This is a genomic window from Cytobacillus sp. NCCP-133, assembly GCF_026011715.1.
Classification (GTDB): Bacteria; Bacillota; Bacilli; order Bacillales; family Cytobacillaceae; genus Cytobacillus.
In genome coordinates, this window is the sequence record NZ_BRVM01000008.1 from 1 (window position 1) to 57,671 (window position 57,671).

Genomic DNA, 57,671 nt, shown 5'->3' on the forward strand with positions numbered 1-57,671 from the left:
TATGTTTGATCTCTAGGAGATTATCGCATATAAAAAAGCGACAAACCATGTGGGCGTAGTTTGACGCTTACAGTAGATTTGTAAATGTTTTGGGAAGCATGTGGACTGCTTCCCTTTCATTTTTGGACAGGAAATCCGTCAGTTTTAGGACAATTAGCGACGTCAAGTTCTGGACAATATAGAACGTCATTAACACTAATAGGGGTCCCGCCAACATTTCGGAAATTTTGTACGCTAAGCAAAATTCGACACAAAAAAAGCCAAATACCTGTACGTTAAGGAATTTGGCTTACGCTATTGGTTAGTTTTTATTTAAGGGTCTTAGTGAATTAGCTGGTAATCTATTTGAATCAAATTTATATTCTCCAAGAAAATTAATATGTTCCCATCCTAACGGTGAAATGTGTGGAATTAATTCTTCTTTTAGGACATTATTTTTCTTAAATTCCTTTGTCACTTCACTTAAATACACAGTATTCCATACGCTTATTGCATTAATTAATATATTTAATGCACTAGCTCTTTGTAGTTGATCTTGTATCCCACGTTCTCTGAATTCACCACGTTTACCAAAAAATAAAGCTCTAGCCAATCCATTCATGGCTTCTCCTTTATTTAGTCCACGATGTATCCTTCTTCTTAATGTTTCATTCGTAATATAGTCAAGAATAAAGATTGTTTTTTCAATTCTCCCAATCTCTCGAAGAGCTGTGGCTATTTTATTTTGTCTTGCATATGAACCTAATTTCCCCATGATTAATGACCCAGAAACTCTTCCTTCTCGAATTGAATGTGCCAGCCTTAAGACATCATCAAAATTCTCTTTAATAACGTTTGTGTTAATCTTGCCCCGAAGTATGCCTTTTATGTTTGAAAAATCATTAGGAGAAGAAATGGTATATAATTTTGTATCACTTATATCTCTTAGCCTTGGTGCAAAACGAAACCCCAACAAATAGCTTAATCCGAAAACTTGATCCGTGTAACCAGCCGTATCAGTGTAATGCTCTTCAATTGAAAGGTCAGATTCATGATGTAACAATCCATCTATCACATGTACAGCATCTCTTGCATTCGTATTGATAACTTTTGCATAAAAAGATGAAAACTGATCACTTGTAAAACGATAAATGGTTGTACCTTTCCCAGTTCCATAGTGCGGGTTTGAATCTGCATGTAACGATGATACTCCAACAGGGACACGCATACCATCTGAAGAAGATGTTGTCCCATCTCCCCAATATGTAGCTAAAGATAGACGGTGCTGATAATTTACCAGTGTGGCTTGAGCGCGAGTCATAGCATCTTCATGTAATCTCCATTGCATAACATTGGCCATCTGGCGATATGAAATATCAGGAGTTGCTTCTGCCATTTTAGTTAATCCAATATTCGTCCCCATCGCCATTAAGGTAGCCATTACAATAGATTTCTCCTCACCTTTAGGTGGCTGATTAGAAGAAGCGTGAATAAATGACTCTTCAAATCCAGTCCATTCAGCAACTTCCATTAATAAATCCGTAAGTTTAACTCTTGGAAGCATATTATAAAGAGATAAACTGAAATTTCTAGCTTCTTCAGGAGTATCTGCTTGTAGTCTCTCAACATGTATCTTTTGTTTCTCAATATTAATACCTTCAACTTTATCAATATTGTTGGAAATCCATTGAAGTTTCGTATTTAAAGTTTCACATCTTTCCTGTATATACTGTTCAAAACTTACATTAACAGCTATATTAGTCCCTTGACTCTTTGCTTTTCCCCAATCATCCTTTGACACTAAATATTCTTCAAAATCCTTATGTAATCGACTACCCTCAACCCAAACATCACCAGAACGGATATAGTTTTTGAGTTCTGTTAAGGCAGCCATTTCGTAATATTGACGGTTAATGTTACCCTCATCATCAAAAACATGTTTTTGCCAACGTTTAGGAACAAAACTCAAAGGTGATCCTTCAGGAAGTTTTCTTTTTCCAGAATCATTTAACTCACGTATGGTATCTAATGCCTTCAATAAAGACTCTGCTGATTTAGTAGATTTAAACTCTAAAGAATCTAACAGGATTGGAGTATATTTCCTTAAATAGTTATATCGAGTTTTTATTAAATCGAGATAATCATAATCCATTGGTCTTGATAATAATTTAGCTTCTTCAATTGATTCTACAATTTTCTCCCAAGGCATTACTTTCTCTAGTGCCACATAAGGATCAATTTCTTCCTCTTTGGCTTTAATTAAAGCCGCTCCTATATCTGCGTAATGCACAACTTTTTCATTTACTGACTTTCCATTTTGTTTTTGCATCTCTTCTTGAGTTTTTCTGCCTTTTGCTTGTAACACCATCATTTGTCTATCATGAATTTCAATGGCATGGTCAGTTAAATCTTGGGAAAGAGTGATTAAGTGAGCCACTAATAATGCATATCTTTTATCTTCTCTAAATCTTCTAAAAGAATGGGGTTCATATCTTGCCCCAATTCGTGCTAGTTGTAAAAGTCTATTAGGATGTATTAATGCCGTATCGGCCGTAATATTCATTTCTTTAATGTACTTTAATCTTTTTGTGACCTTTAAAAAAGATTCTGGTGAAGACTGTCCGGGAATCTCCCGGAGCCAAGCTAATTGAGTTTTATTATTGTTTACCGTTAAATCAATCAACTTTTCTAGTTCATGCTTATGTCTTTCAGATAGATTACTTGTTAGTATGGAGTATATTTTTTTCTCTGCACGTGTTCTTGCCAACCAGACCATTCTCTCAATGGTTGGTATTGCAGGAAGGATTACTTTTTCCTTTCTTAATAAATCTATTGCAGTACGTACAAGATACATAGCATTTCCATTTTCTAATGCGGATTTTAAAAGAGCATTAGAAACCGTGCGATAATCACTGTTGTTAAAGTTTCTATATCCATATAATTGGCGTATTTCTTCTAAATGCTCACGCCTTGTTGTATCACGTTGAGCATATGAAGAGTAAACATCAGGATCTACATTAATTTGATTTGCTATATATTTAATAAGGTTATCGGGTATCTCTAAAATATTAATTAAAGTGCAACCGGGGTTTCTAAGAATGCATAATTGAAGTGCGAACCCCAATCGATTATGATCTCTTCTATGATGATTAATAACATCAATATCATAATCCGATAGACTGTAATAAGAAGTAAACTCAAATTCTGATAAATTATTAAGGTTTAAAATTTCCTTTCTTTGTTCCGGTGTCAGCAGTTCTTTTACACTCAAGTTAGATCATTCCTTATAGATAATTTTGGTATAAGTCTAATTTACTTTGTCTAAGTATCTATACAGTGAGGTTTTACTGATTCCCGTTGCTTCTGTAATTTGATTAATAGTATAATCCTTACTTTTATACATTTTTATCGCCATTTCTACTTTATCTTTTTTCTTTGTAGGTCTACCACCTTTTCTTCCTCTGGATCTTGCTGCTTGAAGTCCGGACTTTGTTCTTTCGCTAATAATATCTCGTTCTAATTCGGCAATGCTTGCCATAGTACGAAAGAAAAACTTTCCCATTGCTGTTGAAGTATCAATATTGTCGTTAATTGAGATGAAATCTACTTCTAATTCATTGAATAATTCACTAAGCTCAATTAGATGTTTTGTAGAGCGCGAAATACGATCAAGTTTATATACAACAATTTTGTCCCCACTGCGTAATACTTTAAGAAGCTCTTCTAATTGAGTTCTATCTTTTCTAGTTCCAGATAATTTTTCTTTATAGATTTTTTCTACTCCAAACCGTGTTAGTGAATCAATTTGCATATTCAAATTTTGTTCTTCTGTACTCACACGCGCATAACCGAAAATCATCATTCATCACCTGCAAAAGTTAGTTATGAACTTATTTTAGCACCAAAAACGGTATTGAAAATAAAAAATGTTACTTTGATATTGGAAATGAGTTTTGGACCTCTAATCTAGAAAAAAAGGGTTCATTTAATATCTTCAATCTAAAGTTCCATAAACGTCCGTTTTTGATACCATAACCGGTAAATACTACTCAGGTAATAATGCATTAGTATTATATCTTTATAGTCTAATTGGATTATTTACAAATTTTTACTTAAAATTTGTTGATTTCAGAATATTATTATAATAATATTGGTTTGTAAGTATTTCCTATTATGGGAGGTGAATACATAATGAGATTCGAAGAGCGTAATGTATACGTTTGTGCCCCTGGTACAAAGCGAAATGTTTATGTTTGTGCACCTGGTACGAAACGTAAATAATTAGATTTAGATAAAAGGTTTGGAAGAGATTCCAGGCCTTTTATTCAATTACGGAGGGTTTAGTATGGAATACAAGAAAATATTAATTGGAATATCAGGTTCAATCGGAGCTGTAGAAATACATAGTTACTTAACTGAGATTCATCAAAGATTTAATTGTTCTATGAATATAATTATGACAGAAAGTGCTAAAAAAATTGTTAATCCTGATTCTCTAAAGTACTTTGTAGATGGATATGTATTTGATAATATGTTTGATTCATATTCTGAATTTAAGATTCCTCATGTCCACTTACCAAATTGGGCTGATGTCTTAATTATTCTTCCTGCTACAGCAAATATTATCGGAAAAATTGCTAATGGGATAGCAGATGATTTATTAGCAACTACGGCAATGGCTGCTACTTGTCCGGTTATTATAGTTCCTAATACAAATGAACATATGTACAACCGTCGTGCAGTGCAGAGAAATATTCAGGAATTAAAGGAAGATGGGTATATATTTATAGAGCCAGAAGGCGAGGGAGTGCAATTATCAACAAAAAAGAAAATCAAAGGGGCTATGCCTTCACCTAAAGAGTTTGTATCACAATTAGAAGGGATGATTTTGCATGCCTGAAGCTGTTGTCAAAAAAAATGTAAATGTTCAACTTGATACGAGATTCAATCTAATTTTAGTGGGTATTCTATTTTCTCGTATTGGGACAAATATCTATATTTTGGCATTACCATGGGTTGCTTACAATTTGACAGGATCAGCCGTTATCATGGGAACAGCATTTGCAGTCGAAATGCTTCCTTTTGTCCTCTTGCTTCCTTTTGGTGGTGTACTTATAGACCGATTTGATAGAAGAAAACTGATGATTTTTGCCGACATTACAAGGACCATATTGGTGTTAAGCATTCCGATTATGTTTTGGATGGACGCTTTACTCATTCCTTCAGTTTTCATTATTGCTTTCCTTGTTTCTACATTGTCTTTTTTTGTAGACGTTCCTTTACAAGCTATTATCCCTCAGATAGTTTTAAAGGAGAATTTAACAAAAGCAAATGCTCGGATTCAATTTATAGAGAATCTTTCCAGAACTGCCGGACCACTTCTTGGTGGAGCCTTGATAGGCTTGTTGGGAGTGTATAATTCTTTACTAATTAATAGCTTTTTTTACCTTGTGATGGCCCTATGTATCTTCATGATAGGTCAAATTCCCCGTATTAAAGAAAACGAAGATGTAGGGAAAATTTGGGATGACATTAAAAAAGGGTTTTTGTATTTATGGAAACGCTGGGATCTACGTGTTATTGCATGCATTAGTGTTTTATCTAACTTTGGAATAGCACTAGTGATGTCGACTCTAGTTTATTACCTAAGAGATATTCTTAAAGTAAGTGCAACTTACTCAGGTATAGTCTTTGCTGCTATAGGAATTTTTGGTATGCTTGGTAGCTTAGTGGTAGAACCTTTGGTCAAAAAGTTCAAAAGAGGATATGTAATAAGTTTTCTGCCTATATTAGGCGGTGGCATCGGGGCCTTTATTGTGGCATTATTCCCTAATTGGATAACTACAGCTATCGGTTTTGGGCTTTGGGGAGGATGCATTACCACTTTGAGCATACTGCTAAATACTTACAAACAGGAAAGTATAGAAAATGACCTTTATGGCAGAGTTGAAGGTTCACTTACATCCATTTCATATTTATCTATACCACTTGCAGGTTTAATAGGAGGACTTGCAATTCAAGGTGTGGGAAGCGTGTTTACTTATCTAATCGCTGGTTGTTCAGTTATTCTTGCAGGCGTTTTATCTTTCTTTTCGCCGTTACGCAAGATATAGAAGGAGATTAAATTATGATTCAAGACCTATATACGAACGGCAATAGTAAATTTATTTTAAATAGTTATCAACCTATCTCTCAGGACTCTCCTAGGCATATATCTTATTGGATTGAGGGAAATGTAAGCATAGAAGAGTTGAAATCGGATATAATTCGTTCTTTTCCTGAGAAAAAGATTATTTTTTACACAAAATTAAACCGAATGGAACGCTCTCTATTAAAACCCTTCAGGGATTTCCTTTTGGAACACAAATCGTCATGGATGGATTGGGATTGGGTAAAGGAATATAAATATGAACTTCAAACCTTATTTCCCAGTAGTAATGATGAAGATCGCCCTGATATTTTTAGCGTTTCTTGGGGCTGGTCTGAAGTAAGACTCAATAGAGAAATCCATTGGGGATTTCGTTTGGTTCATTTTGTCTCAAGGATTATTAGTAAGCTAGCAGAAATCCAGCCTGTTTCTATATTAATAGAGGACTTGCAAAATTCAGACCGCATTTCTATATATTGTATTCATCATCTAGCTTATAACTTAAAAGTTCAAAATTTAACGTTTATCCTAAACGTAAAGGGTTATTACTCACTGAACTATAAACTGGATAATGGAAAAGGATTTACTAAGCTACTAAACAATTTAAAGGCAAAGATTGACCCAGTAATTATTAACGGAAGTGACTTGGTTATACAAGAAACTAAAACTTATTGTGCTTCAGATGATAGTTTAGAAGATAATGTTAACACATTTATACACACATTAAAGTCAAGTGAGGTTGAATATAATGAGGTATTGGAAAAGCTTCACAGCTCACTACATTTATTTAATCTTGAAAACGTATTGCTTTTAGGAGATATAATTCTGAATAACCTAAACAGGTTTACTTTAGAGCAACAAAAAAGACTTAGTTATGAGGTATGGAGACATATCGGAATCGCTCAGGTATTTATGGATGACTACAATAATGCGATACAATCTTTCATAAAAATGAAAGAGTACACAGAATCAGTTGGTGAGAAAGTTAAAGCTTGTCACTTAATTGCTACGATATATGGAAAGAGACTTAACAACATTGATGGGGCCAAGGAATATATACAAAAAGGAATGAATATAGCCCAAAATAGCGATGATTTTCGTACCTTATACGAAAAAGGCTGGCTCTATAACTATGTTGCATACGTTTCATATTCTTTAGAAAAAGACTTCGATAAAGCTTTGAACTATGTTAATCAGGCAGTAGAATTTCTTAAACCGTTTAAGAATTACACTCCGGATAGTAAAATTATGGACGAAATCGGGAATCCAATATCTGCCGAACGCTTACTAGGTAACCTAACAGCAAATATTTCTTACCTTTATTTTTATAAAGGAGACTATCAGCAAGCACTAGAAGCATGGAAATCCCTTGAAAAAGATATTGTAGATGCCCCTGAAGTATTCAAGAAAGAGTATTTTTACTTTGAAGGCAATTTGTTTTTGCATTTAGGAATGTTTAGTCAAGCAGAAGAATCTCTAAAGAAATCATATATTATTTGCGAAAAGTATAATGATATTTTCCATCAGGAGATAGTATCTCGTAAACTAGGATATACTCACTTTTTAATGGGAAAATATGAGGTATCCATGACTTATTACAAAAATTCATTTCAACTAAAGGAACTGTCAGGTAAAGCAATTACGAATAAAGATTATCAATCTCTTGTACTATGTCTTTTGTTATCTGGAGATATTACATCAGCTAACAAAAAAGTTGAAGAACTTAAAGGGTTTATCAGTCAAGAATTTGTTGATTTTTATGAAAACTCAAAGAGCTTGTTTAATAATGCTAATAAATTTTTAGAAGAAGGACCTGTTATACTACTAGAGCCTTTCCCGATGATGAATCTTTAATGGAGTTGATTACATGCTATTACCATGCATAAAATGCTATTGTTACGCGGATCAAACCTTCACAGTCAGTATAGGAAATAGGGAAATAAAAGAGAGTATCTGTTCTTCATGTAAAGAGTCAATAGAGGATGAATTTGAAAACTTGATAATGAAATGGACTATGGATTTCTTTGGAGAAGAAATACTTTTTAAAAAGAAATCCGCATATTCAACAATTTATGTATCTGAAAGCGATGAGCAAAGAAATCTAAGGTTTCTTACTTCCTTTCAATCTGGAATACTAAAAAATGAAGAAGGAACTTCTACACCTTATTTAAACAGTTTTTTACTTGGACCTATTTTTTTAAATAGAGAGATTAAAAAAATTCTATGTATAGGGTTAGGTACAGGGTACCTGGTTAAAACGCTAAGAAGAATTTTCCCTGAAATTGAGATTGACGTAGTTGAAATAGACGAAGAGGTCTACAATGTAGCTAAAAATTATTTCAATTTTAGCCAAGATGGTAAGACAGAGGTACATATTGTGGATGCTTTTAACTTTGTTGAAAATGCGAATAGTTCAGACTATGATTTAATAGCGTTAGATGCTTATGACGGAAATGAAATACCATCGCATCTTGATACAATCGAATTCTACGAAGAACTTAGTCGTATCTTAATGGCGGACGGAATTCTAATTACGAACTTGCATGGACGCTTAACAGGGGAACATTCTATAGGTTTTAGAAACTCGTTTGATAAAATGGAAGTTGTTTTTAAACACAGTATCTTAATTCCTTCTCCTAATGAATGGGAAATGAACATACTGACTCTGTCTTCTAATAGTCAGATTGACAAGATTAGTGCGGATTCTAAAGTGTTACCAGCAGAGTTAATATCATTAATTGATCCTTGGTTAAACACTAGACAATATAATGAAAAAGACATTGAAGAAAAGGCATAATCCAAAAAAGCCCTGATTATTCTGCTTACCGTAGAGAAATCAGGGTTTTCACTTTCCAGTATTTCTTAAACATATACTATTTACGTATTATCAAACAGAACTAGGAAATGTTCTGGGACATCAATACCGTTCAACCCATAATAAATACTGTTTGAGGTGTTTACATAACATGGACCTTTGTTGAGTAAGAATAGGAAAATTGATCATTTAAGAGAAAAAATCACTTTTTTTATCCTGAATTTGCTTAGCGTACAAAATTTCCGAAATGTTGGCTGTACCCCTAATAGTAAAAGTCCTTTCTTAATTAATTGAAGTGGCTTAATGATAAGAATTCGCGTCTACTTTGAGAGAAAAGTCAAAAAAAATTAAACAAGTGGAAAAACCGAGTCGCAATTCTCCACTTGCTTTTTTTATAGGGGCTTATCGGACAGCTTCTGCTAAAGGGCTTGTTTGTATTTCTACTACATAGAAAATGAGAGGACAATTGCCCTCATATTGGACAATCTATCCTCTCTTCATGACTCTTCTTAAGTGGTGGGTCCTTTAATTTAAATAAACATTGAATCTATTCTTTCTTTATCATATTGTAAGATCCAGCTGTTGTATTTTTGGTATAAAGGGTGAATTAATTCTTTAGAACTTGCAACAATATCTACTCCACAATCATCATATTGATTAAAAATTATTCCTTTTTGAAGGTTCACAAAATAACATTCTTCATCAGATTTTATTTTAGGTTGGATGTTAAAATCCTTATTTCCGATAGACATTAGAAGTTTTTTATAGTAAATGTCTTTTTTATTACATTCCAAATAAAAACGATTAGTTTCATTTTCTGGAAAGTTTAAATCACAATTAATAATTTTTTTATATTTTAGTTTGTATCTTAATTCTTTGTTATTAAGATACTTTTGTAAAAATTTTGTTGAGTTTTTATTTCCCCTTTTATCAACTATTAAATGAAAAATATCTGTATCACAGAATATTTCCTCGAACAAAGTAATAGAGCGAAAATATACTTGTTTCATATATTTATTTTCATCGACTTCGTAAGGATTACCTAATTCATACCGAATACCGAAGTTAACATTATAAAAAAGTTGATTGTCTAATGGAACATCCTTAAATTTTTCTTTAAATTTAAGTTCGAATATATCTATTCTCATAACGAATTTTATTATCATCCTTTATTTAAATATTTAAAAATTAACATAAAACAATTATCAGAAGAGTTCGTATGGACTTATTTATATTGAGCTTATTTTGACAGTATTCTTCCCTTTCCATCAAGTGATGCTTTTCTCTTTCCATTTTTATCTTTCAACTTCCATTTTCTTCCTCCATGACCAGCGGTATCTTTTTCAATTGTCCAGCCTGTCTTAGGATCTTTATATGCTGTTTTTCCTTTTACTTTATTTTTAAACTTTCCAATATCAATACTTCCATCTGACCTTTTTAATGATTTTGGAATTGATTGGCCTGTACTAAATAACGGTTTTACCTTTTTATAAAGCCAAGTACCTCCCTTAATTGCTAATCCACCTATTACAAGAGCACCTGTTGAGAGTAATGCTATTTGACCAATCCCAGGTATAAAATACAATGCAACAGCATAATTTCCATCTGGATCTACGTATATTACTGGATTATTCTTCGTGTAGGCATATAAATTTAAAGATTGTGGATCATTTGCAAATCCATGGAAGGAATCTCTTGTAATAAAACGACCTACTTCTGCATCATAGTAGCGAGCCATCAAATAATACAAATTTGTTGACTCATCGTATCGGTAACCCGCATAACGATATGGGTTAGCTGATGCCATTGTACCAGTATGAGAAATGACGTTCCCCCATGCGTCATAGTGATATTCGGCAACAATAGATCCGTTAGAATCTGTTAGTGCAGTGACATCTCCATGCCCATTTACATGATAATAATAAGTTTTTCCGCCTTTTGTCATGGTTACTGGGTTACCAATAGCATCCCATGTATATTCAGCAGTAATACTATTGTTAGCATCCGTCTCCGCGATAACTTTATCACCATTGTACTGGAAATATGTTGTTCCAGCTGGTGTTGTCATGCTCGTACGTTTACCATCATGATCATATGTAAACTTCGCAAGGGAATTACCAGTCTTGTCTTTTACTTCGATCAGTTGGTTTTCCACATCGTAAATATACGTTTTTTCACCGTCATTTGTCAGGTTACCGTTCGGATCATACGAATATGCCTCTTCATTGACGCTTGTCAATTCGTTACCAGCATTATACGTATAGGTCGTCGTGGTTGTTGTTCCTTTTGCTTCGATTTTTTTGGTGCGGTTACCTACCTTATCGTATTCATAGGATACCACAGTCCCATCTATTAACGTTTCTTTGGTTAACTGGTCGAGAGCGTCATACTCATACGATACTGTCCCTTTGTTTGTAACAACACTGGTATGATTGTTGTTGGGATCGTAATTGTATTTATACGAATCTAATACAGTTCCGTCCTTCTTGTAGTTTTTTACTTCGCTTAGTAGGTTACTTTCATTATACTGAAAAGCAGTATAGGCGTTATTCGCCCGTCTAACAGATGTCACGTTTCCACGCTCATCGTAGACGTACTTTGCCATGTTTTGATTATTTCGTGATAGAACAACAAGCTGATTCAGCTTGTTATAAGCAAATTCCGTTGATACGTTTGTCGATCCAGCCGTGAACTTGATAGATGTTAGGTTATCGTTTGGATCGTAATTATATTCGGTTTTAATCGATCCTTTGGATTCTTGAGTTAAACGATTATTTTTATCATACGTGAAATTAGTGGTTTTACCCGTATTATCTGCATACCAAGCGATATTTCCATTTGCATCGTAGCTCAATCCCCACTTTTTAATACCATTATGGTAGATACCGTCCATCCGATTCAATGCATTATAGGTATAGGATACGGTGTCACCTTTCGGGTAAATCCGTTTTTTTGTATTCCCATTTTTGTCATAATCCAATTGAATCACTTGATTTAATGGATTGGTAATCTTGGACACGAGGTTTAACTCGTTATAATCATACTTCGTTAGGTTATTTTTGGCATCCGTCACCGTTGTTCGGTTTCCGTTTCCATCGTAACCATAAGACGTTTCCCCAAGCTTAGCATCGGTCACTTTTGTTAACAAATTACGTTTGTCGTAAGCAAAAGAAGTCGTTTGGTTTTTACCATCTTTTATGCTAGTTTGATTACCAACAGCATCATAACCGTAGGTAACAGTCTTTCCAAGTGGATCCTTGACACTGGTTTCATAGTTACTTCCTGCATCGTATGAATGAGAGGTAATGGATGACCCAAGTTCAAGACGCATCGAATCAAACCAAGTAGTGCCTGTTTGATTCCAATAATAGTAATGTACGTCTATAGAGTTAAAGGCTTTTTTCGGTTTCACTTCTGCTGCGACATGCTGCCAATCGGATTCTGTCTTACTGAAATCATTAGCATAATCCCAATCAACGGTCCCATCGGTATAGTTAATCGCTACTTGTAAATTGTAGTACCCGCCGTTCGGGTTTGCTCCGACCTGTTTCGACCAACCGGAAAGGGTTAATTTTGTATTTTGATCTCCAGATATATTGAGGTGCTGTTTGAGCGATTTATTCTTCCCGGCTTCTCCCGTCATCTGGAAGGATGATTGGCCGATATAGACATTGTCATCTTCAGGATTCACATTTTGAACGACTTTATCATTTACCGATAGATTACTACTAGTTTCCCAGAAAGCAGGTTTTCCAGCTTGAACTCTTTCAAAGCTTGAATTTTCAACAAGGTTATAAGCAGCAAGGGTTGAACCTTTTTCCACTTGAATACCATCGAAATATGCAGTTCCAGTTCCTGCATTTAGTCCGACTGCTACTGAAATTTTTGTTGTACCAGCTGGTACAGTATCGATAACAGCTTGTAGCCTCGTCCAATCATGAGTCCCTTTTAGTTCAGACGAATATTGTACTTCTCCCATAGGATTATTTTGATCATCGAAAAATTCAAATTTTAATAGAGCCGTACCTGTCGTGTTGCTTGTTTTGACATAGGCACTTGCGATATATTTTTCTCCAGCTGTATACTCAAATTTTTCTGAACGGATAATAGCCCAACTAGTTGGATTGGAAATACTAACTGCTTTCCCTCCAAATTTGCCACTGCCTGTCCATGCAAACGTTGCTGTGCTGCCTGCACCTTTTAACTGATCCCAATTATCAGCCCAGTTATCACTATTCTTATCCCATTCAAAGCTTGGATTCGCCAATAAATTGTCTGCCGCAGACATTGGATGAGTATCGTAAAGGAGATTTCCCTTGGAATCATATCGACTCACCGATGTCTGTACGTTTGGATCTGTCGATTCGGTTTGATTGCTATTACCATCGTAATCATTTGTACTTACGTTTTGATTGAAATCTTCTTCTTTTACTAAGTTGTTTTGACTATCATATTCAAAAGTCGAATTTTGATTTTCTGGCAGCTGTACCCCTGTAATATTCCCTTTTGCATCATAGGTGTATACATAGGCTGCAGTTCCACCTGCTTTATTTGTATTCGGATCTACGACTTTTGTTAGATTATTTTTATTGTCATAAATATAGGTTGTAACTGCCTTATTGGCTGAATCTAACGGATTTTCAGTAATTTGTACAACATTTCCATTTGCATTTGTGGTGTAGTCTACCCGCTTGCCTTCACCATCTGTCACCGAAGTGACAAGATTAGTCGTGTCATAAGAATATGTTGTTTTACTGGTTTCCACTGCATCATTGATCGTTATCGGACGGCTAATGCTTTTAACACGATCTGTCGTATCATATTCAACGGTTGTTTTAATGCTGCGGGCATCCGTGATTCCTGTAATATTATGATCCGTATCATACGAAAAAGTTGTCGCCTTTCCTTCTGGATCCGTTACTTTTGTGAGGTTTCCAGAAGTATCGTATTCATATTTTGTTGCTCGGCCTGCAGGATCTGTTACATTTGAAACATATCCGTTTGTGCCATATCCAATAGTCGTTTCCCGTCCGGAAGCATCTCGAACTTTTGTTAATTTTCCAGAAGCGTCATACACGAAAGTGGTTGTATTATCATTTGTATCAACAATCGAGCTGATTTTTCCATCCTTGTTAAAGTTCGTTTTTGTGCCGTCGGTTTCAGTGATCGTATACGTTCCGTCCCCATTTTTAACTAAATCAAGGTAAATACCACCGGCAGCTTCATATCCGCCTCCGATTTTTTCTCCAAAAATATGCCGCGTGTTATCTTCATCAATTAAAGTGATCGGTCCATTCCCTGAATCAACAATTAACGGTTCTAGATTCGTAATCCATCCATACCCGAATAAACCTTTAAAAGAAGATTTTCGGCTATTGTATGTTCGATTTAAGCTTACTTCTGGACCACGTCCCGGAATTACCACATCTGTCTTTTGTAATACAAGGTTCCCGTTTGCCGGGTTTACTCCGTCATCCGTAGTTGACCAAAATGATTCCATACCAATAGCTTCAACCGTATAGTTAATGGTAATTCGCGGTGTATTATTTCCACTATTGACTGAATTGAAAGAACGATAGGGGGAAGATGTTTCATTTTGCTGTTTTAACATCATTCCATAGTTGGCTTGGACACCGTTATACCAGTCTTTAGCCAATTTTGTAATATCCCATTGCCAATATGCATTAACTTTATTATCTGTCGTACTAGATTCTGGTGATCCAGCAATAGAAGGCTGTGCACTCCATGTTGCATTAGATTCTGACCAGTTACTAGTAATGCGGAATAAATCAACAGATGCCGTTGAAGTATCACTTTTTGCTTGATAGGCATTGAAAGTAGCATTTGAAATGACACTATCGCTAGGAAGGCTAGGTAGAACAAATTGAATTAATGCACGAGTTGAACCAAAATACCCATGATATCCGGTATTCATAAAAGATTCGCTTGAAAAAGCTGAACTTGGATAACTGCTTCCTATAAACGAATCTCGAATAACATTCCAATCGTTAATGGTTGGATCAATCGTTACTGGATATTGTGTCTTTGGATCTTGTAAGAATTCTTGATCGGCGATGACATCAACAAATGTTTTTCCATTTTCTTTACGTAACTCAAGGGTAACCTTTTCAGAATACTTACCTTCGGCATCAGTCATGAAAGGGTTTTCGAAAAACCAGACTGGATTTTCCTTGGAATCTTTGAAAACAATAATCCCGTTTTTCTCTTTATGAGGTGTTACCCCCTTCATCTTCAGCTCAAAACTGAATGTATTTTCGTTTTGATATTGATTTAATATAATATCTTCTTTTACAGCACTACCCTGTACACGGTAATGAACATCGACGTTATCGAAAATACCTTTATAGGTCACATCATTATTTTTTAAAGTACCCTGTACTTTTTTTGCTTTCACTGGAACGAGGCTAATGTTCTTTTCACTCTTTTCAACTGTAACAAGATCTCCATTTCCAGTTTCTTGCGTAAACCACACCTTTTGATTATTTGCGGTATTTTCAAATTTCCCCGCTTTTTTTGTGCTTTTTTTGAGTTTATTATCGATCTTTTTCCATTTTTTATCTGAAGGATCTTGATAAAACTGTTGTTCCATAAAGATCTCTTCGGTAAAACTTCCATCTGGGTTTAAATATCTTGTTGAATATGGAGAACGTTTACTTGTTAACTCTAGTTTTTCTTTTGGAAGCTTATTTGGCAGTTCTCCAATATCTGCCGTTAAGTTTTCCTTTTTAGAAGACCTTTTGGCTTCACCTGGCGCTGCTTCTGCAAAGTAAGGAGCTATTAAACTAAAAATCAGGCAAAATGAGATAATAAAAGCAAAATAGCGATAGAATGATCGAAATGCTGGCGACATGTAATATGTTTCTTCCTCTCTCAATTTATGTACTAGTCCGGATAGTCTAGATGATTATACCTAGATTATTTAATATTGAATATAGTTCAAAATTTGGAAAATAAAATGATTACCTGCCATTTATTACAAATGATAGAGAAATAGCAAATATAGCATTCATCAGTCATGAAAATCCAAAATCTACCTTCTATCTCTTATTATATCAACATAGTATACTATTTCTTGGTGATTCAATTGCTAGGTGATTCAATTGCTAGGTGAATCATCTTGATCAAGTTTAAAAGGAGATGTGAAACGATTGATAGGGGTCAAGGGAATGGTCAAGAAATTATCGAAAAAGGTTTACCCGTTTTTGATTGGATTTTTATGTGTAGGCTTATTGTCTACTATGCTTATACCAGTTGCTCAAGCAGCAGACAATCCTCCTTGGGTAAGTCCCATACAGGTATCTTCCTTAGCTAATGATGGAAAAACTATATCGGGAGATGTACAAATTTCTGTTACGGCAGGAGATGACCTGGGGGTATCCAAAGTAGAATTTTACAGTGCCGATGGGCAGTATCTAATTGGGACGAAGACTTCTCCACCTTATAATGTAAAATGGGCGACTGACCCATGGGTTCCTGATGGAGAACAAATCATAAAAGTGATTGCCTACGACAAGACAGGGCACAAAGCTGGCACAACCCGAAAGGTTTACATTCAGAATGATAAAGTTGTACCATCTACACCAACTAATTTACGCACCACTGCCAAAACTAATAACAGCATCTCTCTAGCATGGAGTGCGGCTACCGATAATGTAGGTGTGGCGGGATACGACATCTACAATGGTCAAGCTCGTATTGGAACCTCTACTAGCACGAGTGTTACCTTGAACGAGTTAAAGCCAGGTACAACGTATCATTTGTTAGTAAAAGCAAGGGACCGTGCAGGGAATATCTCTGCGGCAAGCAATACAATTAATGTGACGACAAACGACCTACCTCCTACTGTGAGTTCCATTGCGATATCACCTTTAGATATGGATGGAGAAACCGTATCAGGTAATGTGAAACTTTCCGTCACGGCAAATGACGATAGTGGTATATCAAAGGTTGAATTCTATAGTAAAAATGGTGGGTATTTGATCGGAACCAAAACGTCAGAACCCTATTCCATTACTTGGGCAACCGATCCGTGGGTTCCTGATGGGGGACAGGTTGTAAAAGCAGTTGCTTATGATCTATCGGGTCAAAAAGCGGAGGCCACTCAAAATATTTACGTTCAGAATGATAAAAGTGCACCTTCCACACCAACGAATTTGCATACCACAGAAAAAAACAATACAAGCCTGTCGTTAGCATGGAGTGCATCTACTGATAATGTTGGCGTGGTGTCCTATGACATTTACAATGGTCAATCTCTAATCGGGACTTCAACGAGTACGAGTATTACACTGAACGACCTAACTCCAGGGACAATGTACCATTTGTCTGCAAAAGCAAAAGATCGGGCAGGGAATGTTTCGGAGGCAAGCAATACAATTAATGAGGCTACTAAGGACCTTCCACCTACAGTGAGTCCCCTAGAGGTATCTCCAGTAGAAAGTGATGGAGAAACGGTATCAGGAAACGTCAAATTATCGATCACAGCGAAAGATGATACGGGTATTTCAAAGGTCGAATTCTACAGTGCAAATGGACAGTATCTGATTGGAGCAAGGACGTCTGAACCCTATTCCATCATTTGGGCAACCGACCCATGGGTTCCTGATGGGGAACAGGTCGTAAAGGCGATTGCGTATGATCAATCGGGTCAAAAAACAGAAACATCCAAAAAGGTAAACGTTCATAATAAAATTGGACCTCCTGCACCAAAGAATTTCCGTCTGATAGGGAAAACCGATCATTCCATTTCATTGAAATGGGATGGATTATCCGACAATTATGATGTAACAAGCTACTCTATTTATCAAAACACCGTAAAAATCATGGATACGACAAGTACTAACTTTGTTGTTGGTGGACTAACGCCGTCTACCCAATACACTTTTTACGTTACGGCAAAGGATGTAAATGGCCAAGAATCACCAGCGAGTCAAAAGTTAACGGTTTCAACTGATTCACAGTCGCTTACGCCTCCAAGTTATGTGGTTGCTGGTTACTATGCAGGCTGGTCAACCTATAGCGGATATGACGTATCGGACATTGACGCTACTAAGTTTACGCAGATCAACTATGCCTTTGCAAATATTGGGGACGATCTTAGAATGCAGGTAGGAGATCCCTATGCCGATATAGAAAAATCGTTCCCAGGAGATTCTTCAACGGATGCGTTTAAAGGGAATTTTAATCAACTTAAAAAACTAAAGCAAAAATACCCTCATCTAAAAACGGTCATCTCAGTCGGTGGATGGAGCTGGTCCGGTAAGTTTTCCGATGCGGCTTTGACAGAATCCTCCCGAACTGTCTTTGCGGATAGCGTTGTTAAGTTCTTAGTAACGTATGGTTTTGACGGTGTTGATTTTGACTGGGAGTATCCGGTTGGAGGAGGAATGGAGACGAATGTTAACCGTCCAATCGATAAAACGAATTATACACTTCTCTTGCAAAAAGTGCGTGAAAAACTGGATGCACAGCAAGCTTTAGATGGGAAGAAATATACTATCTCGATTGCTGCCGGTGCTTCATCTTCTTTTGCTGAAAACACCGAATTAGATAAAATTAGTAAAATTGTAGATTATGTTCAACTTATGACCTATGATTTCCATGGTCCATGGGATAGCCTTACAGGCTTTAACTCCCCGCTAAATGCCAGCTCTGGGGAACCTTCCAATTCACCGAGTGTCTTACAAGCTGTGCAATTATTTTTAAACAAAGGGGTTCCAGCAAATAAACTCGTCATGGGTGTTCCGTTTTATGGGTATGAATATAAAGGAGTTAATAATGCCAATAATGGATTGGCTCAATCTTATACGAATGTTAAATCAATTAATTATAGTACAATAGAAAAAAACATGATTGGAAAAAATGGATTCATCCGTTATTGGAACGACGATTCCCAAGTTCCTTATTTATGGAACGGATCCACATTTATCAGTTATGACGATGCCGAATCAATTGGTAAAAAAGCAGCCTTTATAAAATCAAAAGGATTAGCAGGTGCCATGATTTGGGAGATCAGCCAAGACCCCAATAAAGTCTTGCTGAACCAATTAGTAACAGATCTAAAGTAAACTAAGAAGGGCCTTCAGGTCCTTCTTTTATTCTACTTTGAATTACATATCGATTGGGAAAACAAAGTTTTTGGTGGTTTAGACCTCCAAGTAAAAGCCATTAAAACTTTAATCGAATCATTGGATTTTAATCATAAGAAGATGATTATGAAATCTCCCCTAATTTGTACATAAAGTTTTTTTCGTGGTAGTAATATAAAGCGCTACTCTTGTTATTGTAATCCCCATTTAACAGAATAACTTTTAATAATTATTTCAAATCTATATCAATTTCACAATATGTCATTTTTCCAGAATATGGACATATTGATCAGAAAGAAAGTTTAACAAAACCTGTATAAATATTGATGCCTATACAACTTTATTTTCCATTCTTTCCTTCAACTACATTTCATCGTTCAGTTGCTGGTTCTAGGCCTTATAAAAATTTTAAAGTGTTAGAGTCATAACTTCTAAGTTTTGACTCTATATTTAAGATACAGTAAAATCAGGTTATTAGCAGGTGTCATAACTTAGGGTCTTAAATATAGTATAAACGAGGTGATACTGGTGAAATATGGTTATGCAAGAGTGTCCACTTTGAGTCAGGATTTGGAAAATCAAATAAGAACATTAAAAAAGGAAAATTGTGACTTTATTTATTCAGAAAAATTTACTGGAACAAAATCAGATAGGCCAGAATTTAAAAAGCTATTGTCACAATTAAAAAAAGGAGATACTTTAGTCGTTACAAAATTGGACCGTTTTGCAAGGTCAACAGTAGATGGAATCCATACAATTAAAGACTTATTTGAAAGAGGAGTAAAAGTACATATATTGAACATGGGTCTAGTGGAGAATACAGCAACAGGAAGACTTATTTTTAACATTATGAGTGCATTTGCGGAATTTGAACGTGATATGATCGTGGAAAGAACGCAAGAAGGCAAAGCGATAGCTAAATTACGGGAAGATTTTAGGGAAGGGCGACCTAAAAAATACCAAAAGAAACAAATCGAACATGCTCTGTCGCTTCTAAAAAATCACTCTTATAAAGAAGTGGAAGAAAGAACTGGTATTTCGAAAAGTACACTTATAAGAGCAAAGCGCAAGCTAAAGAAAGAGTAAGTCACTTAAACCAATTTAACAAACCACGATATTAAACTCTATTTTACTTTTAATGGAAAAAATCCTGCGGACTAGAGCAGCTACCCTGTCACTAAGCCTTAAAGGGGATTTTATGCTTTGAACATTTTTATTCGCTAGTTTACACAGTTTGCTCGCTAAATTTTAATTTTGTTCGCTGGTTTGCATGGTTTGTTCGCTAAATTTTGACTTTGTTCGTTAGTTTACTCATTTTATTCGCAAAGTTCACATCTGTGGAAAATGTCTTCCAATTAAAAACACCCAGGTTCCCTGGATGCAGCCAACTTCATCTCTTTTTCAAACTCACGGGCCACGTCCAGAATTCTTTCAACGTATTCCTCTGGACCAACTACACCGACATATGATCACCTTTTAAATCTTTCTTTGTAAATAGGATAGCATAAAATGAAGAAAGTGCCGAACATCATGAGTTCGGCACTTCCTTTTCTTATCTTGGCAATTTGAAGAATTCCCTGCTTTCACTGTAGTTGCCTGCCAATCTGCCCAGCGGCTGCAGCTTTTCCAGATTGACTTTATAGTTTCCAAGATAATATTCGTCTTCAATGTGATAATGGACCATACGGCCAATAATAAGATGGTCACTGCCCAGCTGTAAAATTTGTTCCAGCTTGCATTCCATATGAATCGGGGCTTCCTTTACCCTTTTAGGCGAAACCAAATGGCTTTCTGCAGGTGTAAGACCTGCTGCTTCAAATTCGTTCGTATCACTTGGGAGGTTTTCAGCACTTTTTTGCATTTGATTCCCAAGCGGCGTCGGAACTACATTGATGACAAACTCTTTTTGTGAACGGATATTAACTAATGTATCTTTTTCGGTTCCTTCCCGTTCACCTGCGCCTGGCCCAATGGATATGCAAAGCATGGGCGGGTTTCTTGAAGCAACGGTAAAAAAACTGAATGGCGCAAGATTCGGCTCGGCATCCTCCGATACGGTGGATACCCAGGCAATGGGCCTTGGCACAACCGATCCGGTCAATAATTTATACACTTCTTTTTCGCCGAGTTCTGAGGGGTTAAATTCCACTTTAAAAACTCCTTCCTAACACTAAATGACATCGTTTCTTTTCTTATTTAGAATCGTTAAGATTGTTAGCAGGGTAAACACGATTATCATCATACCTGTGATCAAAAGCCATCCAGACGAAAAATTCCCGGTCTGATCGACGATAAGCCCGAACAGTGGAGGGATAATGATCGCACCTGCCGAACCAAGCGTAATACTTATCCCGCTAGAAATGCCTGCTTTTTCTTTTGGCACCAATTCGCTTGCAAGATTCATCCAGATTCCATTAAATCCTGAAGCGGCAAATCCAAACAGTGCGACGATCGGTACCATTGCCCAAAAGGAGGCTGAGTGAATCAAGGCAACCGTTCCACTTGCTAGGGCTGTTATAATCGTAATAATCATTAGGATAATCACACGCTTGCCATTAAACAGCCGGTCGCTGATGACTCCCCAGGCAACCCTTCCGGTTGAGCCGCATAATTCTGATACGACAAGAAGTATGCCGGATAAAAAGATTGAGATATTCAGCTGTTCATATGCAAATAATACGATATACGTATTTAAGCACATTTGGGTGCCATTTAATCCAAAAGCGCTAAAGCTGACCAACATCAATGCTTTATTTTTTAGCATTTTAAACATTGATTTATAAAATTGGATAATGCTTGTGCTGCTTCCTTTCTGCTGTTCCAATTCCGGAGGGTCCCTGTAAAAATGATAAGAAATAAATCCTCCTGCTATCAATAGCAAACAAGCGATCAGCAGCACGGACCTCCACCCAAAGGTGACACTAAGAGGCAGCAGGATCAAGCTTGCAAGAGCAGATCCTGCTGTGATTCCCGTTTGCTTTATCCCCATCGCTGTTCCTCTCTGCTTGAGCGGAAACCAATAAATAATTCCTCTGTTTGTGATCGGGTGCATGGATCCATACCCGAGCCCTCCAATAATGATCAATAAAAGAACCAGCCAAAATTGATGAAGCAAAGTCATGAGCAGGAAGCCCAACCCCATAAAAGCAGAAGCCAGAACCAATAGTTTACGGGATCCTGCTATGTCAGTCAGAAAACCGGCCGGCACTGAAACAATCGCCTGCCCTAAAAAGAGTGCCGCCGGGAGCATGCCAATCTGCGACTTAGTCAGGGAAAGATCTTCCCCAATTAAAACGCCCAGCGGTCCTATACTTCGTCCAATGAACGCTACCATCAGCTGTGCGAGCAATAGAAATAACAGCATTCTCCATGGATCAGCCAGAGACACAGGATATTTTTTTACCATTAAATTGCTCATATTTATTCAACTCTTTTTCGGCTTTTATGCCTTCAAATTTAATGCATTTAAATCTTCCTCTAGAACTTCATTCTTTGAAACTGTGCTTGTTAATAATGTGCCGCCAATACAAATTAGGAAGTTTAGGCCTAATCCAATGACTCCTCCATGAATGCCAAAGACTGTTTTGTATCCTGTAATGGTTAAAATTCCTGCCAATAAGGCACCCGCCAGCATTCCCCAGAAAACAGCTTTCCCGTTTAAACGCTTCCAATATAATCCAAGTACAAATGCAGGGAATACCTGGACAAGTAATTCAAATTTTAACACAAAGATTTCATAAAGGGTTCCAGGAGGGTTCCATGCAATCCAAAGCAAAAGGATGATGGCAATAATGCCGCCCACTTTTCCGACCATTACCTTTTTATGTTCAGTTGCACCTGGATTGATGAATTTTCCGTATACATCATTTGATAACAAGGATGAGAAGCTAAGCAAAACAGAGTCTGCCGTTGAAATGATCGCTGCCACAATGCCGCCAAAGAAGATAATCATCACCCAGTAATAAATAGGGTGAATAGCTGCAATCTCATTAGCCATCATACCGACCAGCTGTTCAGACCCGGTTTTATCTAATCCAGGGAAAAGCATAATTCCAATGATCCCGACAAGGAATACAAGGCCTGTCGTAATTGGGGGCATCCATGCCATGCGCGAAAATGATTTTTTCAGCGTTTTCTCACTTTTAGCTGAATAAATTCTTTGTACAGCATGCGGATAAATACTTGCCCCCATCCCTACAAGAAGCAGCATGCTAAACCAGTTAATATTCACTTCCATTGCAGGAACTGCTGTTTTGGCCGGTTCCATTTCAGCAATATAGCGTGTGACATCTCCTATGCTTCCACCTACTAGATAAAGGCCGCCGATCAGGAATACAATAATTCCAATCATAAGGACGATGCCCTGCATGACATCAGTAAAGGCTACAGCCTTCATGCCGCCCATCCATTCATAAGCTAGCATGACAATGACAAAAACAATAACAGCAATTTGGTAAGGAATGGTTCCGCCCGTCATACCGGAAACAGCCTGGCCAATGGCGACGAGCTGTTCAAGCAAATAGTTGCCAAGACCCCATAGCATGAGAAAAATACTTAATAGAGTAATCGATTTAGAGTTAAAACGATGCTGAATCCAGTCTGTTGGCGTTACAAAGTTTCTCTTTTTGGCAATGACATAAAGCCTTGGTGCAAATAATAAGTAAACACCAATAATAATCGTCATAAAGGATATGGACTGCAGCCAGGAAAACCCTGTCCGATAGGCAGTTGGTGCATACCCTACAACCGTATTTCCGCTATATTGTGTTGCATAAAGGGTGAAAAATAGTGCAATAAAGCCAAGGTTTCTTCCAGCAAGATAGTAGCCTGAGAGACTTTCATGGATATTTTTCTCTCCTCTGCCTGAAAGGTAACCAATCAATAGCATGATGATTGCAAAGGCAGATAAAATGATGATCCCATCAGTGCCTGCAAAAGCTAACTCATTCATCGCTTATCCCCCTTTGCGTTTTCAGATTCTTCCTGATCCTCAACGATGTTCCATTCGTTCACACAAAGCCAGCTTAAATATCCACACAAGATAATTGTAAAAACGGTTGAGATAAATGCCCATAACGGAAATCCGAGAATGTATGGCTCTGTAGCCGATGCCGGAAAATACCATGGAACAATTCCCAAAGTGATCAGTGCGAGGAGAATCCAAATCCACTTTTTTTGGATCGGTTCCCTGACTTGCCCATTTTTCATTTTGCTGCCTCCCTATTTTTAAATTAAGCTTTAAGCTTATAAAAAATTTTGTGTGCGGATTCAAAGGAGTCTATTTTTTCGGATGCAAGAAGGGTTGAACCAATTTCACCAAGACCCTTCAGCAGCTAATCTTTCCGGTAACCCTCTATCTCGAAATCAGCTGAGCTGGGAACCAGAAACGACTAGTGCTTCAACCTGGTCAGCGACCTTGTAACCGTTTTGCGATGTTCGCCGCTATGCGGAGATCTTCAATCCGGCTGTTCGTACAAGAGCCGATAAAGACTTTATTTACTTCGATTTCTGTTATCGGCGTACCGGGCTCCAAACCCATGTACTGAAGTGCTTTTTTGGCTGCCTTAACTTGATCAGCAGGAAGTTTTTTGAATGATGGGATTGTGTCTTCAATTCCTGCAACCTGGCCCGGATTTGTTCCCCATGTCACCTGAGGGATGATTTCAGAAGCATCAAAATCAATAGACCGATCAAACTCAGCATCTTTTGTCCGTATAGTACTTCTTCCATTCAGTCAAAGTTATCCCCTATTTTTTCGTATAATGTTTGACCCATTGAAAGCTCACCTAAATGATATGATTCTTCTGCAATTCTTCTAACCTATCTTCACTAAAGCCAAGGAGTCCGGAATAAATCTCATGATTATGCTTGCCCATTAACTCAGGGCCAGCATGCTTCACTTCACCCGGTGTCCTGCTTAGTTTAGGTACGATTCCAGGCATCGGGAACTCGCCCAGCTGCGGGTGGTCCACTTTAACGATCATGTCACGTTCCTGATAATGAGGATCTTCAAGTATATCTTTAGCAGAATAAATGAGTCCGGACGGTACCCCCTTTTCTTCTAGAATGCTAAGCGCTTCTTTTGCCGGAAGTGTCTTCGTCCACTCTTCAATCATGGAATCAAGCAGTTTCATGTTCTCCCCTCTGGCATAGTGAGTTGAAAACCTCGGGTCATCGGCCAATTCCGGCTGCTCCATTGCCTCGCATAGTCTGCGGAATACTCCATCTGCATTCGCCCCGATTACGATGTACGTTTTATCCTGTGTGAAATAAATATTGGATGGAGCCACCCCCGGCAGGATATTCCCCATCCGTTCCCTTATGTAGCCTGCTAGGAGGTAATCCGGAATAATGCTTTCCATCACAGAGAAAACAGATTCATAAAGTGCTGTATCGACCACCTGTCCCTTTCCTGAGCGTTCTCTTTCATGTAGGGCAACGAGGCAGCCAATCGTGGCAAAAAGGGCAGCCAGTGTATCTCCGATGGATACGCCAATTCTAGATGGCGGCCGATCAGGGAAACCGGTTACATTTCTGAGCCCTCCCATTGCTTCACCCACACTTCCAAAGCCCGCACGATGCTTATAAGGGCCCGTCTGTCCATAGCCTGAAGTACGGACCATAATAATTTTGGGATTAATTTCGGATAGTGTTTCATAGGAAAGATTCCATTTTTCCATCGTTCCCGGGCGGAAGTTCTCAATGACAACATCTGCTTCTTTAACAAGCTCTCTTAGAACTTGCTGTCCTTCTTCCTCCCTAAGATTTAATGTGATCGATTTCTTATTGCGTGATTGAATCGGCCACCAAAGTCCGACTCCATCCTTTGATTTTCCCCAGTTCCTCATTGGGTCTGATTTACCCGGAGGCTCAACCTTTATAATTTCCGCTCCGAAGTCTCCGAGGAGACGTCCTGAAAATGGTCCTGCTAAAAGAGTGCCAAGTTCAATGACTCTGATATCTTCCAAGGGAAGCTGTTTTTCAGTCATGTTTCTACCTCCTGTGTTTTCTGGATTGTTAAATGAAATTTAAATTTTCCCAATCTTGTATACAAATTTAAGGGTTTGTATACAAGAAGTCAATCATAATTTTATAATTTTTCTGAAATTTGTGAGCGATGCGCTTAAAATTAGGGTTTCTTTAAAATTTTCAGAATGTTTATTGTAATGAAAATCTCTTTTGTATACAATGATATCGAGGTGTTGGTATGGATGCATACGAATTTATCAAAGATGCCATTATTGAGGGGAAATTTGTCCCAGGGATGCGGCTTGCAGAAGAGTCTTTGGCTAAAGAAATGAATCTTAGCCGCACTCCGATTCGAGAAGCAATTAAACAGCTTGAAGCAGAAGGTCTTGTGATCCCCTTGAAACGCGGTGTAAGTGTCAGGCACTTTACAAAAGAAGATATCAGGCAAATTTATGATTTGCGCACACTTTTAGAGGGATATGCAGCCAGCCAGGCAGCAATTCATCGTACCGTAGACGACTTGCTGAAAATGGAAGAAGCAAATGTTTTTTACGAAGAAGCGATTAGCCGCTATGTAGAATCGGATATGGATCGCCTTAAAGATATGGTTGAAGTCAACCAGAAGTTCCATGAAGCCATCGTTGCTGCTTCGAATAATGAGCATATTCATTTTCATATTTCCAAGGTCGTTGTCGTTCCAATCGTGTTTCGATCCTTTTATTGGTATAACAGTTTTCAGCTAAATCAATCCCTTCAGGTACATAAAACGATTTTGGAAGCAATCAAAAACCGTGAACCCGAACGGGCCCGAATAGCGATGCATGAACATATTTACCAGGGCCGTGATCATGTGCTGAAACATTTGGAGCAAATTAAAAATATCCATTTGCTAAAGGAGGAAGTAAAATGATCGAAATCTGCGAAGTGGGTCCAAGAGATGGCCTGCAAAATGAGGGCAAAATTGTCCCGTCAGAAACAAAAGTTGAACTGATTACCAGGTTAATGGATGCCGGCATACGGAATATAGAAGCTGTCTCATTTGTAAATCCAAAAGTTGTTCCACCGATGGCTGATGCAGAAGAAGTTTTGAAATCGCTTCCGAAAAGAGAGAATGTCCGGTACGGCGGATTGGTTTTAAGCCGGTCTGGACTTGAACGCGCCCTTAAGACAGATGTGGGTTTTCTTCATATCGTAACGGCAACTAGTGATTCCTTCAATTTACGGAATGCCAAACGCACGGTTGAACAGGCTGTTGGCGAGCTTTCTCTGGTGATTAAGGAAGGAGCTGCATCTGGCAAGGGTGTAGCTGGAGTGTTGGGAACGGCATTTGGCTGCCCTTTTGAAGGCGAAGTTCCACTAGAAAATGTCTTGAAAGCTGCAGAGAAGTTTTTGGAAGCTGGCTGTACGGAAATTACACTTGCTGATACAACGGGAATGGCGAATCCAATCCAGGTTCAAAAGGTGGTAAATTCATTTTTTGATATTTTTGGAAAGGATCTTACATTAGGACTTCACTTTCATAATACGCGCGGATTGGGATTAGCTAATGTATTAGCCGGTTATCAGGCTGGTGTGAGACGGTTTGACTCTTCGATCGCGGGACTTGGCGGCTGTCCGTTTGCCCCGAAAGCCGTCGGCAACGTTTGTACCGAAGATATGATTAATATGTTCCATGGAATGGGTGAAGAAACCGGTGCAGATCTTCCATCTGTATTGGAAACCGCCAAATGGATGGAAACGGTGATGGAACGTCCCCTGGATGGGATGCTGATGAAGGCGGGAATTGCATAAATAATGAGGGGAAAAGCCATCTTTTGGAATGGCTTTTTTTGATTTTGTTCGATTTATGATAGATTTGCTCTTATTTAATAGTGTGGAAAGGCGAATTTTGAGAGCTGTTAGATTTTATTCGCTAGTTTACATGATTTGTTCGCTAAATTTAAATTTTATTCGCTAGTTTTACTGGTTTCTTCGCTAATTTTTATATTTATTCGCTAAGTTCACAATTCTGGAAAATTATCCAAATTACTTTTTCTTTTTATACGTTCTGTTTTTCTTTTCACCTCCCACCTCAAGGTTCATTGCGGAAAGTAACTTGTATGCGGTATGAACGGATGTAATGTGTGTGAAGTTCCGAAATTCTTCGTTCGAAATTGCAGGTTTAATAAGCAGAAAGTAATCTTCAACTGCTTGATAATGGGCTGTTGCAGATTTTCCTTTGCATGCGGGACAGTGCCATTTTCCCCAGTGGAAAATCACAGGGAGTGTGGCACAATGGGGACAGTGCACACCAGTTAGAAGGGTATCCAGGTTAATTTTAAAAAAGTTTAAAATATCCACTTCATGCGGTACATGGTTTTTTAATAATGTTCTGTTTAATCTTTTTATCTCTTTGTCTTGTATGCAAACCAGTTTGTGGGTTTCATCAATTAAGGAAATTTTATTGAGTAATCGGTGGGCGTGGATGACTTTAGTTGAGATTTGTTTATTTGGAGATTTAATGATGGTGGATGGACTGCTGAGCACAACTGCATATTCAATGGGGATTTGGGGGAATCCATTTGATTGTATCCATTTTTTCAATTGCCGGCTCTGATGTTCAGCTTGAGAAATGGGGTCTTGAAAAGCTTCCTCTTTATCATTATGGATTCGAATTAGCTGGTGAAATTCCGGCTCAAACATAATAGTCCCATTCCAATTTTTTACTTCAAGAAGGATGGCAAATCTTTTCGTGAGTAAAAGCGTATCTATTTGAAAAAATTGATTGCCGCTCGAAAGCCGGAGCCCATGATAGATTCTATACTCTTTTTCATTTAAAAAACTTAAATCGTAATCCAGTTTCTGCTCTCCTCTAAATCCCGCATTCCGTTTTCGCAGCTCAGACCATACTTTCTCTCTCCCCTCCAGCATTTTTGGCATTCGCCTTAATAAAGCTGTTAGCTGTAAATTGATTTCAGGCATCATTCTTTCTTTTTCAATCAAATCAATCCACTCCTTTCAATTTACTAATTTTAAAAAAATACGAAAATACCTTCTGTCGAAGTATTATATAGGATGGATAGTTTTCTTGCAGGGTCGCAGGGGTTTATTAGCAGTGAAAGCGGACGGTCCCCTATCTCTCAGGAATAAAAAGGATAGAACTCAATAAGAGATAAAATGATCATCAATCATCATTTGGACGAAAATATTCTATCTGCAAAATAAACAAATAAAAGAGTTTAGGCAATCCTAAACCCTTTTCTATTATAATTTAAACTTTTTCATTAATCCCTTTAAATCCTCTGCCATTGTGGTCAGATGGTCTGCAGAAGTGGAGATCTCTTCCATCGAAGCAGCCTGTTCTTCTGTTGAGGCAAGCACACTTTGTGTGGCCATGGCAGATTCCTTCGCAACATGCGAGATTTCGTCCATTGATTGGACCATTTGCTGGGAACCTGCTGACATTTGCTGAATGGCAGTTGCCACTTCTGCCATTTGATCGGTTACGCTGCTGATGGATTGCTGAATCTGGTTGAAGGAATCACCTGCATTCTTCATGATATCCATGCCTTCCGTTACTTCATAGTTTACGGTTTCCATGGTTTGAACGACTTGATTGGTTTCCTCTTGAATTTTAGAAATCAATTGGCTGATTTGCAAAGTCGATACAGCGGATTTTTCAGCCAGGCTGCGTACTTCATTGGCAACCACGGCAAAGCCCTTTCCCTGTTCGCCAGCACGCGCTGCTTCAATGGCAGCATTTAAAGCCAGCAAATTCGTTTGGGCTGCAATTCCTGTAATGACTTCAATAATTTTTCCGATTTCCTGTGAACGCTGACCCAATCCTTTTACAACTTTAGACAAATCTTGTACATTTACATGAATGGAGTTCATTTGGCATCCTGCTGTAGAGATGGATTCAAAACCGTGGTTCGCTTTTTCGAGCGAATCATGTATTTGTTCTGTCACTTGCCCGGAGTTTGCTGCAACTTGTCCCAGGCTGTCAGACATCTGCATGATCACATCGGACACTGTGCTGACGCCTTTCACCTGATGATCTGCACCTGCAGCCACTTCCTCAATGACTTCAGCGATATGACTCGTTGCCATATTCGTCTGCTGGGCGCCTGTTGAAAGCTGCTGGGCAAAAAGGGTAACCTCATTTGAAGCATTCACCACTTTATTAATGACTTCCTGCCAAGTCGCTGATGTATAATTAAGAGCTGCCGCAATCGATCCCAACTGCCCAACGGATTTTTCATCAAGCCTGCAGGATATATTTCCATCTGCCAGTTCATCCAAATGTATATTGATTTTTGCAATTGGTGCGATAAATCTCCGGTAATTGATAATCGAAGAAAGAATGCCGACCAGCGTACCCAGGGCCATAACACTGATGATTGTCACCCAAAAGGCCATCCCCTGCAGATTGTTTCCGAAAACAACTCCAAGCCCAATCAATAGGACACTTGGAATAACCACAATCAATGTGCGAAACATGTAACTAAATTGACTCATTATGTAAACCCCTTTAATTTTGTATCTTATTTTAAAATACTATTTTACCAAATTGCTCCTCTCTTACTTGGTTTTTCCGTATGTAATATTGATTATAGTAGATTAGAGGAAAATATTTCAATATATATATCGGTCATTTTTATAATTGTTTAAATTGTTTGTAAATAAAAACAACCTTCCTATGTAAAGATCGGAGTTTATTTAAAAAGGGGTAAATCGCCAAAGAGGATGAGTTCCGGTAAGAGAGGGAATAAAAATAATCCTGCAACGATAAAAAAATCAGTTGTTAGGCCGATTTTTTTATCTTGGAGCTTAAAACGCTTTTCCGCTTTCTGAACAATATAGATGTTCATACCAGCAAAACAGGCCATTCCTGTGCTTCTATTAAAAAGGAAAAAGAGATAGTTTCCAGAAAATACAGCCAGGAATACCATGAAAATTATCGAAAACCTCATCTTCTCCCTCCTTTTTAATCAAATTTATTTTAGCATCAATACATTTTTTGGTAAATAAAGCTTGGCACTGATTTTATTTCTCATATCTTTCAGAAGCCTTAAAGCTTCTTACCTTTTTCGCCATCGAAAGGGCAGCAGTTCCAAGTGCGATGACGATAAAAACACTCCCGGCTGCCGCATTCAGCTCCACAGATGTCGATTCAATCATAATTCCGCCGATCATGGAGCCAAATGCCATCCCCATGTGAACCGCAGAATTGTTCAAGGTTTGCTGGATGTCCGATGTCTCGGGAGTTACTTCAATTAAATAGCTGTGAATAGCCGGCGTAATGGCCCAGCTCAGCATACTCCAAATGACGACGGCCGCCAGGAAGACCGGCAATGAAAAAGCAGCAAAAGGCAAGGAGAAAAGGGTGATGCCGAACATGGAGGTCAATGTTAAGATAACCGGTTTTGCACCAAAGCGATCTGCAAGCAAGCCGCCGATCCCGCCTCCAATGACGGCTGCAATTCCGAAAATAAGATAAACCATGCTGACCCAGTTGCCATCCAGCCCCAAATTCATTTTTAAAAAAGGCGTTAAATACCCATAAAACGTTAAGTGGCCTGCCATCAAGAGGAAAGACGTCATTTGTGTAAGTGCTATTTTTCTGCTTTTCAGCGTTCTGAGCTGTACGCCAATGGGTACAGCAGGTTTTGGCGCCACTTTTCCCATAAAGAAGTATACGCCTGCCATCGATAGAACAGTTAGTGCTGATATAAGCACAAATGGCGCTCGCCAGCCAAACGAATTTCCAAGCATCAGCCCGATTGGCACCCCTAATACAAGGGATGCACTGATGCCCATGAACACAATCCCGATAGCACGTGCCCGGTATTGTTCGGCTACGATATAAGAAGCCATCGTCATACATAAGGCAATTAGCAATGACCCGCTTGTTGCTGCCAGAATGCGTCCGACTAATAGCACACTGTAAAAAGGACTAAAGACAGCAACAACATTCCCGGCTAAGAAGACAACCAATGAAATCATCATTAAACGGCTGCGCTCCATTTTTACAGTTAAAGTAAGAAGGATCGGTGCTGCCAGCGCAAATGCCAGCGAAAACACAGTGATCAAGAGGCCCGTCTGCCCCAGGGTGACTCCAAGATCATCTGCAACAAGATCCAGCAGTCCTCCTATAATAAGTTCCACCATTCCGACAACAAACGATATGATCGCGAGTAAATAGATGCGTTTATCCAAGTTGAACTTCCTCTCTCGTTTTCTATTTATCAAGTTTCTAAGTTGAATTTTTAATAAAATTACATCTTAACATACGGAGAGGGATAAGCTCAAAGGATTGAATAGTCAATAAATAGCAGGAAAGTCTGCATGAATAGTTTCTCCAGTTTCTTTCATTTTGATCGCCCGGCCAATCAAATAGTTTTCCTTTCCTCTTTCAAGAATTACCTTCTTTATTTGGTCTTCAAATGCAGCAGATGCATCACTAAAGTCTCCCGTCCTTTTATTTTCTCTAATATGTATCATTATCATGATAAAATCGCTTGTTTTGGGAAAGCTATCATTATCTCCCTTCTGCCACTTCCAAAAATTACATGTTTGAATATAAGTAATATACAGGAATTAATATAACAAATATTAAAAAAGGAGTTGATAACATTGTTGGATAATCAAGCAAAAAAAGATCGCAGGCAATCAACCCCTTTATCTCCTGTGATGGACGAAACACATAATGCCGGGACAACTCCTAACGATACGAATGCCCTTGAAGGCCTTGAACCGGAATTTGACCTAACTGGAACAGTGTTAAATGATTATAGCTGAATTTTATCCATAGGATTCCCTGCTCTATTAAGTGCAGGGATTTTTTTATGTAAAGTTTGTCCCAACACCTGCATACCATTGTAGTATTCCTGGTGTCTAACTTGGAAAATAACCAAATGGAGAAGGATGTATGATTACTGGTTTGCTGGTTATTTTCATGATTGTCCTTTTGTTACCGTTTTTTTCTGGGTATGCGGAAAAGAATCTGGAGATGTTTCTGTTTATCATGGGACTTTCCGCAGCTTTAACGAGCGGTGTGCTGGATAGCAGGCTTTTTTTGAAAGCTGCGAATGATCCTGTTAAGATTACGCTTGCAGTATTTGTAGCGGGTCTGCTTTTTAAATGGTTTCAAACTAGTCTGGAAAGAAGCATTTTAACAATGAGCCGAAGTATGCCATTTCGCTTCTTTGCAGCCCTAGTGGTTATTTTTCTTGGCCTGATCTCAAGTATCATTACAGCCATTATTGCAGCGTTGGTATTGGTGCTGATTGTCAGTTCCCTGCGGCTTGAACGGAACTCGGAGATTTTTCTGACTGTGCTTGCCTGCTTTTCCATTGGCCTTGGAGCAGCTTTAACACCGATTGGCGAGCCTCTTTCAACCATAGCGATCAGTAAACTGGATGAAGAATTCTTCTTCTTGGTTGAATTAGTCGGACCACAGATAGGGATTGCCCTGCTGTGTTTCGGTATATTAGCTGCCCTTTTTGTAAAACCGCCTGTTTCCGGTAAAGCTTCTTTCAGTAAAAAGCCAGCTAGTGAAAGCTATGAAGAAATCCTTGTAAGAGCGCTGAAGATTTATTTTTTTGTCATGGGACTGACCTTGCTTGGGGCCGGATTTGAACCATTAATCAATCGTTTCTTAATTGGTTTGAATCCGCTGCTGCTCTATTGGATTAATATGATTTCCGCTGTTTTGGATAATGCCACACTGGCTGCTGCCGAAATTAGCCCTTCAATGAATCATTTTACCTTGCAGTCGATTCTGCTTGGCCTGCTGATCAGCGGCGGAATGCTGATTCCGGGCAACATTCCAAATATCATTGCTGCCGGAAAGCTGCAGATTACGAGCAAAGAATGGGCAAAGGTCGGTGTGCCTGCTGCTTTGTACACAATGATCGTCTATTTCTTGGTGTTATTGGCAGGATAGACAAAAAAGGACTGCAATCAGTCCTTTTTTATTTTTTATTCCTCCGTAATGTTCCATGTATTTTCAAGCTGTATGGCTCCTTTAAGAGTTTGAGCAACAGGACATGCTTTTTCAAATACATTCAATGCTCGTTCTGCAGCATCTCTAGTGCCTTTTGGAATCAGCAAGGTGAAATGTGTCCGGATGACTGTAATTTTCAAAACGCCCTCCGGTGCTTCAATGACACCTTGGACGTTAGCGCGCAGTTTCTCGCGGGTAATGGGTATTTGACGCGCCTCCAGCGCGCCTGCAAGGGTTCCAACCAGTCAGCCGCCTGCTGCCGCAACAATATGGTCCAGTGTAGACGGATATTCCACTTCAGGTTCGACGCCATAGAATTGCTTGACTCCGCCGTGAACGCCGAAAAAAACCGGCTGCTGAAATCCGCTTATGTAGGCGCTTTTTACCTTATTTGCCGTGTCTTCAGGATAAATGGTCATCTTCGTTAATTCAATCGGGTCCTTTGGCATCAGCTCTGCCTCCTTATATAAATCTCACTTGATTTAAAGATAGTCGGTATTACTTTTACCTTCTTAACCGCTTATCAAACTCATTATGCAGAACTTTTTGAACAGGGTCATTGACTGCCTTTGTATACATAACAAAATTATTGTATCTCTAAAACAACTTTGATTAGAACTTGATTTGGCTTTATTTTTGGCACGTCCGTTTCGATCATTTTTAATACATCTGGTTTTCCATATTCGGTTATGACAATAGCTTTTATTTTCTTGCCCTCCCGTGAAGATTACATATTCGGTTTTAAAAGAGGATAAGCCTTTTTTTGTAAAAAAAAGAAGCCGCATTACACAGCTTACAAACTAAATTTTTTGAGCTATTTTCATTGAGGCAGCAATGTTTCTTGCTGTCCTTTCCATATAAATTGCAGCTTGCTCAATGGCTTGGGGCAGGGTGATAGTGCCAGGGACAATGCTGAAGAGGGCATCAATTCCATGTTCATGCACAACATGACAATCATCCGATAACGACCCAGCAAGGCCGATAACGGATACGCCGTATTTTTTAGCAGCTTTGGCGACACCGATAGGCGTTTTGCCGTAAATCGTTTGGCTGTCGATCTGTCCTTCGCCAGTGATGACGAGATCTGCATCTTTTACTTCTGTTTCAAAATCTACTGCACTCAGGACGATATCGATTCCTCTTTTCAAGTCAGCGTTCAAAAATGCGAGCAGGCTGCCGCCGATTCCCCCAGCTGCACCCGCACCTTCAATATTGCGATACGGCTTCCCGATAGCAGCTTCAGCCACATCCGCAAAGTGCGCCAGGTTTTGGTCCAGGATTTTCACCATTTCAGGACTCGCCCCTTTTTGCGGTCCAAAAATGGCCGATGCACCTCTTGGGCCCGTTAAAGGGTTATCTACATCACACGCAACTTCAATATGAACATTTTTTAAGCGGGGATCCAAGCCGGATAAATCCACGGATGCCAGCTGTGAAAGAGATCCTCCTCCAGGTCCGATATCCTTTCCTTTTTCATCAAGCAGCTTTCCGCCCAATGCCTGAACCATGCCGGCTCCTCCATCATTTGTGGCGCTTCCGCCTAAACCGATTATGAGGTGTTCCACACCTAAGTCCAAAGCGGCAGCGATTAAGTCCCCTGTCCCTCTAGTGGAAGTGATCATCGGATTTCTTTTCTCAGCGGGGACCAGATGCAGCCCGGAAGCAGCTGCCATCTCAATTACAGCCGTTTGCCCATCCCCCATCAAACCAAAGAATGCTTGAACGGGTTCTCCCAGCGGCCCTGTGACCGTCCGTTCTTCAATAGTACCGTTTGTTGCTTCGACGAGCGATTGAACCGTCCCTTCTCCGCCGTCAGCCATCGGCATTTTCCTGTATTCTGCAGATGGAAAAATGGATTTAAAGCCTTTTTCGATCGCATTCGCTGCCTCCAGAGCCGACAAACTTTCTTTAAACGAGTCAGGCGCAATAACAATTTTCATCATGATACCTCTCCCTTCCTAAGATCCAAAAAGCTTAAAGACTCCGAATACAAGAGTAGATATGACGGCGAGCGTTAAACCGACAAGAGATTCATATGGCATAACCTTCAAGCGTTCCTTGATATCCATATGGACGCTTCCTGCAGTAGCATGAAAGAAGCTTCCGTGCGGCAAATGGTCAAGTACGGTAGCACCCGCATGAATCATGGCAGCTCCAGCCAAGGCTGAAACACCCAGCCCTAAAATAGTGCTTCCGAAAACCCCGCTCGCTACTGCAGTACCTGCCGTTGTGGATGCCGTTGCTGCAGACATGAAAATACCGGACACTGGCGCCAGCAGATAAGCAGGAAGTCCAGAAGAACTTAAAGAATTTATGATGACATCTTTTAAAGCCGAATTGGCAATGATGCCGGCCAATGTACCCGTTCCTAAAAGCATGATGGCTACCCCGGACATTTTGGTTAATCCAGAAATAGCGTAATCGTTGATTTTTTTCGTCTTTTTCATGGCGATGGCGCCGATGATCCCACCGGCTGGCAAAGCAATCATTGGATCAATGCTGATATCAAATAAGGGCCGAAGCGCTAATAAAATAATCGTAACAAGTGGTGCAATCATGGCTGTGAAAAACAGCGGAAGTTTTGTATCCTCGTTCACTTCCACATCACCCGCTGATACAGCTGAACCTTTATGTACCAGCTTCTTGGCAATGAAATATGTAACAGCCATTCCACCTATAGCCGGAATGATCCCTGCTGCCATAACAGATGTAAGCGGAACCCCAAATGCATCAGATGCAGCAATGGCATTTGGGTTAGGCGACATGATGTTCCCTGCTTTTCCTCCCCCAATCATCGCGAGCAAAATGGCCGTTTTGGACAATTTCGCTCTTTTCGCAATCGCTAAAGCAATGGGTGAGACGGTAATAACGGCCACATCCACAAAGACGCCTACTGTCGTAAGAATCATTGTGGCAACCGCCAATGCGAGGAGTGCACGGGTTTCCCCGAATTTTTTTACGATCGTTTCAGCAATCGAAGAAGCAGCACCCGATTCAATCAGAACGCCGGCCAAAATACCCGCAGCCAAAATTCTCAGGACAGCCGGAATAATTCCTTTCGCACCTTCCATCATTAAGTTCACTGTGCTGGTAATGTCTACTCCCCCAATTAGACCTCCAGCTAATGCACCTGCAACCATCCCATAGGCTGGCGGCACTTTTTTTAAGATTAAGAGAATAGCAATAACAAGGGCGCTGATTGCCCCTAAAGCGCTTACAGTTACCTCCATATAAAAACCTCCCTAGATGCTTGTATCACTAGTTCCATTGTAAGCGTTTGCTTGATTGATTACATTATGAATGATGATGAATTATTTGATTAGAAAATAATAATAACTGTGCATTTGCACAATTATTTCAGGTCGTTCACTAATTTTGCCATATAAAGTTCCATCAGATTTTTAATGTTTCTCGGATCTTTTCCGGTCAGTTCGGTAATTTTATCAAGCCGGTATCTTAGCGTATTGCGGTGTATAAATAGATGGTCTGCTATTTTGTTTAGCTCTCCGCCTTCTTTTATGTATATATCAAGGGTATGGACCAATTCTCCTTTTTTATCCTGCTCAAGAAGTTTATTATAAAAATGGAAAGCATATGCTCCCTGTTCTTTCTGAGCTAGCTGTGATAAGACAATTTCAAGCCGGAAGTCTTGATAACGATAAAGCTCCGCATGCGGATCAAGTTTTGGTCCAATATGGGTGAGAAGCTGAGCATGATGGAAGGAAGTCTTAAGCTCACTGTTATCTTCTGCTATAGAACCGATAGCCATTACTGCTTTTCCTTTTGACAAAGCGGCGATCCTCTTCAAAAAGGCTGTTTGTACTGATTCTGATCCGGCTTTAAGTACGACAATTTCATTGCTGAAGGTTACACCGATTAAATCCTGTTGGCTCAGTTCAAAATGAATAGCATTAATAAGCTTTTGATTGTCTGTTTCTGCGTCTTCACAAAGCTGAAGGATAATGGCTGATCTCGGCTGCTCAAGATGAAAACCGAGAAATAAGGATCGCTCCTTGATCCAGGCTTCTTCAAGATGCTCGCCGGAAATAAGCCTGTTAACAATTTCACTCTGCAAACGCTGCTTCCACTGAACTCGTTCAAGCAAAAAGGATTGCTCTAATACTAGTTCTGCCGCCATTTTAACCAGTTCTGCATAACTCCTGATATGCTCCGGAGCCCCCGTTATGCCCACAACACCAACAATTTGGCTATTAAATCGGATCGGCAAATTGATCCCTGGCTTAGACCCTTTCAGATTAAAAGCTTGTACTTCACCAATTTCCAGACTCTCTTCTTTTTTTAGAACAAGCAGTGCACCATCATGAAGCTGCCCGATCCTTTTGCTATCACCTGATCCGATGATAATCCCTTTTTCATTCATGACATTAATGTTCTTATGAAGTATTTTCATTGTGCGCACCACTATTTCCTGTGCGAGTTCATGTGTTAGCAATTGCATTGTTCTGCCGCCTTCCTTGTTTCTTCATTTTAATGTACCATAGTGAATTTGCACAATAAAGGAAAAATAAAAACCGTGTGGCAGACACGGTTTGGGTGATAATAATTAAGTTAATGATTGCAGATATTGCCACTTTTTTTCACGCTCGTATTCATGGAGGCGGTAGTTGTCATCCAGCAGCTCAGCAAGAAGCTGATTTTTTTCATCATAAGAAATAGGAAGCTTTTTGATCTGCTCACGGCATGCTGACAGAAATGCAGTATACTCAATCCAGCTATCATTGAATTGCTCTTCCAGTTCTTTCTTCAGCATTCGGGTAAGTTTGGGGCTTGAGCCATTTGAAGTCACAGCGATTTGAAGGTGCCCCCGGCGGATGGTCGCAGGAAAAGCAACATTGCCTTCACCGGATTCATCAACCACACAAACAAGCTGGGAAGGAGCAAGTGATTGGACGAGCATAGAATTGATTTCACGGTTATTCGTTGCCATAATGCTTAAAAAGGCATCCTTAAAATCTGACGGCTGTGCTTCTTTGTGCAGCAGGCTATAATTTTTCTGGTTCGCAAGGCCAATCACATCTTTAGAAAAATCGGGTGCAATGAAAGTGATGTCAGCCCCTTCTGAACTTAGGACATTGGCTTTTCGGAATGCTATTTTGCCTCCTCCAGCAATAACGATTTTTTTCCCGGTTAAATCAATGACTAAAGGCTGCACTTTCATTCTCCTTCCCGTTCGCTTTTTCGATCACAATCCCTTGAATAACCTCCTGGCTTCCCAGTGATCCTGTCAGAACGAGCGAATGTCTTTGTTTTATCTTTTTGCTGACCTCTTTCTTTACCTCGCTTAAAAGAAGGCCGGCAAACAGCAAATAAGGGATTGCGATGATTCGTCCTTTTGCTTCACCGCATATGGAGTCAAGTCCTTCATTGAATGAAGGTGATGCTGCTGCTAAATAGCATACGTGCACATTCTTAAACCCAAGACGCAGACTGAGTCCGTTTTTAATAGACTCAAAGGATTCCAGAACGGCCGGATCGCTGCTTCCTCTCCCAATAAGTAAGATTGAATCATTATTATTTATTGTCTGAGCTTCTTGTCTGACATGTTCTGCAAGCGCATCCAGTATACGCTCCTGTACTCCAAACGGATCTGCCGTTGTGATCTTTATGTGGGGATATTTTTTCTTCAAGGGAGATAATGCTTCAGGAATATCCTGTTTGATATGCCCTGCAGCCAATAAAAATAAGGGAACCACTTTAATTTCAGTAGCTCCTTCTTTTACACAGCGTTCGAAGCCTTCCTCAATGCAGGGCTCAGTTAATTCTAGGAAGCTGAGCTGCTGGATAGGAGCATTCACCTTTTTCATCACACTCTCGATAAAAAGTCTGGCTTCGTCTGCCCCTTTTTTCGATCGGGTGCCGTGGCCGATGTATAGGATCGCTTTCATAGGGTGCTCCTTTCTTGATTGGTTACTTGTTTTTCCGGTTAAAAAGTCTATCTTTTGGGAAGGGGAGCATCTTGGGCTAAAACTGGTATTTCTTTGGATTACTCTATTACTGGATTGACACTTATACTCCTGTGGAACGATGTGTACCTTTCTCGACACATAAACCCTGCTGGATAACGCATATCGATTTGGTTCAGCTCAAAAGAATGACTCATAGAAAGTATTACCCGACTAAAAAACTACAAAACTTGTTTTCCAGCAGGGAGATGCGGTGCAATTTCCTCTTCAAACCAATTTATCTTCTGATGCATTTTGACTACTTCACCTATCACAATCATGCTTGGGTTCTCAATTTTTGCTTCTTTTACTTTGTTTTCAATATTGGCAAGTGTGCCGGTGACCGTTCTCTGTTCAGCCATGGTTCCCCAATGGACAAGGGCGATCGGTGTCTGCGGGGATTTGCCGTTGCCAATGAGATTCTTTACGATATTTGGCAATTGGGATACACCCATGTATACACATATCGTATCAACGGCATGCGCCAGATGGGCCCATTGGTGTTCGGCTTCTTCATTGCCGGCTTGGTGGCCGGTGACAAACGCGAAACTTTTGCTTAATGTGCGGTGGGTGACAGGAATTCCTGCATACGCAGACGCGGCAATACCTGCTGTGATGCCTGGGACAATTTCAAATGGAACCTCATTTTTCGCACACTCTTCTGCTTCTTCCCCGCCTCTTCCAAATACAAACGGATCTCCGCCCTTTAAACGGCATACCTGTAAGCCTTTTTTGGCATACTTGACCAGCAGGCGGCTGATGGTTTCCTGCTTCATGATATGGTGGTTAGGAAGCTTTCCGCAATAGACAAGCTGGGCATCTTCCTTGGCATTTTTCAATAGTTCCCAATTCACGAGACGATCATAAAGAACGACATCTGCCTCTTGCAGACAGCGCATTCCTTTAACAGTCATCAGCTCCGGATCTCCAGGGCCAGCACCCACTAAATACACTTTTCCCGTCATGTTCTGATCGCCCTTTCTTAATGATTTGTTATTTTATATATGCATAGGCTTATATTTTCTAAGCTAATATTCTAATTGCTTTTTATAATACCATTTTTCATAGTGAAATAGTAGGAATTATTTTTTAGAAAAGGAGCCTCTTTATCTAAAAGAGACTCCTGGATATTTTAGATGATATTCTGTTCCCGCAAATAGGTTAAAATTTGCTGGACCGCTTCTTCAACTGAATATTGATCAGAGCGGACTGTGATTTCAGGATTTCCAGGTGCTTCATATGGTGAATCAATTCCTGTGAAATCTTTAATTTCTCCCCTGCGTGCTTTTACATATAATTGCTTTGGATCACGGCGCTCACACTCTTCAAGCGGGCAATCGATGAATACTTCAATAAATTCGCCTTCTTCGAACATATTCCGCACGCTGTCCCGATCTGAACGGAATGGGGAAATAAATGCTGTTGTGACAATTTTACCACTGTCCACAAATAGCTTGGCGACTTCGCCAATACGCCGGATATTTTCATTCCGGTCTGCTTCTGAAAAGCCAAGATCTTTATTTAAGCCATGCCGGATATTATCTCCATCAAGGACATATTCATTGATCCCCTGGCGGAAAAGTTCATGTGAGACAGCGTTCGCGATCGTTGATTTTCCTGAACCGGAAAGGCCGGTAAACCATAGTGCCACACTGCCATGTCCATTCTGTGCACGTCTTTCTTCTTTTGTTGTCGCAGCATCATGCCAAGTAATGTTCGTAGCTTTTGCCATCTTTGTTCCCCCTCAAACGGTTTCTTTCTCTTTCATGCCTTCTATTAAAACTTCAACAACTTCTTTTCTGCTAAAAGTCGATGGAGGAAGCTCCCCATTTCGCAGCATTTCTCTAACTTTAGTGCCTGAGAGGATGACGCGGTCTTCCTTGCTGTGAGGGCAAGTTTTATCTGAAGCCATGCCTTCGCATTTATGGCAATAAAAGCTATGTTCAAAAAACAGCGGCTTAATGCCAAGCTCTTCTTCGGTAAAATGACTGAAAATATGCTGTGCATCATAGGTGCCATAATAATTTCCTACACCTGCATGGTCTCTTCCAACGATAAAATGGGTGCAGCCGAAGTTTTTCCTTGCGATCGCATGGAATATCGCTTCCCGCGGTCCGGCGTATCTCATTGCCGCAGGATAAACTGCCAGCTGTGTACGGTCTTTAGGATAGTAATTTTCAAGTAGCACACGATAGCTCCTAAGGCGGACATCAGCCGGGATGTCATCTGATTTCGTTTCACCCACTAGCGGATTCAGGAAAAGTCCATCTACGGTTTCAAGTGCAGCCTTCTGAATGTATTCATGGGCACGGTGGACAGGGTTTCTTGTTTGGAAGCCAACTACCGTTTTCCAGCCCTTTTCTTCAAATAAAGCTCTTGTATCCTTTGGTTCGAACCAGACATCTTCCGCAACCCCTTTGCCTGGCTTTTTAACTAATATTATATCTCCTGCCACATAAACCGGGCCGCGTTCAAAAAGTCGCTTAACCCCCGGATGTGCCAGCTCTTCCGTCTTGTAAACTTCACGTGCTTCTTTGCTTAAGTCCGGTTCATACCATTCAGAAACGGTAATAACTCCATACACATCACCATCGTATACAAGCTTGAATTTCTCTCCTGCTGCCAATTCTTTTGCATTTTTCTCCGATACAGGAAGGGTAACCGGGATGGACCAAACTGCTCCATCTGCCAATCTCATTTTTTCAACAACAGATTCATAGTCTGCTTTTCCAAGGAAACCTGTTAGAGGGCTGAATAGTCCAATACCTATCAGTTCAAGATCACTTAAGGCAATGGCATCCATGCTGATTTCTTTTTCAATTCCAGTTAGATCGTAATTTGGGTCAAATGCTTGAATTAGTTTTCCACCATGAGGTTTCGGTAAAGACATTTCTCATCAACCTTTCCTTTTTACTTTTACTTTTTTTCAGTTAAGGGCCTTGCGCTTGCTGGTGTCTGATTCATTAAAAATTTCACCCCGAAAACGGAGATCAGTACACCAGCCATGGCAATGACCGGATACACATTTTTTTCAATGACCAGCTGGATGAACGTGTAGGATAGGACCATTGACAGCACTGGAGATACGACCCACACGACTAAAAGCTGGACGACAATATCTTTCTTGAGGACCGAGCGCCCTTGTTTGGCAAATCCTATTCCAATAATGGAAGATGTCGTGATTTGTGTCAGCGGTACCGGGATCCCAAAAACGGAAGCCGCCATGACAATACCTGCTCCTGTTCCTGAGATGACACAGCCTTCTTCAAGCCGGATGCTCGTAATTTTTTTGCCATTCGTTTCAAGGACCTTTTTTCCAAGAAAAATAGCGCCCAATGCGACGAATAAACCTCCCCAGAAGATTCCGCTAAAGGTACTCATAATGCCTGCTCCGACAAGCGGGCCGACAGCATTTGCCACATTGTTCATGCCGGCGGAGAATGCTTCAAACACGCCCATTAATATGACAAGGGCAGTTAAAATGGGGATTGCCTTTGGTTTCCTTATCAGCTGCTGGATGAAGCTTTTCTTTAATAGTGATGCGGCCAATATGGCAATGATAAAAGCGACCACAGGAGTTAAAAGCCAAAACATGATAATCCAGGCCAGCTTTCCTGCAAAGACCGATTGATAAACGATCCCCGCACCGACTACTGATCCAACTGTGACCTCACTTGTTGACAGCGGAATGCCGAACACATTTGCCAAAAAAAGTGAAAGGGCTGCCGATGCTATTACAATGAGGGCTACTGCCACTGTAAAGGTTTCCTTCGGGACAATTCCGCTGCCCATCGTCCTGACGACTTCCCCTCCGCCCAGCCATGCCCCGAAGAAAACGGCCACTCCACAAAGGAAGAGAGCAATGGTGCGGTTTTTAATGACACCCGATCCATAAGCAATTCCCATGGACGCTGCCCCACCGCTTGCTCCGATATTCATGGCAAAAAACAAAGCGACTGTGACCGCTAAAATCGTGAGCATGGTTTCAGCCTCCTTTTAGTTCGTATGAAGCCCGCATTCTGTCTTGCCGCTGCCTGACCATCTTCCAGCACGGGAATCTCCATTTTCGCTGACTGCCTGTGTACAGGGAAAGCAGCCAATGCTTGGATAGCCATGGTCATGGAGTGTGTTATAAGGAAGATTCTTTTCCCTGATATAGGACCAGACTTCATCCCAAGTCCAGTGGATGAGCGGGCAGATCTTAACATTTTGAAACTTTTCATCCTTATTGATGAATTCAGTATTTGCTCTCGTCGGCGATTGCTCCCGGCGCAATCCTGTGATCCATGCTTGCTTTGGCGATATTGCCTCTCTTAACGGGATTACCTTGCGGATGTGGCAGCATTGGTTGGGATCTCTTTTCCAAAGAGCCGATCCGTATTCTGCCGCTTGCTGATCAAGGGTAAGTGCTGGCTCTTTCCGTTCAATCCGCAGCTTTGGAAATTTTGCTTCCATTTTTTCAATCACTTCATAGGTTTCAGGGAAATGCAGCCCAGTGTCCAAAAAGACAATATGGGCATCCGGTTTGATTTGCTGTATTAAGTCGATCAAGACAATTGCTTCAGCCCCAAAGCTTGATGCATAGACAATCTTGTCATCTTTATAGTTTTTATAAGCCCACTCCAATACGCGGCTGGCGCCTTTTAATTTGTCTTCAAATGAAAATGTATCGGAAATTTGTTTCCAGTTTTCATATGTTACTGCAGTGTCCATCTTGCAGTACTCCTTTCAAATTCGATTTTTCAACCAAAAAAGGCCGCCTTTTTGCCTGAATGCCCTTCAGGTAAAAAGACCGCCTCTAGTTTGTCTAGTCAGCGCGCTTATTCGGTTGAAGACGAACCTTTTCGTTCTTCTCAAGTTGTATTACTTTGCCATCCTGGATGACCAATGTGATCGATCCAAAATTGATGCTCTGAAGCATCTGCTTTAAAGTAGCAGATAGCTCTTCCCAATCAGCCTGTTTCAGAGTGGCTCGCCTCCTTTTCATTGCTAATTTCTAGTTTGTTGAGATTAATCCTACCATACCTATAGGAATTGTCAACAAGTTATTGGAAGAAAATTTTAAAAATCTGAAAAATGGGCTTTTCTACACAAATGCTGGGTTAAATTTAAGGAAAAATGGCTAATCGCTGTTCCAGTATTAAGAAGATTTTTAAAAGGAGGCTAACAGATTTATTGAGGAAAGTTGCTCTTTTACTATTGGCAGCTTGTTTCAAACAATTAAAAATCCCCGATCAAAATCGGGGATCGAACTTTTCTTATTCGTCAGCTTCTTCACCTGTTCTGCTTTTTTGTGTAGGCAGTGTATCCCAGAAGCTTGTATCTGCTGTTTCGATCGAGCCATCTGCAATGGCTTTTACTGCTGCATCAAGAGTAATGACGGTTTGCTTAATCAGATACCCGTTACTCTTTTGCCCTAGTGCATATGGTTCATAATAGTGGTCAGACATTCCGCGCATTTCGAAAAGAAGTGTGGAAATATCGTAACGGACAGCTGCGCCGTTGCGGCCAATGTTTTCACCAGACCCGCCATTATACTTTCCAATATGCCCCCAGCCTGTATCATGCAGAGCATTAAAGACAACAGAACCTAGCTTTTTGGAACCTTCAAGAACTTCTGGCTTTACCTTTTCATTTGTTGGATGAAGGATGGATCCAGAAACCAGCTGACCTTCCGTTTCACTTAAAGTTCCTTGATGGTGAAGGTCGATCATGTAATCAATGTCATATTTCTCAAACACGTTTTCATGTAGTGAACGAGCTTCCGGCTCCATTTCGCTAGTTTCTTTATCATGTTCACGGTTTAAATCAACATAGTTTGCATTATAACGAGTTAAATGGCGGTCGCCGTCTGCAAGATAGTCGTCAAGCGAGAAGTTTACATCTCCCATCGCTCCATCCGCATTCAGCATCGGAATAACCAAAATGTTCACGTTTTCCAGAACGCCGCTTGTTTTCCCTGTGCCAAGATGCTTGATAAACTCCATGGCTCCCTCAGTTGTCAGCTGTTCGTTTCCGTGCTGCTGTGTTAAGAATAAGATTGTTGGGTTTTCAGGGTTTGATATGTATTTTGCCATATATATCTTTTTCCCTTTTACTGTATTGCCAATTACTTCCAGATCCATTGCTTCCTGCTTGGCATCCTGAGTCTTTAAATAATCTACCATGCTTTCATATGTGTGCAGAATCGAAGTTTGGATGGAGCCGCTGCCAGTGCTCGGACCATTCCCAACCGCACCTGCAGGCATTCCAACAGCCGTAACGGCACCTAATGCCATTAAACCAGATAAAGATACTGATAAAACCTTTTTCTTTAACGCCATAAAATCATCCCTCCATATTTACTAGTTTTTACACTATTAAGTTTAGAGAATATTTTTAATAGTGTTAATAGAGTAAGGTGCCTATTATTTTGACAAATTTCGTTTGGCGAAATAAGTATAAAAGGAGGGGTTTAAAGATAAAAAGTTATTGTATTTCCATGTAAAATTAATCCGATTTTCCCAGGTGAATGAAAAGGTTACAAATTATCCCAATCTAAGAAGGGTAAAAGGCACTAAAAAAACCGAACCTGGAAAGTTCGGTTTCTTGCTTTATTTTTGATCGGCAGGATAGACAACACCGATTTGCCTGCGGGCTTCCTCCAAAATTTCCATCACAATCATGGAAGTGGAAAATGAGTTTATAGCTGATTCAGTTTTTCCTGCCTGTACAAGTTCGATAAATTCTTTCGCTTCGTAATACATGCTGTCGTTTACTTGCTGCTGCGTAAGGTCTTCCCGCTCCCCATTGCGGTATTGCAATTCAACCTTCTCAGGTGTATGGATTTTATCAATCACAATATTCCCATCTTCTCCTTGAATTTCTGCTGGCAGGCTTGAATTGGCTATTTTGCTGTACATAATAACCGCATCTTTATCCGGATACTTCAAGACAATGATGCCTTCCCCATCTACACCGGATTCAAGCATATACCCTGTTGCTTTAACCTCTTCCGGTCTTCCAAAAAGGGAAACGAGGGGGTAAACACAGTAGATGCCAATATCCATAAGGGATCCATTTGAAAGCTCAGGTTTAAATGCATTCAGCACTGTGCCTTGCCGGTATGCATCATAACGGGATGAGTACTGGCAGTAGCTTGCGAAATACCTGCGCACCTGGCCAATTTTATGCAGATTCTCTTTCACTGCTATAAAGTTTGGCAGAAAAGTCGACTTAAGCGCCTCCATCAGCAGGACATTGTGTTCCCTTGCCGCATCAATCATTTTCTGAAGTTCTGTTGTGTTTGACGCAATGGGTTTTTCACATAATACATGAACATGATTCCTCATAAAAATGATTGCCTGTTCTGTATGAAGCGAGTTCGGGCTTGCAATATAAACAGCATCCACTTCCCCGCTGCTTGCCATGGATTCTAAATCTGTAAAAATTCTCTCGACTCCATATTTACCGGCAAATTGTTTTGCTCTCTCCTCTGTACGAGAATAAACAGCGGCGAGCTGGAAATCCTCTGCCTGTGTAGCCGCTTTTAAAAAAGCTTCTGTTATCCAATTGGTGCCTACTACGCCGAAACGAACCAATTATTATTCCTCCAATCTATTATTTAAGATATTTTAATATAATGAACGACAAGAGTGAAAAATGCAACTCTTATCCAAAATCATATTCGGCCTGCTATAGTGTTCGTTACTCTAAGCCAAGCCCGGCCGTTATCCCATTCCAATGCAATAGGGAATTTGAATGCCTGTTCCAGCAATGATTCATTAAGCGTTTGCGTCTTACTGCCTTGGGCAATGATTTGGCCTTCCCGAAGAAGCAGCGCATGAGAAATGGAAGGGACAATCTTTTCTATGTGATGGGTTACGTATAAAATGGTTGGTCCCACACGATCAGATGCCATATCTTCAATAGAGTGTAGCAATTCTTCCCTTGAAAAAACGTCCAGACCATTGCAAGGTTCATCCAATATGAACAGGTCAAGAGACGCCATTAAAGCTCTGGCAATCATGGCTTTTCTTCTTTCCCCTTGTGAAAGTGAGGTCAGAATCTGATTTTTTGCGTGACGAATATGAAACCTGTCCATTAAATCAAGAGCCTTCTCTAAATCATGTTGAGTAATCTCCTCGTATAAACCGATGGAAACAAATTTTCCGCTGAGGACGATTTCGAGTACCGAATCCATTGAGCGGAATTGGAATTGATCATCCAGCGAAGTACTGACCCAGCCAATGCGCCTTCTCAATTCTGGTATATTTGTTTTCCCGTAGAGGTTCCCTAACACGGAGACTTAGCCGCTATTTGACCATTCGTAACCAGTAATCATTTTTAAAAGAGTGGTTTTGCCTGACCCATTCAGCCCAAGGACCGCCCAATGCTGTCCTTTCTTCACTTGCCAGGTAACATTATGTAGTATGTTCTTGCCGTTTCGTTTCCAGCTGATATTGTTTAAAGGTGATGATATTTCGGAGAGCTGTCTGGCTCATGGTTCTCCTCCTTCTCCCTGGGGTTTAAATTTTATTGATTGGTGTTGAATTTTATTGATTGATTTCTATATATTGGGTGAGAAATCCTTGTCTTGAGGGATGTTATTTTATGCTTTATTGTATTGGCGTTCTTCTTTGGTGCGTCGGATTACGGTTGCTCAGGGTTGGTCACGAAGACGTTTTTGTTAGCTTAGGCTGGATTTTGGGCGTCATGAAGCGTTTATGAAGACGTTTTTCTCGATCCTCCAAAAATATGGTCGCTACGACCTTTTAGACTAGCGATAATTTTATTGAATAATCCTTACCCCCTGATACCCCTAACAATAAAAGGCAGCTCCAATTCGTTCGAACAGGCTGCCTTTCTTACTTTTTAGATTGTCAGATAACTACGAGATCATTTTTAGTTCATCTGTTAGGCGGAAAAATTCATCCTTGTTTCGATTCGTAAGAGCTTCATCAATTTTTTCGCGAAGCTTCTCTTTGCGGTATTCTTTAAGAGCTTGATTTAGGACCTGTTCTGCTAACTGAGACACATTTTCTTCAGACTGTTGCGGCGAGTTAAGTAGACGTTTTTCCATTTGAAATCAACCCCTTGACCTTTTTTCTATATTAACACAAATTTTCAGATAATTCAAATGATTATATACTTGAAATTTAGTTAGCAGCTTTCTAAGCTTGTTAATTACAATGTACCCGGTCAAGATCTAATTTAAACAATGGTATAAAAATTATTTTGAAAACATCCCCGCAGCCACTCGTCCCTTCCTCCCTTTCGTCGTAACTGCCTGGGACAGCGAATTGAGAATCGCCTCTTCGGCTGCCTCCGCTGCGCCTTGAAAAAGCTGATTCATGATCGGGTGGTCATCCCGTATGAAATGGGTGTTTTCGACCATGTGGCTGCTTTGGTGAGAAACTTTGTTGGCGGTTGAGAAAGCAATCACGATATCGCCGCTGCCGTTGCTGTAATGGCTCCCAGTCCGGCCAAGGCCAATTCCGCATCTTTTCGCCAGTCTTTTAAGCTGCCTGTCACTAACTGGTGCATCAGTGGCCAGGATAATCATAATGGAGCCATCTGGCGTGTCTTTAGTGTCCTGTGGGGTGTGTGGATAAAATCCATATTTGCTGAAAGGAAACTCATCTTTATTGCCAAAATTGGCTACGACCAGGCACCCGATTATGTATTCAGCAGAATCTCTCTCAGCAACGATGCTCCTTGAAGCAGAACCGACTCCTCCTTTATAGCCAAAGCATACCATCCCTTTTCCGGCGCCAACGGCACCTTCTTCAGACTGGACTGACTTGGCACTTTCAATCGCTTCAATTGCATGTTCAGGTTTTACCGGCAATTCGCGGATGGAATTTAGATACCCATCATTGCACTCGCCTATGACAATATTGATGGTTCCGGTGGTATCCCCTATTTCTGGCGTCTTTTTTAGCATATATTGCAAAGTTCCCTGGGTGACAGCCGGTACGCCAAATGTGTTGGTCAGCAGGATAGGGGATTCAATCAGTCCTAATTCTTCTACTTGGACCAAGCCGGTTGTTTTTCCAAATCCATTGATGACATAGCCAGCTGCTGGCACTTTCTCCCGAAAAAGATTTCCTTCATGCGGCAAAATAGCGGTCACGCCTGTGCAGGCATGCTGATCTTCACCGTCCAGGGGATAATCCAATGTGACATGTCCGACCAGGACTCCTTCAATATCTGTGATACAATTTTTCTTTCCTGGCTGCAGTTTGCCAATATGTACTCCTCTTTCTCTGATTTTCATAACAATCCTCCACATAATGAATGATTTAGGCGCGAATACGTGAGTATTTAAAAAATAAAACCGCTCAATACAATTTGCATCTATTTTCCTTTATAATAGATGAATATTTAGGTTTCCTAATTATTTTACTATCATTTACATCGGTTTTGGGAGGATTTTTTTATGGGTCATTCTATAGCAAAGGGAGCAAGCTCCGAAAGAATATGGTCTCGTGATTTTGTTCTGATTTTAATGTCGAACTTTTTTATTTTTCTTGGATTTCAAATGACACTCCCTACCATTCCCCTTTTTGTAAAAAAATTGGGCGGCAATGATCAGCTGATTGGGATTGTAGTCGGGATTTTTACATTTTCTGCACTTCTTTTACGTCCTTATGCAGGCCATATGCTTGAGACAAAAGGAAGGCGTTTTGTTTATTTGACCGGTTTGGCTATTTTCGTGCTGTCGGTTGGATCATTCGGTCTTGTAAATAGTTTGGTTTTCTTATTTCTTTTAAGAGTTGTTCAAGGATTTGGCTGGGGATTTTCCACAACAGCATCTGGCACGATCGCAACTGATTTAATTCCTGCTAAACGGCGCGGCGAAGGCATGGGTTACTTTGGCCTTTCCGGCAATATTGCACTTGCTTTCGGTCCAACACTAGGCCTGGCTTTAACAGGAATTACTTCTTTCAGAACCTTATTCTTAATTTGTGCGCTTTTAGGTTTACTGGCTCTTCTTCTGTCCTCTAGAATCCATTATAAACAAGTGGAAAAGCAGAGTGTTCCTATGAAGCGATGGGATATTTATGAAAAAAGTGCTTTAAGACCCTCCCTGCTTTTATTCTTTATCACGGTCACCTTTGGCGGAATTGCTTCTTTCCTGCCGATCTACTCGGCTGAAAAAGGGATAGAAGGCATACATTGGTACTTCCTCCTCTTTGCGATCGCATTGATGATTTCCCGGACGTTTGCCGGAAGACTGTATGACCAAAGAGGGCACCAGGCGGTTTTCATCCCGGGTGCAATTTTAATATTGGCAGCCATGTTCCTTTTAGCCTGGCTTCCTAGCAGCATAATCATGTATACTGCAGCCATTCTTTATGGACTTGGATTCGGTTCTGTCCAGCCTGCCCTTCAGGCTTGGTCTGTAAAAGAATCACCAGTTAACCGGCGGGGAATGGCGAATGCAACCTTCTTCTCCTTTTTTGACCTTGGTGTCGGGATTGGTGCCATTGCGTTCGGCCAGATTGCCCACTTATTTGGCTATAGCAGCATTTACATGACAGCAGCCGGATCAATTGTGATTTCGATTCTTCTATATTTTTGGTTTCTTTCGACCAAGCGGGGCTAAATAGAAAGACGATTTTCCACTCTCAATCGGAAAATCGTCTTTTTTATTTTTCTATAAAGCTTTCACCATCCCGCCATCCACCAAGATGGAACTGCCGGTTACATAGCTGCTTGCATCTGAAGCCAGGAATGTCACGACATTGGCAAACTCTTCTGGGGTTCCATATCTGCGCAGCGGAATCAGGCTTTTTGCTTTTTCAACAACTTCTTCTTTCGTTATATTCTGCCGGTCCGCATGATGCTGGTCCAGATAATCAACCCGGTCAGTCGCGATACGCCCAGGAGCAACTGTATTGATCAAAATATGATAGGGTGCCAGCTCCTCTGATAGGGTCTTTGTCATGCCGACAATTCCTAATCGGAATGTATTGGATAATATCAGTCCTGGGATTGGCTGCTTAATGCTGGAGGAAGCAATATTAATAATTCTGCCGCCGTTTTTCTTTAATTCAGGAAGTGCCTCCCGAATCAATCTTACATAACTCAACAAGTTTAATTGGAAAGCTTTTTCCCAGTCTTCATCAGTAAAGGATTCGAACGTCCCGCCTGGTGGCCCTCCGGCATTATTAACTAGAATATCAATCCCGCCAAGTGTTTCGTTTGTATGCTTGATTAATTGTTTAATATCTTCCGAATTTGTAATATCTGCCCGAAAATAATCAACTTCAACATCAAATTTTTCCCGGAATTCTTTTTGAACAGCCTGAAGCTTTGTTTCATCCCGGCTCGTAATCATAACACGGGCTCCCTCTTTTGCGAGCTGAGCTGCTACTGCCTTTCCAAGCCCCTGACTCGATGCCGCTACAAGTGCATTTTTATTCTGTAAATTTAAATCCATGTCACTTTCCTCCTACTGTTTTTGACAAAGTGCCATCCATTCGTCCACTTTCAGCGATTGAACCCTGCCATTATTCGTCTTGACTTGAAAGTAATCCTGTACAGGCTGGTCTGCCTGTAAAATATAATCTTCTACCGATTTTATTTGCTGATCATTTTCCGTTGTCCGCCTTACCCAGGTGGGAAATTCATACATTTTCTTTCTGCTTTTCGCGTTCGTATCCTGTAATCCAGAACGGCCGAATAATACTCTCCATTCTTTTACAGATAGGCATCTGTAATGACTGTCATCACGGAGTTTTTCAACCGTATTCATAAAAATGGCCAATTCCTTCTCCTCGGGTGAAACATTATCAATGAGCAGAAAATAGCCGCCTGATTTTAACACCCGTCCTGCTTCCTGGATGAATTTTTCGGGGGTTGGAAAGTGATGAGGGGCAATCCGGCAGGTAACAGCATCAAAGGTCCCATCAAGAAACGGCAATGCTTCTGCATCAGCAACCACATATATGATGTTTTTATAGCTTTCCAAGTGGCGTGCCGTATTGGCAAGCATCATTTTAGTCAAATCAGTTGCGAAAACCTGTGAAACATATGGTGCCAGGCTCTTTGCTACATGCCCGCCGCCAGTTGCTATATCCAACACTACCCAATCACTTTGAGGATTAAGCCATTGAATAAGCTGATTCAGTTCTGCAGCATCTGCATGAATCTCGCTCTGCACATACTTTTCAGCATTTTTTCCGAATGTATCTTTTACCTTTTTTTTAATATATTCCTTATCCATTGGAATCACCTACAATCTATTTAAAATCAGCTTCCCTTTTCTCTAAAAAAGCAGATATTCCTTCTCTTCCTTCTGGACTATTCGCACGATCCGCAAGAAATTCCGTTTCCTTTGCCATCTGGGATTCAAGCGTTTCCTGCAAGGAATGATAGAATAATTTTTTGGTAGCCCCGAATGCTTTCATCGGACCTTCTGCAAGGTTTTCAGCCAGTTTAATAACAGCAGGCATTAATTCTTCGTCTGGAAGGACATGATTGACAATTCCCCACTCTTCAGCTTCCTTTGCACTTAACAGACGGTTCGTATACATCAGTTCCAGCGCTCGCTTCATACCGACCAATCTGGGTAAAAAGTAACTGCCAGAGCCATCAGGTGTCAATCCAATTTTGTTATAGGCCATCACAAATTTGGAACTTTCAGCTGCATAAACAAGATCACAGGAGAGAGCGAGGCTCATACCTGCACCGGCTGCCACACCATTCACCGCTCCAATAAAAGGCTTATTCATTCTGGAAAAATGAGAAACAGCCTGGTGCAGATAGGCGGTTACCCTCTTTAAATGAGCAGGAAGCTCTTCCCCTTCACTTGAAAAACTCTTTAAATCTCCGCCGACCGAAAATTTATTGCCGGCACCTGTGACCACAACTGCACGTATCTCCTTATTTTCCGAACAAATAATGGCAGTTTCAAGCAATTCCTTTGAAAGCTTTAGATCGATTCCATTGCCTGCATGCGGACGATTTAATGTGATAAAACCAACGTTATTTTCTATGGACAAAAGGACATTTTTAGTTTTAGTTATCAACTGTACTCCTCCTTAATGATTGCTGCTAATAAAATTCGATGTTAATCGTATGTATTCCTGTAAGTTTTCAGGAAAAATAAAAAGAGCCTGCCACTAACGATATGGCAGGCTACCATTTATCTGTTAGGTTCGACGATCAAATTCCCCTTTGTCTTTCGTGACTGCAGGAGTGTATGAACCATTGCGGCATCCTCCAACGGATGAACCCCGCCAATGGTAAGCTTCAATTTCCCTTCTGCTGTATAGGTCATTAATTCGTTCATGCTCGGCTGCAGCAGTTCCGGCTTCCTCATAATAGCTAAGATGTTCGCGTAAATATTTCACTTTTCGCCGAGATGTTAGAAAATTCGCTGATAAAACTGTAAACTTCGCCGATAACTTCTTGTTTTCGCCGATAAATCAAATATTTCGCTGATATATTTATATTTTAGCTGATAAATTCAACTTGACTTCCATAAATTAAAAAATCTATCAATCGGGTTTGCATGAACTCCACCTGCCAGTACAACTGTTTACTCCGAAAATTCTTATTTTACTATTTGTTTCTAAAAATGACTTGTTCGCTAAATTTAAGAGTTTATTCGCTGGTTTTCCAAGTTTGTTCGCTAGTTTGAGAGATTTGTTCGCTGAATTTCTATATTTATTCGTTAGTTTAAGCAGTTTATTCGCTAAGTTCACAAATTCCCCTTTTAATTGCAAGAAAAAAAGCCCTATTCCAGGGCTTCACAACTTTCTATGAATCTGCATTTATTTAACCTTTAAGAGCCATCTCACTCCTTTTCTTCAACTCGTGTTCTTCTTTTATTAACGAAGCTCCCAGCAGACCGACTATTGAAAAAACAACCGGGATGATAAATCCATACTGGTATCCGGATTGGAAGGTGTCCAGTACTTTTCCAAAAGTGAATGGAAGCAAGACTGCACTGAGAAATCCGCCAGTGTTGGCGAATCCCGAAACGACGCCAACGTCTTTTATATCAAAAGATTGACGGACTACGGCAAAAGTCAGCGCACTGGCCCCATTTCCATAGCCTATGATTAGGAAGAGTACAATCAGAAGCACGTAAGGCGGTTTGCCTTGAAAGACAAGAAAAGTGGCCCATCCCAAAAACACAATAATGTGTGCGAAAAGATACGGACGCTTAATGACGCCAAGCCGGCCGGAAATGAAACTCATTAGCGGTGCACCGACAATTGCTCCTAGCAGACCGATCATGATGAGCTGGCTTGATTCCGACCTGGTCAATCCATAAATATCCATCCCATAGGGAACAGCCCAAGAGCCAATGAACCCAACATAAGTACCAACAACGCCAAAATGGCAGAAGAACGTAGCCCATGCCTGGCGGTCAGAAAAGACACGCTTGATGATCTTTCCCGTTTTTTCTTTCGGCTGCTTTTTTTCTTTTGAATTCCTTGGAGCTATTCCCATTCTTCCAGGCTGCCAAATTAATATGAAGTATAACAAGATGGCAAGAACCGTTAGAATAACACCGACTGCAAAAAATGGAACACGCCATCCCCACAGCGAAATCCAAATGGAAAAAGGTACGGTCGCCAGCAAAAAGCCAAAGCTGCCGGACATACCTGCAAATCCAAGCAATTTTACAAATTCATTTACCTTAAACCATCGCCCTAAAATAATTACCACATTTATCCAGATGGTTGCGTCCCCAAAACCAACCAGCATTCTGGCTGCAAACATGATATATTCATTTCCTGCAAAACTGTAAAGAAGCGTTCCGGCTCCATTTAATAGAGTGCCGGCGATAAGGAATACATTCGGTCCGAACCGATCGGACAAGATTCCAATTGGAACTTGAAGGCTGGCATAGGCAAAAAACTGAATGCTTGTCAGAAGACCGATTGCCGAAGCAGTCACGCCAAATTCCTTCATTAATTCGTCTGTGATTAAACCAGGAGCCGTCCTTTGGCTTACAATTAAAAAATATGTAAATAAAACTGTTCCAAAAACAAGCCATCTGTATTTGCTATTATATTTCTTCACTGTCACCTGCTCCTGTTGTGTAATTGTTACCAATCATTATACGCTAAAAAAAAGCAATTGTCCTCCACTGCGTTAAATCATTAAAACGAAGTGGAGTGCAACTGCCTTTAAATTCCTTGGCTCTTTTCTCATAGATTATGGTATTAGGGTTTGAATGCTGTCCATTAAATATTAACAACCTTCGCCAAAAAGCCTTATTTTTTTTCAAACTCTTTCGTACTTCTGACTGTATCAATCGGACGGACATGGCTTTCAATTTGTTCCCGCTTTGATTCGAGGAATGGCGGCAGTGATAATTTTTCACCGAGCGTTTCATATGGCTCATCCCCCATAAAACCTGGACCGTCAGTGGCAAATTCAAATAAAATTTGCGGTGCTACTCTTGAGTATAATGAGCCGAAGAAGAATCGATCCACAAATCCAGATGTTTGGAAACCGAAGCTTCTCAAGTGCTGATCCCAATCTTCAAGAACTGATTGATCCTCTACACGGAAAGCAGCATGATGTACGGTGCCATATCCCTGGCGTACCTGCGGCAAAACGGCATTATGCTCAACGACGACGTTTGCACCATTTCCGCCTTCACCTACTTCGAACAAATGGAAGTCTCCTTCCTGTGCGATTTCTTTAAAGTATAGCACTTTTTCCATCATTTCTTTAAAATAATCAAATTGGGCAATCCTCACGAAAAGAGGCCCCAGGCCAGTTATCGCATATTCAAGGGGGATGGGTCCTTTTTGCCAAGGGGTACCGGATGCTACCCCTTTGTTATTTTCATCTGAAATCAGTTGGTATTGCTGATCATCAAAGTCTGCGAATGACAGTGTCTTTTTGCCAAACTGCTCCTTGATGCCTGTATGTTTGACTTCCAGGCGGTCAAAGCGTTTCACCCAATAATCAAGCGCGTCGTCCGTCGGTACCCGAAATGAAGTTTTTGAGATTTCGTTTGTTCCATGGGACCCCTTTGAGATTCCAGGAAAATCAAAAAAGGTCATATCTGTGCCAGGACTTCCTGTATCATCTGCAAAAAACAAGTGGTAGGTTTGAATATCATCCTGGTTAACTGTTTTTTTAACTAATCGCATCCCCAGTACATAAGTGAAAAACTCATAGTTCTTCTCCGCGCTGCTGGTAATAGCAGTAACATGGTGTATACCTTTTAAATGGTTCAAGTAAATCCTCCCTTTGCTGTATTCTATTTATCTTAAAATAAAATATCTTTAATTCGAGATAATTTCACTTTAACATGGCTTTGGTTTAGTGTCAATAAAGTGAAACTCAATTAGTGGGGGCTTTTACCCACTGATAGGTAATTGAAGCCCACAGGACGAGGAAAGCTGCGGCAGTGATACATCGCACGACCGAAAGCGGCAGCTGGCGTTCTTAGTCTTTGTTCTGCTTTTCGGGCCTTTACAGGCAGTTTGACTCCCTTCTGACCTCTTCCAAATATTATTAAAACTTGAAAAGGAGGTCTTACTGCCCGGTAGACTGCGAAAGTCACAGCCGACGGAACCCTTTAAAAGAATGACTTTATGACATCCTCTTCATGATTGCATTCCTTGCAGACATACTCAATTTCAAGTGCATCTTCCCGTGCGATATGCTCTGTTTCATTCATGCACACTTCACAATACCTTAGTTCCGTGATCTCTTTCATGTTCATCTCTCCTAAAAA

At 40.1% G+C, this 57,671-nt stretch carries 50 protein-coding genes and 1 pseudogene; 11 read left to right on the plus strand and 40 right to left on the minus strand.

The window, feature by feature from the left end; translation table 11 throughout:
• Positions 1 to 301: 301 nt before the first annotated feature.
• Positions 302 to 3,250 carry a Tn3 family transposase gene (locus NCCP133_RS10955; protein ID WP_264805017.1) on the minus strand — a complete coding sequence of 983 codons (2,949 nt, stop codon included), beginning with the start codon at positions 3,248 to 3,250 and terminating at the stop codon, positions 302 to 304.
• Positions 3,251 to 3,286: 36 nt separating this feature from the next.
• Positions 3,287 to 3,838, minus strand: coding sequence for a recombinase family protein (locus tag NCCP133_RS10960; protein WP_124566041.1), 552 nt, complete (start codon positions 3,836 to 3,838; stop codon positions 3,287 to 3,289).
• Positions 3,839 to 4,324: 486 nt separating this feature from the next.
• Here NCCP133_RS10960 and NCCP133_RS10965 point away from each other — a divergent pair, with 486 nt between their 5' ends.
• From NCCP133_RS10965 to NCCP133_RS10980, 4 genes are all read left to right on the plus strand, one after another.
• A complete protein-coding gene (locus NCCP133_RS10965; RefSeq protein ID WP_264805018.1) occupies positions 4,325 to 4,879 on the plus strand; it encodes a flavoprotein in 555 nt (184 codons plus the stop codon).
• A complete protein-coding gene (locus NCCP133_RS10970) occupies positions 4,872 to 6,092 on the plus strand; it encodes an MFS transporter (protein ID WP_264805019.1) in 1,221 nt (406 codons plus the stop codon). Before NCCP133_RS10965 ends, NCCP133_RS10970 begins: the two co-directional genes overlap by 8 nt.
• A 14-nt stretch (positions 6,093 to 6,106) precedes the next feature.
• A complete protein-coding gene (locus tag NCCP133_RS10975) occupies positions 6,107 to 7,981 on the plus strand; it encodes a tetratricopeptide repeat protein (protein WP_264805021.1) in 1,875 nt (624 codons plus the stop codon).
• 148 nt (positions 7,982 to 8,129) lie between these two features.
• Positions 8,130 to 8,924 (plus strand): spermidine synthase, encoded by a 795-nt coding sequence (locus NCCP133_RS10980; protein WP_264805179.1) that lies wholly within the window; start codon positions 8,130 to 8,132, stop codon positions 8,922 to 8,924.
• A 548-nt stretch (positions 8,925 to 9,472) separates the two neighbouring features.
• On the opposite strand, the gene NCCP133_RS10985 is transcribed toward NCCP133_RS10980, so the two are convergent.
• Together NCCP133_RS10985 and NCCP133_RS10990 are read right to left on the minus strand one after the other, a co-directional pair.
• Positions 9,473 to 10,090 carry a DUF3885 domain-containing protein gene (locus tag NCCP133_RS10985; protein ID WP_264805022.1) on the minus strand — a complete coding sequence of 206 codons (618 nt, stop codon included), beginning with the start codon at positions 10,088 to 10,090 and terminating at the stop codon, positions 9,473 to 9,475.
• Between the two features lie 92 nt (positions 10,091 to 10,182).
• Positions 10,183 to 15,813, minus strand: a complete 5,631-nt coding sequence (locus NCCP133_RS10990) for a DNRLRE domain-containing protein (protein ID WP_264805024.1) — start codon at positions 15,811 to 15,813, stop codon at positions 10,183 to 10,185.
• Between the two features lie 388 nt (positions 15,814 to 16,201).
• Here NCCP133_RS10990 and NCCP133_RS10995 point away from each other — a divergent pair, with 388 nt between their 5' ends.
• Together NCCP133_RS10995 and NCCP133_RS11000 are read left to right on the plus strand one after the other, a co-directional pair.
• A complete protein-coding gene (locus NCCP133_RS10995; protein WP_264805180.1) occupies positions 16,202 to 19,030 on the plus strand; it encodes a glycosyl hydrolase family 18 protein in 2,829 nt (942 codons plus the stop codon).
• Between the two features lie 549 nt (positions 19,031 to 19,579).
• Positions 19,580 to 20,137, plus strand: a complete 558-nt coding sequence (locus NCCP133_RS11000) for a recombinase family protein (protein WP_264805025.1) — start codon at positions 19,580 to 19,582, stop codon at positions 20,135 to 20,137.
• 466 nt (positions 20,138 to 20,603) lie between these two features.
• Here the strand turns inward: NCCP133_RS11000 and NCCP133_RS11005 are convergent, their stop codons facing one another.
• The 6 genes from NCCP133_RS11005 to NCCP133_RS11030 form a co-directional block, all read right to left on the minus strand.
• On the minus strand, positions 20,604 to 21,200 hold the full coding sequence (locus NCCP133_RS11005) for a flavin reductase family protein (protein WP_264805026.1): 597 nt from the start codon (positions 21,198 to 21,200) through the stop codon (positions 20,604 to 20,606).
• A 21-nt stretch (positions 21,201 to 21,221) separates the two neighbouring features.
• On the minus strand, positions 21,222 to 22,469 hold the full coding sequence (locus NCCP133_RS11010) for an MFS transporter (RefSeq protein WP_264805027.1): 1,248 nt from the start codon (positions 22,467 to 22,469) through the stop codon (positions 21,222 to 21,224).
• A gap of 24 nt (positions 22,470 to 22,493) precedes the next feature.
• Positions 22,494 to 24,002: a sodium:solute symporter family protein gene (locus tag NCCP133_RS11015; protein ID WP_264805028.1), complete on the minus strand. Its 1,509-nt coding sequence runs from the start codon at positions 24,000 to 24,002 to the stop codon at positions 22,494 to 22,496.
• Positions 23,999 to 24,259, minus strand: coding sequence for a hypothetical protein (locus tag NCCP133_RS11020; RefSeq protein ID WP_264805029.1), 261 nt, complete (start codon positions 24,257 to 24,259; stop codon positions 23,999 to 24,001). The genes NCCP133_RS11015 and NCCP133_RS11020 overlap by 4 nt, the downstream gene beginning before the upstream one ends.
• Positions 24,260 to 24,458: 199 nt before the next feature.
• Positions 24,459 to 24,701: an aconitase family protein gene (locus NCCP133_RS11025; RefSeq protein ID WP_331491043.1), complete on the minus strand. Its 243-nt coding sequence runs from the start codon at positions 24,699 to 24,701 to the stop codon at positions 24,459 to 24,461.
• A 136-nt stretch (positions 24,702 to 24,837) separates the two neighbouring features.
• Complete coding sequence (locus tag NCCP133_RS11030) at positions 24,838 to 26,040, minus strand: CaiB/BaiF CoA transferase family protein (protein ID WP_264805030.1); 1,203 nt, start codon at positions 26,038 to 26,040, stop codon at positions 24,838 to 24,840.
• Positions 26,041 to 26,258: 218 nt separating this feature from the next.
• Between NCCP133_RS11030 and NCCP133_RS11035 the strand changes: the two genes are divergently transcribed.
• A complete protein-coding gene (locus tag NCCP133_RS11035; RefSeq protein WP_264805031.1) occupies positions 26,259 to 26,930 on the plus strand; it encodes a GntR family transcriptional regulator in 672 nt (223 codons plus the stop codon).
• A complete protein-coding gene (locus NCCP133_RS11040) occupies positions 26,927 to 27,811 on the plus strand; it encodes a hydroxymethylglutaryl-CoA lyase (RefSeq protein ID WP_264805032.1) in 885 nt (294 codons plus the stop codon). The genes NCCP133_RS11035 and NCCP133_RS11040 overlap by 4 nt, the downstream gene beginning before the upstream one ends.
• Positions 27,812 to 28,045: 234 nt before the next feature.
• Here the strand turns inward: NCCP133_RS11040 and NCCP133_RS11045 are convergent, their stop codons facing one another.
• The 5 genes from NCCP133_RS11045 to NCCP133_RS11065 form a co-directional block, all read right to left on the minus strand.
• A complete protein-coding gene (locus tag NCCP133_RS11045; protein ID WP_264805033.1) occupies positions 28,046 to 29,002 on the minus strand; it encodes a nuclease-related domain-containing protein in 957 nt (318 codons plus the stop codon).
• 261 nt (positions 29,003 to 29,263) lie between these two features.
• Positions 29,264 to 30,517 (minus strand): methyl-accepting chemotaxis protein, encoded by a 1,254-nt coding sequence (locus NCCP133_RS11050; RefSeq protein ID WP_264805034.1) that lies wholly within the window; start codon positions 30,515 to 30,517, stop codon positions 29,264 to 29,266.
• 197 nt (positions 30,518 to 30,714) lie between these two features.
• Positions 30,715 to 30,951, minus strand: a complete 237-nt coding sequence (locus NCCP133_RS11055) for a hypothetical protein (protein ID WP_264805035.1) — start codon at positions 30,949 to 30,951, stop codon at positions 30,715 to 30,717.
• 94 nt (positions 30,952 to 31,045) lie between these two features.
• Positions 31,046 to 32,218 carry an MFS transporter gene (locus NCCP133_RS11060; protein WP_264805036.1) on the minus strand — a complete coding sequence of 391 codons (1,173 nt, stop codon included), beginning with the start codon at positions 32,216 to 32,218 and terminating at the stop codon, positions 31,046 to 31,048.
• 105 nt (positions 32,219 to 32,323) lie between these two features.
• Complete coding sequence (locus NCCP133_RS11065) at positions 32,324 to 32,509, minus strand: hypothetical protein (RefSeq protein WP_264805037.1); 186 nt, start codon at positions 32,507 to 32,509, stop codon at positions 32,324 to 32,326.
• A gap of 126 nt (positions 32,510 to 32,635) precedes the next feature.
• Here NCCP133_RS11065 and NCCP133_RS11070 point away from each other — a divergent pair, with 126 nt between their 5' ends.
• Complete coding sequence (locus tag NCCP133_RS11070; RefSeq protein WP_264805038.1) at positions 32,636 to 32,800, plus strand: hypothetical protein; 165 nt, start codon at positions 32,636 to 32,638, stop codon at positions 32,798 to 32,800.
• A gap of 130 nt (positions 32,801 to 32,930) precedes the next feature.
• Entirely contained in the window at positions 32,931 to 33,947 is a 1,017-nt protein-coding gene (locus NCCP133_RS11075) for a DUF1646 domain-containing protein (RefSeq protein ID WP_264805040.1), read from the plus strand.
• A gap of 35 nt (positions 33,948 to 33,982) precedes the next feature.
• On the opposite strand, the gene NCCP133_RS11080 is transcribed toward NCCP133_RS11075, so the two are convergent.
• The 18 genes and pseudogenes from NCCP133_RS11080 to NCCP133_RS11165 all read right to left on the minus strand — a co-directional run bounded on the left by NCCP133_RS11080 (position 33,983) and on the right by NCCP133_RS11165 (position 50,228).
• Positions 33,983 to 34,252, minus strand: a complete 270-nt coding sequence (locus NCCP133_RS11080; RefSeq protein WP_264805183.1) for an OsmC family protein — start codon at positions 34,250 to 34,252, stop codon at positions 33,983 to 33,985.
• Entirely contained in the window at positions 34,253 to 34,456 is a 204-nt protein-coding gene (locus NCCP133_RS11085; RefSeq protein WP_264805041.1) for a hypothetical protein, read from the minus strand.
• Between the two features lie 351 nt (positions 34,457 to 34,807).
• The gene (locus NCCP133_RS11090) at positions 34,808 to 35,947 is read right to left on the minus strand and encodes a glycerate kinase (RefSeq protein ID WP_264805185.1); all 1,140 of its coding nucleotides are present in this window, start codon (positions 35,945 to 35,947) and stop codon (positions 34,808 to 34,810) included.
• Positions 35,948 to 35,965: 18 nt separating this feature from the next.
• Positions 35,966 to 37,237 carry a GntP family permease gene (locus tag NCCP133_RS11095; RefSeq protein WP_264805042.1) on the minus strand — a complete coding sequence of 424 codons (1,272 nt, stop codon included), beginning with the start codon at positions 37,235 to 37,237 and terminating at the stop codon, positions 35,966 to 35,968.
• A 122-nt stretch (positions 37,238 to 37,359) separates the two neighbouring features.
• Positions 37,360 to 38,466 (minus strand): CdaR family transcriptional regulator, encoded by a 1,107-nt coding sequence (locus NCCP133_RS11100; protein WP_264805043.1) that lies wholly within the window; start codon positions 38,464 to 38,466, stop codon positions 37,360 to 37,362.
• Between the two features lie 105 nt (positions 38,467 to 38,571).
• Complete coding sequence (locus tag NCCP133_RS11105; protein WP_264805044.1) at positions 38,572 to 39,180, minus strand: NAD(P)-dependent oxidoreductase; 609 nt, start codon at positions 39,178 to 39,180, stop codon at positions 38,572 to 38,574.
• Entirely contained in the window at positions 39,161 to 39,913 is a 753-nt protein-coding gene (locus NCCP133_RS11110; protein WP_264805045.1) for a sirohydrochlorin chelatase, read from the minus strand. Before NCCP133_RS11110 ends, NCCP133_RS11105 begins: the two co-directional genes overlap by 20 nt.
• A 239-nt stretch (positions 39,914 to 40,152) precedes the next feature.
• Positions 40,153 to 40,935 (minus strand): uroporphyrinogen-III C-methyltransferase, encoded by a 783-nt coding sequence (gene cobA / locus NCCP133_RS11115; protein ID WP_264805046.1) that lies wholly within the window; start codon positions 40,933 to 40,935, stop codon positions 40,153 to 40,155.
• A 167-nt stretch (positions 40,936 to 41,102) separates the two neighbouring features.
• Complete coding sequence (gene cysC, locus NCCP133_RS11120; protein ID WP_264805047.1) at positions 41,103 to 41,702, minus strand: adenylyl-sulfate kinase; 600 nt, start codon at positions 41,700 to 41,702, stop codon at positions 41,103 to 41,105.
• Between the two features lie 12 nt (positions 41,703 to 41,714).
• Positions 41,715 to 42,860 carry a sulfate adenylyltransferase gene (sat, locus tag NCCP133_RS11125; RefSeq protein ID WP_264805048.1) on the minus strand — a complete coding sequence of 382 codons (1,146 nt, stop codon included), beginning with the start codon at positions 42,858 to 42,860 and terminating at the stop codon, positions 41,715 to 41,717.
• 26 nt (positions 42,861 to 42,886) lie between these two features.
• Positions 42,887 to 43,951, minus strand: coding sequence for an inorganic phosphate transporter (locus NCCP133_RS11130; protein ID WP_264805049.1), 1,065 nt, complete (start codon positions 43,949 to 43,951; stop codon positions 42,887 to 42,889).
• A gap of 15 nt (positions 43,952 to 43,966) precedes the next feature.
• Positions 43,967 to 44,683, minus strand: coding sequence for a phosphoadenylyl-sulfate reductase (locus tag NCCP133_RS11135; protein ID WP_264805050.1), 717 nt, complete (start codon positions 44,681 to 44,683; stop codon positions 43,967 to 43,969).
• A 94-nt stretch (positions 44,684 to 44,777) separates the two neighbouring features.
• Entirely contained in the window at positions 44,778 to 44,957 is a 180-nt protein-coding gene (locus NCCP133_RS11140) for a YezD family protein (RefSeq protein WP_264805051.1), read from the minus strand.
• A 271-nt stretch (positions 44,958 to 45,228) separates the two neighbouring features.
• On the minus strand, positions 45,229 to 46,293 hold the full coding sequence (locus tag NCCP133_RS11145) for a M14 family zinc carboxypeptidase (protein ID WP_264805052.1): 1,065 nt from the start codon (positions 46,291 to 46,293) through the stop codon (positions 45,229 to 45,231).
• 270 nt (positions 46,294 to 46,563) lie between these two features.
• Entirely contained in the window at positions 46,564 to 47,550 is a 987-nt protein-coding gene (locus NCCP133_RS11150; RefSeq protein WP_264805053.1) for a Gfo/Idh/MocA family protein, read from the minus strand.
• An 80-nt stretch (positions 47,551 to 47,630) separates the two neighbouring features.
• Positions 47,631 to 48,359: pseudogene (locus NCCP133_RS11155) on the minus strand (ABC transporter ATP-binding protein).
• 480 nt (positions 48,360 to 48,839) lie between these two features.
• A complete protein-coding gene (locus NCCP133_RS11160) occupies positions 48,840 to 49,031 on the minus strand; it encodes an IDEAL domain-containing protein (RefSeq protein ID WP_264805054.1) in 192 nt (63 codons plus the stop codon).
• A 150-nt stretch (positions 49,032 to 49,181) separates the two neighbouring features.
• Positions 49,182 to 50,228: a DmpA family aminopeptidase gene (locus tag NCCP133_RS11165; RefSeq protein ID WP_264805055.1), complete on the minus strand. Its 1,047-nt coding sequence runs from the start codon at positions 50,226 to 50,228 to the stop codon at positions 49,182 to 49,184.
• 162 nt (positions 50,229 to 50,390) lie between these two features.
• On the opposite strand from NCCP133_RS11165, the gene NCCP133_RS11170 reads away from it, so the two are divergent.
• On the plus strand, positions 50,391 to 51,560 hold the full coding sequence (locus NCCP133_RS11170) for an MFS transporter (protein ID WP_264805056.1): 1,170 nt from the start codon (positions 50,391 to 50,393) through the stop codon (positions 51,558 to 51,560).
• Between the two features lie 51 nt (positions 51,561 to 51,611).
• Here the strand turns inward: NCCP133_RS11170 and NCCP133_RS11175 are convergent, their stop codons facing one another.
• From NCCP133_RS11175 to NCCP133_RS11205, 7 genes are all read right to left on the minus strand, one after another.
• Positions 51,612 to 52,397: an SDR family oxidoreductase gene (locus NCCP133_RS11175; RefSeq protein WP_264805057.1), complete on the minus strand. Its 786-nt coding sequence runs from the start codon at positions 52,395 to 52,397 to the stop codon at positions 51,612 to 51,614.
• Between the two features lie 12 nt (positions 52,398 to 52,409).
• Complete coding sequence (locus NCCP133_RS11180; protein ID WP_264805058.1) at positions 52,410 to 53,183, minus strand: class I SAM-dependent methyltransferase; 774 nt, start codon at positions 53,181 to 53,183, stop codon at positions 52,410 to 52,412.
• A gap of 16 nt (positions 53,184 to 53,199) precedes the next feature.
• Positions 53,200 to 53,988 (minus strand): enoyl-CoA hydratase/isomerase family protein, encoded by a 789-nt coding sequence (locus NCCP133_RS11185; protein ID WP_264805059.1) that lies wholly within the window; start codon positions 53,986 to 53,988, stop codon positions 53,200 to 53,202.
• Between the two features lie 116 nt (positions 53,989 to 54,104).
• A complete protein-coding gene (locus NCCP133_RS11190; RefSeq protein ID WP_264805060.1) occupies positions 54,105 to 54,281 on the minus strand; it encodes a zinc-binding dehydrogenase in 177 nt (58 codons plus the stop codon).
• A 458-nt stretch (positions 54,282 to 54,739) separates the two neighbouring features.
• On the minus strand, positions 54,740 to 55,996 hold the full coding sequence (locus NCCP133_RS11195; RefSeq protein WP_264805061.1) for an MFS transporter: 1,257 nt from the start codon (positions 55,994 to 55,996) through the stop codon (positions 54,740 to 54,742).
• A 194-nt stretch (positions 55,997 to 56,190) separates the two neighbouring features.
• Positions 56,191 to 57,168 (minus strand): ring-cleaving dioxygenase, encoded by a 978-nt coding sequence (locus NCCP133_RS11200; protein WP_264805062.1) that lies wholly within the window; start codon positions 57,166 to 57,168, stop codon positions 56,191 to 56,193.
• A gap of 344 nt (positions 57,169 to 57,512) precedes the next feature.
• Positions 57,513 to 57,653: a hypothetical protein gene (locus NCCP133_RS11205; protein ID WP_264805063.1), complete on the minus strand. Its 141-nt coding sequence runs from the start codon at positions 57,651 to 57,653 to the stop codon at positions 57,513 to 57,515.
• Positions 57,654 to 57,671 lie beyond the last annotated feature (18 nt).

Bases quoted from the DNA above. Each gene is read 5' to 3' on its own strand.
- NCCP133_RS10960 (WP_124566041.1), bottom strand. From the start codon at position 3,838: ATGATTTTCGGTTATGCGCGTGTGAGTACAGAAGAACAAAATTTGAAT.
- NCCP133_RS10965 (WP_264805018.1), top strand. From the start codon at position 4,325: ATGGAATACAAGAAAATATTAATTGGAATATCAGGTTCAATCGGAGCT.
- NCCP133_RS10970 (WP_264805019.1), top strand. From the start codon at position 4,872: ATGCCTGAAGCTGTTGTCAAAAAAAATGTAAATGTTCAACTTGATACG.
- NCCP133_RS10975 (WP_264805021.1), top strand. From the start codon at position 6,107: ATGATTCAAGACCTATATACGAACGGCAATAGTAAATTTATTTTAAAT.
- NCCP133_RS10980 (WP_264805179.1), top strand. From the start codon at position 8,130: ATGAAATGGACTATGGATTTCTTTGGAGAAGAAATACTTTTTAAAAAG.
- NCCP133_RS10985 (WP_264805022.1), bottom strand. From the start codon at position 10,090: ATGAGAATAGATATATTCGAACTTAAATTTAAAGAAAAATTTAAGGAT.
- NCCP133_RS10990 (WP_264805024.1), bottom strand. From the start codon at position 15,813: ATGTCGCCAGCATTTCGATCATTCTATCGCTATTTTGCTTTTATTATC.
- NCCP133_RS10995 (WP_264805180.1), top strand. From the start codon at position 16,202: ATGCTTATACCAGTTGCTCAAGCAGCAGACAATCCTCCTTGGGTAAGT.
- NCCP133_RS11010 (WP_264805027.1), bottom strand. From the start codon at position 22,469: ATGAGCAATTTAATGGTAAAAAAATATCCTGTGTCTCTGGCTGATCCA.
- NCCP133_RS11015 (WP_264805028.1), bottom strand. From the start codon at position 24,002: ATGAATGAGTTAGCTTTTGCAGGCACTGATGGGATCATCATTTTATCT.
- NCCP133_RS11020 (WP_264805029.1), bottom strand. From the start codon at position 24,259: ATGAAAAATGGGCAAGTCAGGGAACCGATCCAAAAAAAGTGGATTTGG.
- NCCP133_RS11030 (WP_264805030.1), bottom strand. From the start codon at position 26,040: ATGACTGAAAAACAGCTTCCCTTGGAAGATATCAGAGTCATTGAACTT.
- NCCP133_RS11035 (WP_264805031.1), top strand. From the start codon at position 26,259: ATGGATGCATACGAATTTATCAAAGATGCCATTATTGAGGGGAAATTT.
- NCCP133_RS11040 (WP_264805032.1), top strand. From the start codon at position 26,927: ATGATCGAAATCTGCGAAGTGGGTCCAAGAGATGGCCTGCAAAATGAG.
- NCCP133_RS11050 (WP_264805034.1), bottom strand. From the start codon at position 30,517: ATGAGTCAATTTAGTTACATGTTTCGCACATTGATTGTGGTTATTCCA.
- NCCP133_RS11055 (WP_264805035.1), bottom strand. From the start codon at position 30,951: ATGGTATTCCTGGCTGTATTTTCTGGAAACTATCTCTTTTTCCTTTTT.
- NCCP133_RS11065 (WP_264805037.1), bottom strand. From the start codon at position 32,509: ATGATAATGATACATATTAGAGAAAATAAAAGGACGGGAGACTTTAGT.
- NCCP133_RS11075 (WP_264805040.1), top strand. From the start codon at position 32,931: ATGATTACTGGTTTGCTGGTTATTTTCATGATTGTCCTTTTGTTACCG.
- NCCP133_RS11085 (WP_264805041.1), bottom strand. From the start codon at position 34,456: ATGCCAAAGGACCCGATTGAATTAACGAAGATGACCATTTATCCTGAA.
- NCCP133_RS11090 (WP_264805185.1), bottom strand. From the start codon at position 35,947: ATGAAAATTGTTATTGCGCCTGACTCGTTTAAAGAAAGTTTGTCGGCT.
- NCCP133_RS11095 (WP_264805042.1), bottom strand. From the start codon at position 37,237: ATGGAGGTAACTGTAAGCGCTTTAGGGGCAATCAGCGCCCTTGTTATT.
- NCCP133_RS11100 (WP_264805043.1), bottom strand. From the start codon at position 38,466: ATGCAATTGCTAACACATGAACTCGCACAGGAAATAGTGGTGCGCACA.
- NCCP133_RS11110 (WP_264805045.1), bottom strand. From the start codon at position 39,913: ATGAAAGCGATCCTATACATCGGCCACGGCACCCGATCGAAAAAAGGG.
- cobA (WP_264805046.1), bottom strand. From the start codon at position 40,935: ATGACGGGAAAAGTGTATTTAGTGGGTGCTGGCCCTGGAGATCCGGAG.
- cysC (WP_264805047.1), bottom strand. From the start codon at position 41,702: ATGGCAAAAGCTACGAACATTACTTGGCATGATGCTGCGACAACAAAA.
- sat (WP_264805048.1), bottom strand. From the start codon at position 42,860: ATGTCTTTACCGAAACCTCATGGTGGAAAACTAATTCAAGCATTTGAC.
- NCCP133_RS11130 (WP_264805049.1), bottom strand. From the start codon at position 43,951: ATGCTCACGATTTTAGCGGTCACAGTCGCTTTGTTTTTTGCCATGAAT.
- NCCP133_RS11135 (WP_264805050.1), bottom strand. From the start codon at position 44,683: ATGGACACTGCAGTAACATATGAAAACTGGAAACAAATTTCCGATACA.
- NCCP133_RS11140 (WP_264805051.1), bottom strand. From the start codon at position 44,957: ATGAAAAGGAGGCGAGCCACTCTGAAACAGGCTGATTGGGAAGAGCTA.
- NCCP133_RS11145 (WP_264805052.1), bottom strand. From the start codon at position 46,293: ATGGCGTTAAAGAAAAAGGTTTTATCAGTATCTTTATCTGGTTTAATG.
- NCCP133_RS11160 (WP_264805054.1), bottom strand. From the start codon at position 49,031: ATGGAAAAACGTCTACTTAACTCGCCGCAACAGTCTGAAGAAAATGTG.
- NCCP133_RS11165 (WP_264805055.1), bottom strand. From the start codon at position 50,228: ATGAAAATCAGAGAAAGAGGAGTACATATTGGCAAACTGCAGCCAGGA.
- NCCP133_RS11170 (WP_264805056.1), top strand. From the start codon at position 50,391: ATGGGTCATTCTATAGCAAAGGGAGCAAGCTCCGAAAGAATATGGTCT.
- NCCP133_RS11175 (WP_264805057.1), bottom strand. From the start codon at position 52,397: ATGGATTTAAATTTACAGAATAAAAATGCACTTGTAGCGGCATCGAGT.
- NCCP133_RS11180 (WP_264805058.1), bottom strand. From the start codon at position 53,183: ATGGATAAGGAATATATTAAAAAAAAGGTAAAAGATACATTCGGAAAA.
- NCCP133_RS11190 (WP_264805060.1), bottom strand. From the start codon at position 54,281: ATGAGGAAGCCGGAACTGCTGCAGCCGAGCATGAACGAATTAATGACC.
- NCCP133_RS11205 (WP_264805063.1), bottom strand. From the start codon at position 57,653: ATGAAAGAGATCACGGAACTAAGGTATTGTGAAGTGTGCATGAATGAA.